A 57,671-nucleotide genomic window follows, 5' to 3' on the forward strand; every position below is an offset into this window, starting at 1 on the left:
AGCCACAGCCTATCAGTCTGTGCACGTCAACTATTGAAACCGCCGTGTACCGAACGGTACGCACGGTGGTGTGAGAGGACGGCGGTTAGTCACCGCCTCCTACTCGATTGCGTAATAAAAGGTACTACTTCGTAATCAGAAAAGAAGGTGTAATATGAGAGAACAATTGTTGCTGTTGATGATAAATTAAATTTACCAATAAGATTCTTGTTAGAAATAAAATATTACGAATGTGACTTTGATGATAAAGTAGCATATATCATTGGTTATGTTACATACAAATGAGGTTGCAGATATTAGTGAAAGAATGATTGAGTAGAAAAAATTATTAGTATTTTATTAGGAAGGTGGAATATATATGAAACAAGATACTTTAGAGGGCAAAGCAAAAACAAAAAATGGGGTAAAACGGCTGTGTTTTTCCATAATCTGCATTCTTCTGGAAGTGATTTTTATTATTACTATCGTAACACGCTTGAATGAATATGCAGAAATCATAAATTTATTTACAAGGATTTTGAGTGGGATCTTGGTTTTGGGATTGTACGCATCAAATAAGACATCCTCTATGAAAATGCCTTGGGTCATCTTAATTCTAATTTTCCCAATTATGGGTGTAGGCCTGTATTTGTTGATTGGTTTGAATGGTGGCACACATAAAATGCGTGAGCGATATGCAGAAATTGATAGCAAATTGTTACCAATGCTTCCGGACAGTCAGGAGTGTTTGAGCAGAATAAAAGAAACAATTCCGAAAGCAGGAAATATAGCAAGTTATATACAAAGAAATTCGCAGTATCCAATCTATCAGAATACGGATATTGTGTATTTTGATGAAGCAGTGAAAGGATTAGAGGCACAGCTTAAGGATTTGGAGAAAGCACAGAAGTTTATCTTTATGGAATATCATGCGATAGAAGACGCTGAAGCATGGCATAAGATTCAAGATGTTCTGGAAGAGCGAGTAAAAGCAGGTGTGGAAGTTAGAGTATTCTACGATGATATGGGTTCTATAGGCTTTATTAACACAGATTTTGTGAAAAAGATGGAGCAATAGGAATTCATTGCCGTGTATTCAATCCGTTTATGCCAGGTTTAAATCTGTTTTTGAACAATCGTGATCATAGAAAAATAACAGTTATTGATGGAAAAGTCGGATTTACAGGTGGATATAATCTAGCAAACGAATATTTTAATTACACACACCCGTATGGACAGTGGAAAGATACAGGTATTCGTTTAGAAGGAGATGCTGTTCAGTCGCTTACGGTGACATTTTTGGAAATGTGGAATGCAGTAAGTGATAAGGATGCTAATGATTCTGATTTTAGTAAATACCTTTTCCACTATGATTATGCGGCACAGCAAACTGGGTTTGTTCAACCTTATGCAGACAGCCCTATGGATAATGAGCAAGTAGGAGAAGAAGTTTATATCAGTATGATAAATAAAGCTGAAAAATATTGTTGGTTTATGACTCCATATCTAATCATAACAGATGAAATGACGCATGCGTTATGTCTGGCTGCTAAGCGAGGGGTAGACGTAAGAATTATCACACCTGGTATCCCTGATAAAAAATTCATTTATAATATAACTCGTTCTTTTTATCATGGATTAGTTAAACATGGTGTTCGTGTTTATGAGTGGACTCCTGGTTTCTGTCATGCAAAAATGAGTGTGGCAGATGACTGTATGGCAACTTGTGGAACAATTAATCTGGATTATCGAAGTTTATATCACCATTTTGAAACGGCTGTTTTATGGCAGATTGTCAGGCAGTTGTGGAAATAAAAAATGATCTGATAAGAACGATGGGAGAATGTTGTGATGTGACAGACCAATATCAAACCGGACGAAGTGCATATTTGCGACTGGGACAATTATTTATGAGATTATTTGCTGGATTGCTATAAGAATCTGATGAAACGACCTTTCAAAAAACAGTTGATTTAGAAGTTAACTGTTTTTGAAAGGCCGTTTTTGCTATATCTAACAGTTTGTTGTACAAAGAAGATTTTGCATGGATGAAAAAACAAACCTTGTTGAGGTTAAATTGAGTTTTCCATTGTATTGTATTGCTAATGAATAAGAATAAGAAAAAGAACAGACAATGCTGAATGCTCTGGAAACAAGAATATCTGAGTATAGTATGTAAGTTCGTAGTGATGGCGAGTTATCTTATCGTGGTTATAATATAAAAGATTTAGTAACAGGAAGTAAAGGAAAAGGTTTGTCTTTGAAGAAGGAGCATATCTTCTTTTATTCGGAGAATTGCCAACTGATACACAGTTAATGGAATTTCAGGGAAGACTATCTGATTGTATGGAACTACCGACTAACTTTACCAGAGATGTCATTATGAAAGCACCTACATCAGATATTATGGGTTCTATGACTCGAAGTATTCTTACATTGGGCTCTTACGATAAGGAGAAAGAAAGTCTTGAAATTCCGAATGTGCTAAGGCAGAGTATGCAGTTGATCGCAGCATTTCCTATGTTAGCAGTATATGCATACCATGCTTATTGTCATTATGAAAAAAACGAAAGTATGTATATTCATAGACCTGAAAAAGATTTATCTATTGCTGAAAATTTCCTGCGCTTATTAAGCCCAGATACAAAATTCACAGAACTGGAAGCAAGAGTACTGGATATAGCATTATTGTTACATATGGAACATGGTGGTGGTAACAATTCTACATTCACTACACGGGTAGTAACATCTTCAGGTTCAGATACTTATTCTGTTATTTCAGCAGCAATGTCATCCTTTCTTGAAAAAGAAGCCTGTCATATTTTTTTATGAAAAATAAATTTTGTTGAGGTTAAATTGAGATTGACTTTGTATTGTATAAGTATGAAATAAAAAGGAATCAGGTGATGTACAATGAAAAAGTATAAAATATGTAAAATCCTTCTTGTTATACTGGCAATTTTTTTATGTGTGGCTTTTTATGAATTGCTCGGAATCTGCGTTGCATATAAAAAGCAGCCGGAAGTGTCCAATACAACCAAAAAAGAAACAAAAAATGGGTCATGGAACGAATGCAGTGAAAATACAGAACGGGCAGTAATCATAGAAAAGAATCCAGAAGCGATTTTACAAAGAGTGCGTTTGATTAAGAATGCAAAAAAGGAAATTATTCTTTCTACTTTTGCATTTCAATCCGATGAAAGTGGAAAAATGATTTTAGGAGCACTGCATGATGCGGCAGACAGAGGTGTACATATTCGTCTGTTAGTAGATGGAATGGAGAGCTGGATTGATATGGAAGGAAATCCGTATTTCTATGGATTATCTTTCCATGAGAATGTTAAAATTAAACTATATAATAAGGTCAATCCGTTGAAACCATGGAAGATGATGGGTAGAATGCATGATAAATATTTGATTGCAGATGGAAAGAGATATATTCTTGGGGGAAGAAATACATACAATTATTTTCTGGGTGATTTTCCGGGACATAAGAACTATGACAGAGACGTGTTAGTGGTTTGCGATGAACCTGAGAAAGAAAATTCAGTTAACCAGTTGTTAGAGTATTTTGAAACGATATGGGAACAAGAAGACAGTGGTTATTTTCATGACAATAAAAAACTGGCAAATAGAAAATCTGTAAAGAACGCAGTTTTAGAGCTGCAGAACGGCTATCAGAAATATTTTGAAGAGAATAAGGAAAGAATCTGCGATACCGATTACACGGACGAAACTTTTGAGACAGAAAAGATTGCATTAGTGTCAAATCCTATTCACACAGGTTCCAAAGAACCAGTAGTGTGGTATCAGTTGGGAGAATTGATGAAAAATGCAAAGGAACGCGTAAAAATTCATACACCATATATTATTTGCAATGATATGATGTATAATACATGGGAGGAAATTGCACAGAAGGTTTCGGACTTTTCTATTATGACAAATTCTGTTGCAAATAACGGAAATCCATTTGGAGCTGCTGATTATGCCAAAAACAGAAACAGAATTTTAGAAACAGGAATTGATATCTGGGAATATGAAGGCGGTTATTCGTATCATGGAAAAAGTATTCTGATTGACGATGATCTGTCAGTAATAGGTTCATTCAATATGGACATGAGAAGTACTTATCTGGATACAGAGCTGATGCTTGTAATACGCAGTAAAGAGATTAATAAACAGCTGGAGGATGGCATGATGGAGTATGAGAGCGTGTCCAGACAGGTATTAGACGACGGAACATATTATGATCCGTATCATGTAAAGCCGATTGAATTAACAGAAAAACGTAAGAGAAAGGTGTTTCTGGTACAGCATCTGCTTGGATGGGCAAGGTATCTGTTTTAATAAGGAGGAAGGAAAACGTGTTTCAAATATTGATTGTAGAAGATGATAAAGAATTAAGCCAGCTATTCCAAAAAGTGCTTGAGAAGAATGGATATCAGGTCAAAAGTGCATCGGATGGAGCACAGGCATTAGAAGTATTGGATAAGGAATATATTGATCTGATCATTTCCGATATTATGATGCCGGTTATGGATGGCTATGAACTGGTGTCAGAACTTCGTTCAGCAGGATATCAGATACCAGTGCTTATGATCACTGCGAAAGGTTCCTTTGATGATATGCGCCAGGGATTTCTTTCGGGAAGTGACGATTATATGGTAAAACCGGTAAATGTGAATGAAATGGTTTTAAGAGTCGGAGCATTGCTTCGCCGTGCACAGATACTGAATGAACACAAAATTATGATCGGTTCAACAGAGTTTGATTATGATGCAATGACAGTTACAACTGATAAGGAAAGTCTTGTTTTGCCTAAAAAAGAATTCCTGCTTTTATATAAGCTTGCAGCTTCGCCAGGCAGAACATTTACAAAACAACAGTTGATGGATGAAGTATGGGGATACGAGACGGAGGCAGACCCACATACGATAGAGGTACATATAGGAAGAATCAGAGAGCGTTTTAAAGATAACCCTGATTTTGAAATCGTAACAATGCGTGGAATTGGATACAAGGTGGTGAAAAAATAATGGAACAAAAGAAAGAAAAAGGATTGCGGATCCGATCCTGTCTGACTGGTGCAATCTGGCTGGCACTTGTATTTTCAACAGTCATATCTGCTTTATTATTTGCTTTTTTGAATCATTTTTTTAATCTGCCGGGCAGCATACCTGTGCTTGGCTGGCTTTTGATTTTCAATACATTGATTGCAGGGCTGATCACTTCCTTTATTAATGCAAAGTTACTGGAACCAATTACCAGGCTTAGTAAAGCAATGAAGGAAGTTTCTCGGGGAGATTTTGAACAGCATTTGGAAACGAACAGCCGTATAGCAGAAGTTGGAGAATCTTATCAAAGTTTTAACGTTATGACAAAAGAACTTCGTGCAACAGAGGTGCTGCAGATGGATTTTGTATCTGATGTTTCTCATGAGTTTAAGACCCCGATTAATGCCATTGAAGGATATACAATGCTGCTTCAGGGAGAAGAACTGTCTCCGGATCAAGAGGAATATGTAGAAAAAATCTTATTTAACACCCAAAGACTTTCCGGATTGGTTGGTAATATTTTGCTGTTATCCAAGTTAGAGAATCAGAATATACCAATGAAAAAAACAGAATATCGTCTGGATGAACAGATCCGCCAGGCATTTCTTTCATTGGAAACAAAATGGACAGAAAAAGAAATTGGTTTTCAGGTAGAATTGGAGGAAGTTAAATATACTGGGAATGAAGGACTTTTTATGCATATCTGGATAAATCTTTTGGATAATGCGATTAAGTTCAGCCCTTCAAAGGGGACAATTACGATGTTTCTGAAACAAGAACAGGATTCTGTTAAGTTCATTCTGGAAGATGAAGGACCAGGAATAGAGGATGATGTAAAATCCAGAATATTTGACAAGTTCTATCAGGTAGATGGATCTCATAAAGCAGAAGGAAATGGCCTAGGTCTTGCACTTGTAAAACGGATTGTAGATAGTGCCGGAGGAACAATCAAAGCAGAAAACCGTGAATATGGTGGATGCAGATTTGTTGTAGAGCTTCCAATACAGAAAGATGAGGCCATATAAGTTTAAGAAAAACAGATAGAGGAGGAATTACATGACATTTTATCAGGAATTGCAGTTAAATCAGGCAGGTTCTAAAAATCTGTTGAAAAAGAGTGAAACAGTGAAAGAAAAATCATATCATATATTGGTATATTTGGTAAAGATAGCTGTTACAATGGCATTTTGTTTTTTATTTGTTACTATTTTCAGTATCTTATTTGGAAATGAGAATAGTATTGTGGGTGTAGTAGTTTTATTATGCCTTATGGTATTTCGGAATGCGGATCTGGGGATCCACACCGGACAATCTACGATGCTTTTGGCTTTGTTCTTTGTAATTATGACTGTATGTCCGCATTTAGCAAATCAGTTTTCACCGGTATTGGGAATGCTGTTAAATATTGCGGCACTGGCTGTGTTGATTCTGTTCGGATGCCATAATCCATTCATGTTTAATCAATCTACATTGGTTCTTGGGTATCTGCTGCTATATGGTTATGATGTTACGGGAAAAAGCTATCAGATGCGATTAGCCGGAATGGCTTTAGGTGCAGCACTTACCTGCTTCGTATTTTATCGAAATCATAAAAACAGAGCTTATAAAAGAAATCTGAAAGATCTGATACAAGAATTTGATATCACTTCTTCCAGAACAAAATGGCAGATATGTCAGATTTTATGCGTACCGATTGTCCTTTGCATTGCAGAACTTTGTAATATGCCACGCGCAATGTGGCTGGTATTGCGGCCATGTCCGCGATTTTGCCGTTTATGGAAGATATGCACTACAGAGTCCGTAAAAGGATTGTCGGAAATATTGCAGGTGTTATATGTTTTACAGTATTATATTTTCTGCTTCCTTCGTCAATCTATGCATATATAGGAATTCTTGGTGGAATCGGTGTAGGATTTTCAGCACAATATGGCTGGCAGGCAGTATTTAACACATTTGGTGCTTTAGCCATTGCTGCAGAGACTTATGGACTACAAGGAGCGGTTAGTCTTAGAGTGATTCAAAATGTTTTTGGTGTTGTGTTTGCTTTAGCATTTTGTGTTATATTTTATTGGTTTATGTCTAAAAAAAAGGAAAGTGATGTGACCGTACATGCAGAGTGAAGTGAATCAGGAAGAAAATTTGAATAGAATTATTACGGTTCCTAATCTTCTTTCTTTTTTTCGGCTTTGTCTGATTCCGGTAATTATATGGAGTTATTGTGTAAAGAAAAATCCTCTGTTAGCTGGTGAAATCTTATTACTGTCTGGTCTTACGGATCTTGCTGATGGATACATCGCAAGAAGATTCCATAGGATTAGTAATTTAGGAAAAATACTTGATCCGGTGGCTGATAAGCTGACACAGGCAGCGATGTTAATCTGTCTGTTTACTCGTTTTCCGCATATGCTTCTTTTAATCGTAATAATGGCAGGTAAGGAGCTGTATATGGTAGTCAGTGGATGTCTTGTGATACGAAAGACAGGAAAAGTACATGGTGCAGACTGGCATGGAAAGATAGTAACCTTTTTATTATATGGAACTGCAGCGGTGCATATTATATGGTTCCAAATTACATCGATGGTATCAGATCTGTTGATTGGTTTGTGCGCTATAATGATGGTCATATCGGTCGCTCTGTATATTATCCAGAATATCAGGACTCTTAAGGGAGAGACTGTATAAGCAATTTTATATTGCAATGACTAGAAAATATTTAGGAGAAGATAGATATAAACAGTAAGTCAAACACACAAACTATGGAGTCAGTGATGCAGAGCCGGGCGGACGCACAGGAAAGCGAAGTCCGCACCTTTATTAAGGAAATCCGGCGCTATGCTGCCATTGAGAAACTGGACGAGGCAGTATTGAACCGGCTGATCAGCAAGATCCTGATCGGCGAGGTCAAGAAAGTGGACGGTCAGAAGGTGCAGAAAGTCAGGATCGTTTATAACTTTGTCGGGGAAATCCCGGAGACTGCAGCGTAAAAAGTAACTCCCCATCTCTCAGATATTGTGAGGGATGGGGAGTTATTTTTTCAAATAGTGCGCCCGGCGGCGCACGTTTCTAACGGGTTAAAGTCCCGAATCCGCCCGGTAGCGGGAAGGATATAGCCGAAGGCAAGGGTGTCCACCGTGAGGTGGAATCTGAAGGAAGCCGGATGTGGGAACAGACTAACCACGGGCAAATCTCTGGTCTGACGAACAGAAATCTCATATAAGGTCATTCAATCGGATATGGAAAGAAAGAGACAGTGCACAGCCGAGACTTTTGGAAGCGATACTGTATAAAGACAACATTAACAGAGCGTATAAGAGAGTTAAGGCAAACAAGGGAGCGCCGGGAATTGATGGCATGACCATTAAGGAGGCTCTTCCATATCTAAAGGAATATCAACAAGAGATAACCGACCGCATTTATCGTGGAAAGTATACTCCGTCTCCAGTAAGATGGTACCTCAAAATTTAGTGAAATTTAAAAGGAAGGTCCATTTGCCGTAGCTAATGACACCTTCCTTTTACGACTGATTTTTCTGTTGTCCGTCAACTGATCGGCACCCGAAGTCCGATAAGAATAACTGGTTTTTCTGTTGCCAGCCAACTGCCCGGCACCCGAAGTCCGGGAAGAATTTCGGATTAATGTGTCAGTCCACATGATAAGCATATAGCTCATCTCTTATCTATAGTATACATAAGGTGGGTAAAATATTCAATAGTCTAATAATAGGAATAATTACTATTTTTCTTGACATCGACTGAAAAGTGATATATAATCCTTATTGAAAATGAAACCTAATAAGGAGGTCGGATAATTATTAGAAGAAATACCATTCAAAAAGATTTAGTAAGAAACGCTGTATATGAGATGAAAAGGCATGTTACAGCAAATGAAGTGTATGAATTTATAAAAGAAGCATATCCTACAATTGGAAAAGGGACTGTATATAGAAACCTTGATATATTGGTAGAAGAAGGTACTTTAAGAAAGGTTGAAGTTCCGGATGGACCGAACCGGTTCGATTTCACATTGAAAAATCATTACCATGTCAGGTGTGTAAAGTGTGGTGAGGTTTCAGATGTGGATATGGATGAAATGCCGAATTTACTGGAAAGAATTCATGACACACATGGAATCGAATATTTGGATTATGATATTTCATTTAAAGGCATTTGTCCCAAATGTAGGAAGGAGGGACTGCATGGATAGGAAAGCAATGTATGGGAATGCCGTAACTGTGGACATATTGTGGTAGAAACAAAAGCCCCTGAGGTATGTCCGGTATGTAATCATCCACAGAGCTATTTTGAAGTACATGAAGAGAATTACTAAGAGGAGGAGATTATTACGAAGGAGCAAATGATCAATTCGAAAAAAGCAGTCATGATAGGCTGTGGTTTTGTCGGTTCTGCATCTGTATTTGCTTTAATGCAAAGCGGATTATTTACAGAGATCGTCCTTATTGATGCAGATAAAAACAAGGCGGAGGGGGAAGCGATGGATATCAGTCACGGAATTCCATTCGCCAGTCCGATGAAAATATATGCGGGAGATTATGATGATGTGGCGGATGCCGCCATCGTTATCATATCCGCAGGAGCAGGGCAAAAGCCGGGAGAGACAAGACTTGATCTTGTCAACAAAAATGTAGCAATATTTAAGTCGATTATTCCTGAAATCGCCAAAAGAGATTTTGCAGGTATCATGCTGGTAGTTGCAAACCCGGTAGATATTCTGACACAGGTTGCTATAAAGTTATCCGGACTTCCTGAAAACAGGGTGATTGGTTCAGGAACTGTTTTAGATAGTGCCAGATTAAGGTACAAGCTGGGGGAACATTTATCTGTCGACAGCAGGAGTGTGCATGCTTTTATAATAGGAGAACACGGCGACAGTGAAGTGGTAGCATGGTCATCAGCGAATGTATCCGGTGTTCCGTTAAGTGAAATGTGTGAAATGCGCGGGCATTATAAGCACAAAGAAAACACAGAGGAAATAGCGGCGGCAGTTAAGAATAGTGCCTATGAAATTATAAACAAAAAGCACGCTACATATTATGGAATTGCAATGTCGGTAAAAAGAATCTGTGAAGTGATCATGAGAGATGAGAAATCAATACTTCCGGTATCACACATGATTCATGGTGTATATGAAATTGACGGGGTTTCCCTAAGTATGCCGGCTATTGTAGGTGCAGATGGTGTTGAGTCAGATATACCTATAAATTTAAATGGCGAGGAAGCATTAAAGCTTAAGGAATCGGCGGATTCATTGAAGAAAATTGTAGAAACAATTGAGTTGTAAATTTTTAACATGGAAGGAGATAAAAGCATGGAAGTAAAGTATTATGTATGTAAGCATTGTGGAAACATTATTGAAAAGGTAAAGGACAAGGGCGTACCTGTCATGTGCTGTGGAGAGGCTATGCAGGAGTTAAAAGCCGGAGTGACAGACGCTGCAGTTGAGAAGCATGTACCTGTGTATACGGTGGAAGGCAATCACGTTCATGTTGTTGTCGGGGAGACAAAACATCCAATGCTTGAAGAGCATTTCATTGAGTGGATCACATTAAATACCAATCAGGGAATTTACAGAAAGCAGTTAAATCCGGGACAGGATCCGGCAGCGGATTTTTGCCTTTGCGACGGCGAGCAGGTAGAAGAAGTATATGCATATTGTAATCTACATGGATTATGGAAATGCTAAAAGCATTTGTACATATTAAGATGTTGCAGAATTGTGGAAATTGCATTGTAATGGAGTAATCCATATTATTAACATATTTTACAGGAGGAAAAACAAATGAAATATATATGTGATGTTTGTGGTTGGGAGTATGATGAGGAGAAAGGTTATCCGGAAGGAGGTATTGCACCCGGTACTAAGTGGGAGGACCTTCCGGAGGATTTTACATGCCCGTTATGTTCAGTAGGTAAAGATCAGTTTTCAGAAGCTTAATTTTACGATAAAGGATTATATACATGAGAGTAGAACAGCTGAGCATAGACATTGTGGGACTGGCAGGAGCTTGTTCTTATGCCTTAGACTGCATTGAAGCAGAACTTGTAAATGTAAAAAACAAACATGGAAAGAGAGTGGCTTATATTAGTGTGTGTATGGCTAAATATTGTGCGATCCAAGGTGATGCGTTACAAGATTTAGCTATATGCGCTTTGCTACACGATAATGCGTTGACACAATATATTTCTGAAGAAGTACAGAAATACCCGGATACCGACATTAAAAATGACTTATCCGAAAACAAAACAAATATGCATTGCGTTTATGGTGAAAAAAATATTACTAAAATCCCTTTTAAAACAGATATTTCAAATGTGATTTTATATCATCATGAACATGCTGATGGAACCGGTCCCTTTCGAAAGAAGTGGCATGAAATTCCATTGTTCTCAAGGATTATTCATCTTGCAGATATTGTTGATATTATAGGAAATAGTATTGAATCTGATGATAGATGGAATTTTATATGTCAGTATCTTTCCAAAAATAAGGATAGACTATTTGATTCAGAATGTGTTAATGCCTTTCTGAAGGGATTCGCAAAAGAATCCTTTATGTGTTTAAGGGATGATTCTTTTGAATCAAAGCTATGGGAGATTATCCCAAGAGAAAAACAATTTTTTGATTGGGAAACATGTAAAAATGTTGCAGACTTCTTTGCAAAGATTGTAGATTATAAATCTCCTTTTACCAGCAGGCATTCTATAGGAGTAGCTGAAAAAGCCTCCCTGCTTGCCAAATATATGGGATATGATTCAATAACTGTACAGAAAATGTATTTGGCGGGTGCCCTGCATGATATAGGAAAAATGGCGGTAGGCAATGAGATTTTGGAAAAACCGGATAAACTTACGGATGATGAATTTTCTAAAATGAAAAATCATGCCGGCTATACATATCTTATATTATCAGAGGTTAATGATTTTGAAGATATACGAGATTGGGCGGCATTCCATCATGAAAAATTAAATGGAAAAGGGTATCCTTTTGGAAAAACTGCGGATGAATTAAATGAGCCGGAACGTATGATGGCATGTGTTGATATTTATCAGGCTCTTACGGAAGATAGACCTTATAAAAAGGGATTATCTCATGAAAAAACATGTGATATCCTTGATGACATGTCACAGAAAGGGTTTATTGATTCAGATATTTCAAAGACAATTAGAGAATGCTTTGGAAGAATCTGATGCCATATATGAAAATAGAGGATATTTCAGACAATAGTGTTTCCATTATGTCTAGTATGGTATGGGTTTCTAAAGCAGAATAAGAATGAAAGTAGGATTAAGTTATGTATGAAATGAAACCAGAATATTATATCGGAATAGATATGATTGACGAGGAACATAAGCAATTGTTTTTGTATGCAGATGAAGCATATGAACTACTCCATGACGAGTACACACCAGATAAATATGATAGAATTGACATAATATTAGAGAAACTTCGTGATTATACGGTAAAGCATTTTGCTGACGAAGAACAGTATATGGAATCTATCAACTATAAGAAATTATTTACACAAAAAATCCAGCATCAGGAATTTATACATAAGATTGATGAATTTATGGAACATCACAATGATGAGGTAGAAGATCAGGATGAACAGATTATGGGTATTTTAGCATATCTTACAGAGTGGTTAGTAAACCACATTCTGTATGTTGATGGTCAAATTCCCAAAGGCTGATATAGCAAGAAAAGATTGTCGGTTTATAAAAAAGCGGCAACTTTTTACTTTTCTTACAATGAAATAGAATTTATTATGAGAAGAGAAATATCTATTGGTGAGAGCAGTCTCTTTAAGACTTTTATAAAAATATTGATATTTATGCCATATTTTTGTGATAAATATGGTATAGATAATTTTAGATGAGCAGTCATGAAAAGGTTATTTAGATGGAGGTGCTTTGATATGGGCAGCAGATATATTGATAAGATCCGTAAGGTAATGGGACGATCACTGACATGTATGATCATTGCAGGCATGCTGACAGCTCCGGTGCCTCAAATGGTTCAGGCACAGGATAGTCATTGGATGAATGTGAAAGCAGTAGTAAACTCACCAACGATGCTTAGACTGTCCTGGAAATCCAAGAAAGTGGCCTATTATAAGCTATACCGCTGCCAAAAGAAAAAGGACAGCAATTATACAAAATATAAACTTATAGCACGATTGAATAAAAATGCTGTTTATTATACGGATAAAAAAGTAAAAAAAGATCAGGAATATGATTATAAGCTGGAAGGATACAAAAACGGGAAGAAGGTGTATCAGGGGTCGCGGCTGATATATACGGGACTTATGTGCTTTTTTGATGAATATCAGGTGCCTGATGCGTATCGGAGTACAGAGGCGGTTTGTCTGAATATCATTAGTTATGGAATGAAGCCGGATGGTTATGAGATATACCGCAGAAATGCCGGAAACAAGAAATTTACACTTCTTGCGGTAACAAAAAAGTCTGTTTCTTCTATGACATATACAGATAAGAAGGTTACTTGCGCAGAATCGTATGAATATAAAGTAAGGTCATATAAAACGATTGCCAAAAAGAGACAGACCAGCAAATACAGCAGTATTGTCAAGATGTCAGCTACAAATCAAACAGGAAAATATCGGGTACAGCTTGTGCCGGAACAGACAAATACAGAGAGTGAAGCAGTTTTTATGATCACAAGTGAAGCAGGAAATGGAGAGATGACATTAAATAATAATGGGTCTGTGCAATTAAAACAAAACTCGGAAAATGTGAATACAACAGATGAAACGGTTGTAAATGTCAATCTGACCGAATACAGCAAGGATGGCATAAACTGGACTGCAGTGGATAAGCAAAAGGAAAATTATCCGGTTATCAAGGAGAAAGAAACGCTCTGGATCAAGGTGAAATCTGACGGCAGGAAGATTAATTCGACAGATGGACAGGTACAGTATAAGTATTACGTAGATATGATCCGTTATAATGATCTGATCTGCAGCTTTGAGGCAGATCTTCTTCAAAAAACGGGAAAAGCGTTTGTATTTGAAGAAGCATATCATTGATAAGGCAGCCGGAGACGGCCGGAAAGGCGGGCATGCTTATTGGGCGGAGGCGTCAGCCCCGGATGAAATGCTCAGGGTCTTTTTATATTTCAGAACAGGATTGCCGCAGACATGCCTCGCTAAAGTCTATATTCATAAAATAGAGGCTGTCATATGATTTTTGATCATTCATAGATAACAACAAAGCCGGACTATTTTAACAAAAAATGTCAAAAATCGACGAAACTCCTCATTGCCATAACACCCCAAATACAGTAAAATAGATTGATTGTGAAGATAAAAAACATGATTTTAACAGCAGTATGTATTTGCTTCCTTTGCCTGTTTGGAAGTGTACAGGTGTATGCGGCAGAATATTATGGAGATTTTCAATACGAAGATAATGGAGAAAACGCATCAATTTATGCGTATAATGGAAGCGACAAAGAGGTTACCATTCCTGCCTATATTAACGACAAGGCGGTAACAGAAATCAATGATTATGCATTTTTATTATGCAATTCGGTAGAGAAGATCATCGTACCATCTACAGTTACGACGATTCATGCAAATGCGTTTTCCGGTGCCGGAAATCTCAAGAATGTGGTACTTGCATCCTCAGATACCAAAATTGAGGATTCCAATGAGAATACAGACAAGAAAGATACAGATGAAAACGGAAAGTCGAATCCGTCCGATGCCACAGACAATAAGAATGGCGATAATTCAGAAAATAAAGATGCCGGAAACGCTAATCAGTCTGGCACATCAGATAATCAGACTAAGGAACAGTCCATAGCCGACAATAATCAAAGCAACAACATAGGGGATTCGAACAGTTCAAAGGATAATAAGACCGATACAAAGAATACAGGAGGTAACAGTACCTTGACAGCTGATGTCACACCACAGTATAAAGTGACTGTAGATTCCTCTGTAGATACAGCCGCAGAGGAAAAGAAGCTTGCCAAGCAGTACAGGACAGAAAACAAGACAGATGCCGGCACTACGGTAAAAAATAGTGATACAGAAAAGCAGAGTAGTGGAACAGAAATTGCGGGAATTGATGAAGCTTAGATGCCGACGAAACTGCCATCAGCTCGAATGCAGATACAGACTCCGAAAAATCACAAAGTATGCCGGTATGGGGAATTATATTGCTAGTAGTTGTAGCTGCGATTGCAGTGGCGGGAACGGTTTTATTTATCAGGAAGAAAAAGAAACAGAAGTAGAATTATAATTTGAATGGAATCAGAGGTCGCATATGGAGAGCTTTACAATCCGTCTGGCAGGACAGTATTTCACGATCTGCCCTGTCTGTGATTATATCAGAGAATATTGCAAAGATTATATAGTGGCAGATGTTAAAAGGGGTACAGCTACAGAAGTTGGTGGAACTGCGGCAGAGAGTACGCCGGGAAATACCGTAGCTTGTGCGACTGAGTCACCGGTTTATTTCTCGATTGCCACAACCCAGTCGGATATCGACTTTGAGCGTGAAAAATCCGCCAGAGAAGATACAAAAGAGGGCATTCCCATCAGGCAGTTTTCTGATGCATACTTAGAGACACTCGCAGTCTATCGCAAGATTGCAGACCACCTCTTATCCTACGATACCCTGCTTTTTCATGGCTCGGTCATTGCGGTAGATGGCGAAGGCTATCTTTTTACAGCGAAAAGCGGTACCGGCAAATCTACCCATACACGACTGTGGAGAGAGTATTTCGGGGAGCGTGCCGTCATGGTAAACGATGACAAGCCACTTCTTCGTATCACAGACTCCGGAGTGACCGCTTATGGCACACCTTGGGATGGCAAGCACAGACTCAGCACGAATATCGCAGTACCGCTAAAGGGCATCTGCATACTGACAAGAGATACCACAAATCATATCGAACCGGCAGAGCCACATGCGGTATATCCGCTTATCGTCCAGCAGACGAACAGAAGCCTATCGGCAGATGGAATGAAGCAGACACTGTCCCTCATAGACCATATGCTTAATGTAATGCCGGTCTACCGGCTTGGCTGCAACATGAATATCGAGGCTGCAAGGGTGGCTTATGAAGGAATGAACAGACTTAAGAAACAGGAGGAATCATAGATGAGATTAAAAGATACATTTATCACACATGACAGCGATGGAGAGCAGGTTTTGATTGATGTAACAAGCTCATTTGCAGGGCTTGTCAGAAGCAACAGGACAGCTGCATTTATCGTGGAGTGCCTGAAAACAGATACTACCAAAGAGCAGATCGTTGAGGCTATGTATGAGAAATACGATGCACCGAAGGATGTGCTGCAAAAGGATGTGGATTCAATCGTGGAGAAGCTGCGTGGCATTGGAGCGATAGAGGAATGACCAGATTATCTTATGAGAAATATCTACGGAAATATCATACTCTCACATACAAAAATGTAGGAGTGAGTATGCTGCCGCTGTTAAAGCAGGGACGGGATTCTTTTACGGTGCGTGAGGTGAAGCAGGGCGAAAGCTGTAAGCTATGGGATGTCGTGTTGTATAAAAGAGGCACAGACCAGTATGTGCTTCACAGAATTATCAAGGTATATGAAGATTCCTATGATATCCTTGGCGATAACTGCATTGGGATAGAGCGTGGAATCCCAAAGACAGATGTTCTTGGTGTGATGACAGACTTTACCCACAAAGGGAAGCAGTATAAGACCGATGACATAGGATACCGATTGTATGTGTGGCTATGGTGCAGACCATATAAGCTGCGGATATTTTTAAAGAAGATCAGAATGAGATTACAATCTGTTTTGAGAAAACAGAGAGAAAAATGAATCGAAGTTGGTGTGATTATTTATGAAAAAGACGAATAAATCCGCCCTGCACTTTATCAACGAGGTCGCAGGCAAAAGCAGATTATATATCATATTCCTGCTGTTTTTGCAGATGGTACTTGGCATCAGCAGTGTTTTTTATGCTCTGCTCCTGCGTGGACTGATTGATGGTGCAGTGCACATGACAGCAAAAAAATGCTGACCTTCTGTGTCCTCTTTGCGGCACTTGTAGCAGGGCAGATTGCACTCCGGGCAGTTCTGCGGTTCTTAGAAGAATACGCTAAGGCAACCTATGAGAATGCATTCAAAAGCAGGCTGTTTGCAGGGCTTCTTACACACAATTACGGAGCTGTCACCGCAACCCATTCCGGTGAGTGGATGAACCGCCTGACATCAGATACTGTTGTCGTGTCAGAGGGACTTGCCACGATTGTGCCGGGCGTAGCCGGAATGATAACGAAGATGGCAGGAGCACTTGTGGTAATCCTTATTATGGAACCGAGGTTTGCCTATATCCTTGTGCCTGGTGGAATACTTCTGGTGCTGCTTACTTATATTTTCAGAAAGCAGCTAAGAAGCTGCACAAGCAGATGCAGGAAAAGGATGGATTTGTCCGTATCTTCTTGCAGGAGCATCTTGGCAGTCTGATGATCGTCAAAGCATTTGGCAAGGAAGCGGACAGTCTTACTGAGGCTGAAAGCCACATGAGTGAGCATAAGAAAGCCCGCATGCGTAAGAATCATTTCTCCAATGTCTGCAATATCGGATTTGGAGCTGTTATGAACGGAGCTTATGTGTTCGGAGCTGTCTATGGGGCATTCGGTATCTATAATGGCACTATGACCTACGGAACCTTTATGGCGATGCTTCAGCTTATCAGTCAGATACAGAATCCGTTTGCCAATATCACAGGCTATCTGCCGAAGTATTTCGCGATGCTTGCGAGTGCGGAGAGCTGATGGAGATTGAGGCGTATGAAAAGGATAAGGTGCGTGCCTGGGAAGAGGTATGTACCAAGGTCAGGATGAGTGACGAGCAATCAAGATATATTCAGGATAACAGCACTTTCGGCTTGTCGCATGTGGATTTTACATACCTTCCGCCGGTTATTACCGAAGGAGATACGATTATGCCAATCGTATTAAAGGATTACAGCCTTATGATACGAAAGGGCGAATTTGTGGCATTTACCGGTCCGAGTGGCTGTGGAAAGAGCACAGTGTTAAAGCTTCTGATGGGCTTGTATACAGTGGATGCCGGAGAAGTGTATGGCTGTGACCGTTTAATGTTTGCCTATGTTCCGCAGGGCAATCAGCTTATGAGCGGAAGTATCCGGGATATCATTACATTTTCAGATAAGAACAGGACAGGAGATGAAGCAGGCATTCACAGAGCTTTGCAGATTGCATGTGCGGATGGTTTTATCGCAGAGCTGGAACAGGGCATAGATACACTTCTTGGCGAGCGAGGCTTAGGACTTTCCGAGGGACAGATGCAGAGGCTTGCAATCGCAAGGGCAATTTATTCCGACCGACCGGTACTTCTTTTGGATGAAGCTACAAGTGCACTGGATGCCGGGACAGAAGAAGCAGTGCTTGAGAACCTTCGCAGCATGACAGATAAGACAGTGATCATTGTAACTCACCGTCCGGCTGCACTTAAGCTGTGTGACAGACAGATTGCATTTGGAGAAGAAAAGTAACAGTGAATCTGATGTGTCTTATCGAAGCTGGATTGTGAAAATTGTCCGGCAATAGCAAAGGCAGTGCCGGTTTTGGTGCTGTCTTTGTTCGTTAATGAGAATAGTTCCGTAGATGAAGGTTTGCCGGAGTTGCGAAATATGCATATCATTGGTATAATAAGCTATAAAATTCAGAAGGAGAGGTGGCATTATGAAAAAGATAAGCAATGCAGCCGGAAGATGGATCTGTGTGATACTTGTTCTTGTTATGACAGCCATCACATGTGTGGAGCCCGTAAAGGCGGTGACCGGATATAGCAGCACAGCATGGGTTGACAATCTGGACTTTGTAGATATCAGAGGTTCGGAAAAGCCGATTCAGTGCATTTACACCATGGAGAAGGATGGCTCCTTTCTTGCGAGCAGTTATGGCTTCCGCAATGAAGGTGTGAAGACGGGAGAGACCATTTATATTCGTGACTGGACCTATACCTGTAATGGATACACTTATTTCGCAGTCATTTATAAGGGAAGACTGATGTATCTGAATAAGAAGTATATCAATGTGAGTAATCTGGTGTCGGTCAATCAGCCGAAGTATCCGGGCAGAAAAAATAAGGTAAAGATGAAAGCTGTGGCAGGAAACATATCGGATCAGAATAACTGGTTTTATATTTATTCTCAGGCAGACGATTCCCAGCCGGTGAATTGCTATGGTATTGTTCCGGTGGGGGAGACATTGGAGATCACAAAGAAGGATTACAATTCCGAGTGGACGCAGATTAAGTGGAACGGTCGTATCTGCTATATCCGTAAGAGTAATATTTCCTTTGATGAGGCTTATCTGGCAGGAGCAAGAAGGGAGTGCCAGACGAACATTATGCTTGCCCAAAATGCAAATCTGACATACAAGGGCATTCTTAAAAATTACAATAAGAAACTGACCAGAAAGGAATTCTACAAGCTGGCGGCGAAATGGTGCAAGGCAGCCGGCAAGGTGCAGTTTAAGGCTGGCAAGAAAGTTAAAAATAAGGAATTGAGTGCAAGTCAATACAACACACTGTTGCAGAAAATGATTCGTAAAACACAGGCAGGAAATGTGGCATATAATGCAGCAAAGGTTGACGCTGACGGGGATGGGATTACGAGAGATGTGGCGATTTCACAGTTGTATCGGGCATATCAGGTGACACGGGATAAGGATTATCTGACCACAGGCTTGGAATTTTCAATCTGCACAGCGGATGATCAAAATCTCTGTCTGGATCTTTGGGATACACAGGGAGAATCCGTATTTTTGTCTGATCGTAGCGGCCAGACGGATCAGAGCTTTTATCTGAGCTGCAATAATGGTTTCTGGCGTTTACGGGGCTGCCGGAAAAACTATACGGTTTGTAGTTCAACGAAAGATGTATATCAGGATTTTGCCGGATATGACAGCCAAAAGCTGACCTTTGAATACAACGATGATGGAACAGTGTGCATTAAAAATATCGATGGATTATATCTTGATCTGATCGATGGTGCGGTAAAGAATTCCCATCTTAAATTTGCACCGAAATCCGACAGCAGCACACAGAAGTTTATCATTAAATATAATGAGTAACGAAAGCAAGTGATCAGATTTAAGCATAGCTGATAAAAAGAAAGACCTATTGTGGAGCCGTTATCCACGATAGGTCTTTCATATTTGAGCCATTAAAAATTACTTCCTATATTTTTTCAATACGAGAACAACCGCAGTGTTCTTTATTAAATATTTGAGAACACTTGGTTCTTCTGCAACAAATGATATTTTTGCAGAAAATGCGTGGTATTTGAGAAATGCAAGAACTGTTAATGACCGTGGAAGCTCGGTTCGTACCCCGCGAGAAATTGATTTAGCGGCTGAACAGAAAAGCCTTAATGGGCTGTAATTTTCAATGAAAACCGGATTGTACAATAATCGAAGGTCTAAATCTCCGCAAGTGCTTTTCTAAACGCAAATGCAAACAGAATTGATGTAAATAGCACAGCGATGATATCAGCGATCGGCTCAGCCATATATACACCGACGGTTGGATTTGACACAGCATGTGGGATAATATAGATGAGCGGGATCAGCAGTACGAATTTACGGACAACAGCAACTACGATGGAGTTGACTGCCCTGCCAAGGGAGGTAAAGGTCATCTGGCATGCAATCTGTATGCCGAACAGGAGCATACCGCCCATATAGATTCGTAACATCGGTGCAGCAAATGCAACAAGTGCTCCATCCGAAGTGAAAAGACTGACGAACACCTTTGGGATAAGCTGGACGATAATCCAGAAGATCACAGAGTATGTCAGGCATGTTATCACAAGCAGACGGAAGGTCTTTTTGACTCTGTCTGCATTTTTGGCACCGTAATTATAGCTGGAAATAGGCTGTGAACCCTGTGCAATTCCCTGAAGAGGTAGCATGGCAAACTGCATTACGCTGGTTAAGATCGTCATCGTTCCGACGGCAATATCTCCACCATAACGGAGCAGAGACGAATTGAAGCAGACGGCTACGATACTCTCACTTGCCTGCATAATGAAGGCAGCAAGTCCAAGTGCAACGCAGGGCAGAAAGACTTTTGGCTGCAGACGCATATATTTCCGGCGCAGATGAATCTGTGTTTTATTTCCACAGAGGAAGCGGACAACCCAGATCGTGGAAATGGCCTGTGAAAGGATCGTTGCCAGTGCGGCTCCCTTTACGCCCATATGAAATGCGAAAATAAAGATCGGATCTAAAATAATATTGCAGAGGGCTCCGATCACAACGGAAACCATGGAGATAGTTGTAAAGCCCTGTGCTGTAATAAATGAGTTCATACCGAGAGTCAACTGGACAAACAGCGTACCAAAAGCATAGATGTGCATATAATCCGTTGCATAGCGGATCGTATTTTCGCTGGCACCAAAAGCCAGCAACAGGTCTTTGCCCCAGATTTGTAAAATTGCAGTGAGAACAATGGAAACAATCATCTGAAGCGTAAAACAGTTACCTAAGATCTGTTCGGCGGCTTCGTCCTCCTGCTTTCCCATGCAGATTGATGCTCTAGGGGCACCGCCGGAGCTGACAAGTGCCGCAAAAGCGGAGACAATCATAATGATCGGCATACAGACACCTACTCCGGTAAGAGCTAGACTCCCTTCTCCGGGAATATGACCAATATAGATCCGGTCAACGATATTGTAGAGCATATTAATAAGCTGGGCGATCACGGTCGGGATTGACAGCTTGAGAAGAAGCTTTCCGATGGGTTCTTTCGCTAAAAAGTTTTTATTATCCTGCATGACTGATGGTCTCCTTTAGGTAACGTTTGAAATTGTAGTTTCTTTTTGAACTATATTACATGGTAAGTTTTTTTTCGGGGAAAGTCAAGATATCAGGTTTTTAAATGAAGTATGACATATTTCTTGACAAAATGGTTAGAAAAGACTAACATAACATTTCAAAGCAAACGTAACGAAAGAAAGGAAGATGTCATGAAAGAGAAAGTAAATGTGACAGGTGTGCCGGAGACAATGATCCAGACCTTATATGCGAGGGCAAAGGAATCGGAGAAGCGAAACTCCAAGATTCAGGATACGATGGCAGTAGAGATCGTGGCGAAACTGGACTATGATTTCTCCAATGCGGATAAGGATAAGGCAATGAGCTATGGCGTTGTTGCCAGAACGATTGTGTTGGATGAGCTGGTGGAAAAGTATTTGAGCAGTCATCCGGACACAGTGGTTATCAATATCGCCAGTGGTCTGGATACGAGATGTTATCGCATGAATGGGAAATATTTGCGGTGGTACAACATCGATCTGCCGGAAACGATGCAGATCCGAGAGAAGTTTCTGACCGAAAACGGACCGGTTTACCAGATTACTAAATCGGCAATGGATGCGTCCTATGTGGACGAGATTGAGTATGCCGGTGAGAATGTACTTGTGGTGATCGAGGGGCTTACGATGTATCTGAAGGAGGCAGATGTGCTTCAGATATTCTCGATCATTGAGAAGGCATTTCCGAAGGTAACGGTGATGGTCGAGACAATGTCCCCGTTTGTCGTAAAGCATGTGAAGGAGAAATCCATTGAGGGAAGCAATGCCAAATTTACATGGGGCATTAAGAACGGAAAGCTGCTGCAGCAGCTTGTGCCGGCATTTACTTACAAACAAGAGGTCAGCCTGATCGAGGGAATGAAAAAGCTTATGCCGATCTATCATGTGATCGGAGCGATTCCGGTGGCACAAAACTTCTCCAACAAAATTATCGTGTTAGAGAAGAAATAAAGTCCGACAGGCGAAAGAGGAGCAGTTGATCTGTGAAAACAGACCGCTGCTTTTTTTTTGTTTTCAGCGGAAGTGACGAGACATTTTGCCAAGATGCGAATGAAACAAATAAAACGTTCGCATGTGACAGGAGGAAGCAGAATGTATATTGAAGGAAAAAATCTGGCAAAAAAATATGGAAAGGGAGAGGCAACGGTCTATGCGCTGAATCATACGGATTTCGGCATGGAAAAGGGAGAGATCGTTGTGATCCTGGGACCAAGCGGAAGTGGCAAGAGTACTCTTTTAAATATTCTCGGTGGTCTTGATAAGGCGACGGAGGGAAATATGGTGGTAGACGGAACGGATCTGGAGAAGATGTCAGCTAAGGAGCTGGAGCTTTACCGGAGAGAAAAGCTGGGCTTTGTATTTCAGTCCTATAATCTGACTACAATATTGCAGATCTGAAGGAACATAAAGTAAAGATCAGCGGAGTTGTGTTTGGTATATTTGTGCTGTATCTGATCATCAATATGATCGTGTCAGAATCTGCAACAAACATATCCGTTATGAAGGTGCTTGGTTTTAGCCGTAAAGAGATTTCCAACAGGGTGATCAATGTCAATCATCTGCTGGTATGTATCGGATTTCTGATCGGAATCCCGATCGCCTATGGGTTTGTAAAGGTGGGATATTCCGATACCATTGAGAATTACGGAATGCTGCTCTCGCCGGTTCTTACCGCGAAAACGTTAGTGATTGGCTTTGTACTTACCTGGGTTACCTATGAGATCACACTTCTGATACAGAAGAGAAAAATATCAGGGATTGACATGGTGGAAGCTTTGAAGGAAAATAATAGAAATGAATAAGATTATTGCATGGAGCAATCCATGACATCACTTGGGGCAAATGCGTTTGCCCCTTGTTTCAATCGCTGTTTTAGGGAGGACACAGATGGCAAAACGGGTATTTACGGAGGCAGAGAGAGCAGAGTACAGAGAGAAGATGTTAGCGGCAGGCTTTGATCTGCTGAAGCAATATGGAATGACACATATGTCGGTTGCCAAAATTACAGAGGCAGCCGGCATTGGTGTGAGTACGTTTTACAACTTTTTCCCATCGAAGGAAGCATATGTGTATGATGTCATGGAATACCGGAAAAGGATGATTCCGGTATTTATCAAAAAGGCATTGAACGGGAAAGAAAAGGCGGGTCCTGCGGAGACGAGAAACTATCTGAAAATTATGATCGATGAAGATTACAGTATATTTCCGAGCCTTTCTCCGGAGGATGAAAAACGTCTTCTGGAAATGCTGCCGGAACAGGTGCGACCGGATCTGCAGAAGGAGACCCGGACAAGCATGATGTTTTTTCAGCAGATGGAGGGGATCCGGTCGGATGTAAACATTGCACTTGTGACGAACCTGATCAAGATCTATGTGCTTGGTGCAGAAGGCAGGGAATTGCTGCATGACGCAGCATATGAGGAGACTATGGAGCGTATGCGGGATGTCATCATATATGAGATTTTCGGGAGAACCGAATCGTAAATAATGATTAAAAATTTAAAAAGGTATTGAATCGGAAAGGTGATGGTGTTATAATCATCGCGGTAAAATAATGAGCCTTGAAAGGCACAGAGATAAAAAGGAGGCGAAGCATATGGACAGTTGTGATAGTCGAAGTCGAAGTACACATAATGATGGATACAGGCTTGGATTTTATTACAGGTGTCTGTAGGCGTGCCGTTTTTCATAAAAGATAAGCCGTTATCCATCGTTATGAATCAATTCACAACTTATAATTGTGCAGCATGACATTACGATGGATTTTTTATGCCCTTTTTCGGGTAAAGGGAGGCTTATGATGACAAGAGAAGTATTAAAGGAACCAATTTTTGCAAAGGAAATTGTTGAAATTACAAGATTTTCTCATTCGATTGATGAGATGAAGGAGAAGCTCAAGGATTACCATGAGAATGACATCGCACAGAGTCTGAAATATCTAAACAGAGCCGAAAGAAATCTTCTGTACAGTGCGATTGATGCAAAATGGATGGCGGAAATCATTTCTTATATTGACGATCCGGGACAATATGTTGAAGAGATCGGAATCGACAAGCTGGCAGAGATCATCAACGAGATGGACGCAGATGATGCGGTAGATCTGTGGGAAGATATTGACGAGAGCGTGAAGGTGAAGCTTCGTACGATGATCGACGATGAGATCCGGACAGATATCCAGCTGATCAATTCCTATGATGAGGATGAGATCGGAAGTTTGATCACCACCAATTATATTTGCATCAAACAGCACCTGACGATCCGTCAGGCAATGCATGAGCTGGTGCAGCAGGCGGGCGAAAATGATAATATTACAACAATTTATGTGGTGGATAATAGGAAACGTTTTTGCGGTGCGATCGATTTGAAGGATCTTATTGTTGCAAGAGAAAATGTGGAGTTAGATACACTGATCAGCTATGCCTATCCGTATTTGCTGGATCATGAGAAGATTTCGGACAGCATCGAAAAGATCAAGGATTACGCGGAAGATTCCCTGCCTGTTTTGAATAAGGACAAGAAAATTATCGGTATTATTACAGCACAGGATGTGGTTGAGGCTGTGGATGATGAGCTGGGAGAGGACTATGCAAAGCTCGCCGGTCTGTCTGCAGAAGAGGATCTGAATGAAACTACCGGAGAAAGCATGAAGAAGCGTCTTCCGTGGCTGATCATTCTGTTGTTCCTCGGAATGGGAGTATCCACTGTGGTCGGAGCATTCGAGGGCGTTGTAGCGGTACTGCCGGTCGTGATCTGTTTTCAGTCATTGATCCTTGACATGGCGGGAAATGTTGGTACACAGTCTCTTGCGGTAACGATCCGTGTGCTGATGGATGAGAATCTGAATGGTAAAGACAAGCTGAAGCTGTTGTTTAAGGAAATGAAGGTTGGATGCTGTAACGGTGCTTTGCTTGGAGTGATGGCACTGGTCTGCCTGGGTGTTTATATTGCACTCTTTAAAGGATATGCAATCGGAACTGCATTTTTGATCTCCGGCTGTGTCGGAATATCCCTTCTGGCCGCGATCATTATTTCCAGTCTGGTCGGAACCTTAGTGCCGATCATTTTCCACAAAATAAACGTGGATCCGGCGGTCGCTTCCGGTCCGCTTATTACAACCGTCAATGATCTGGTGGCTGTTGTGACATATTATGGTCTTGCGTGGATCCTGCTGATCCGGATGATGAAGATAGTGTGATGCAATGAGAAAGGATATTGACAAACGACTTACCGTCGGCGTTATTATTTGCATTTCCTGATAGTTTAATTACATCATTTGTGATTCAATTTATTCATTTTTAGGAAAATGAATAAATTGAATTGACTATGATAAAATTAGAAGATATAATAAAAATGGATTATATGTGACTATAGTATGAAAATATGGAGATTAAATATGCGACAATTCGACTATCGTAAAAAATGGGAAAAACTATTGACGCCGAAGACGGTATCTTATTTAGCTCAAATACACGAATTTAAAGGTGAGCAGACGTTGTTTATTGAAGCTCAAAAAGACACTTTGACACAATTAGTAAAAATTGCCAGAATCCAAAGTACAGAAGCATCTAATAAAATTGAGGGAATTTATACATCGGATGAACGGTTAAAAGCACTGGTACAGGATTCAACTCGACCAAGAACGCGGAATGAACGTGAAATTGCCGGATATAGGGATGTATTAAACACAATTCATGAGAGCTATGATTATATTCCACTCAAACCGTCTATGATCTTGCAATTGCATAGAGATCTTTTTAAATTTGAAGGATATGATATAGGGGGCAAGTACAAAGCCGCCGATAACATTATTGAGGAAGAAGATGACAAAGGAAATAAGTTTGTCCGTTTTCAACCTATGCCTGCGTGGGAAACTCCGGAGGCGATGGACATATTGTGTGATGCGTTCGATACAGCATTAGCTACAGAGCAGATTGATCCGCTTCTGTTGATCCCAATGTTTGTTCTGGATTTTCTGTGTGTTCATCCGTTTAATGACGGAAATGGACGAATGAGTCGATTGCTTACATTGTTACTTATGCATCGATCCGGTTATATAGTGGGAAAATATATCAGTATAGAAAAGTTAATAGAAAAAACAAAGGAAGAATATTACGAATCACTGCAACAGAGTTCTTTCGGATGGTATGAGGAACAAAACGATTATGAACCGTTTGTACATTATATGCTAGGAATTATTGTGGCGGCGTACAGGGAGTTTTCATCCAGAGTTAGACTTTTAACCACGGAGAAGATGTCGAAGTCGGAACGTGTAAGGGAGATTATCAGAGGCACTGTGGGCACAATAACAAAATCAGAAATTTTGGAGAGATGTCCCGATATTAGCCAGATGACGGTTCAGAGGGCACTGGCAGAATTGCTGGAGACAGAACAAATAGTTAAAATTGGTGGAGGAAGATATACAAAATATACATGGAACAATGACAAAGAAGGAGATTAGAAAGCATGATTACGGGAGAACTGAAAAATAAGATTGATGGTTTATGGGATGTGTTTGCTGCGGGAGGACTAGTCAATCCATTGGAAGTAATTGAGCAGATTACATATCTGATGTTTATACATGATTTGGATGATTCTGATAATATGAGAGCGAAGGAAAGCGCTATGCTGGGGCTTCCTTATAAAAGCATTTTTGCTGAAGAGGTGAAGATTGGGGAGAGAACCATAGAGGGGAATCAATTAAAATGGTCTGTATTCCATGACTATTCCGCTGACAAAATGTATTCTGTAATGCAGGAATGGGTGTTCCCGTTTATTAAGACGCTGCACAGTGACAGAAACAGTGCCTATTCGAAATACATGGATGATGCGATTTTTAAGTTGCCAACGCCATTGGTCTTGTCTAAGGTGGTAGATTCATTGGATGAGATTTATAAGATTATGAATGAAATGCAGTCAACAGATGTAAGGGGAGATGTTTATGAATATCTTTTATCAAAGATTGCTCAGTCGGGACGAAATGGACAATTTCGTACGCCAAGACATATTATTCGCATGATGGTAGACCTAATGGAGCCATCCAGTGACGAAGTGATTTGTGATCCGGCGTGTGGAACCTCTGGTTTTTTAGTCGCTGCCGGTGAATATTTTAAGGAGAACAAAAAAGAAGAAATTTTCTTTGATAAACAGAAAAAAGATCATTATATGAATCATATGTTTCATGGATTTGATATGGATAGAACCATGCTTCGTATTGGTGCAATGAATATGATGACACATGGTATAGATAATCCTTTTATTGAGTATAGGGACAGTTTATCTGATCAAAATCCTGACAGAGAAAAATATTCCTTAGTGTTAGCCAATCCTCCTTTTAAGGGAAGCCTTGACGCGGAGGCTGTTTCCGGAGATTTACTGAAGGTTTGCAAAACCAAAAAAACTGAGCTTTTGTTTCTTGCACTGTTTTTGCGTATATTAAAAATCGGGGGACGGTGTGCCTGCATTGTACCAGATGGTGTATTGTTTGGTTCATCAACAGCGCATAAAGCTATTCGGAAAGAAATTGTTGAAAATCAACGACTGCAGGCTGTTATTTCAATGCCTTCCGGTGTATTTAAACCTTATGCAGGTGTATCCACGGCGATTTTGATTTTTACCAAAACTGAGCACGGTGGAACAGATAATGTATGGTTTTATGACATGCATGCGGATGGTTATAGCTTGGATGATAAAAGGTCTCCTGTTGAAGAAAACGATATTCCGGATATCATCGAGCGATTCAAACATTTAGACAAGGAAATGGAACGGAAACGTACAGAACAGTCATTTATGGTGCCTAAACAGGAAATTGTAGACAATGCATATGATCTTAGTATAAATAAGTATAAAGAAATAGAGTATATTCCGGTAGAATATCCACCAACATCGGAGATTATGGCTGATATCCGTAAGATTGAGGCGGAGATTAGCGTTGAGATGGATGAATTGGAAAAGCTACTTGGCTTATAAGAAACGTCGATTTGCAGATGACAGAAAAATTCGGATTTGTAGGGCTACGAGCAAAGTGTGTACCAGCAAAGTTCGTATTGATGTGAAAAAATTGTATAAAGTTTTAATTGCATTGAGTAAATATAGGTTGAATAAGGTGGATAGAATGGTTAAAAACATGATTAAACTTGGAGATGTAGCAACATATATCAATGGATATGCATTTAAGCCAAAAGATAGAAGTAAAAGAGGATTGCCGATAATTCGTATTCAAGATCTTACTGGAAATTCATATGATTTGGGGTTCTATGATGGGACATATCCCCAAAAGATAGAAATAAATGATGGTGATGTATTAATATCATGGTCTGCCAGTTTGGGTGTGTATATATGGAATAGAGGGAAGGCGTTATTAAATCAGCATATTTTCAAAGTTGAATTTGATAAAGCTGATATAGATAAGAATTATTTTGTATTTGCCGTTCGTCATAAACTTAAAGAAATGGGACGGAAAACACATGGCGCGACTATGAAGCATATTGTTAAAAAGGACTTTGAGTCTACAGAGATTCCTTATCCGTCGTATGAGAAACAAGTGGAGATTGCCACTAATTTAAATAAAATATTTAGAATTATTGAATCACGCAATAAAGAATTACAGTTGTTAGATGAACTTATTAAAGCCCGATTTGTCAAGATGTTTGGTAGTATTCATGAAAGTACAAAATATCCATATATTGCGGTAAAAGATTTAACGAATGTCATAAGTGGAGGTACACCAAGTCGAGATAGAACAGAGTATTGGAATAATGGTACAATCCCTTGGGTAAAGACTACTGAGTTGCAAAACAATGTAATAAAGAATGTGGATGAGCATATTACAGAGTCAGGACTAGCAGGTTCATCTGCAAAACTGGTACCTATTGGAACTGTTTTAGTTGCTATGTATGGTCAGGGGAAGACAAGAGGGATGACTGCTTATCTGGGGATTGAGGCTTCTACAAATCAGGCATGCGCTTGTATTTTACCATCTGAAAAGATAGATTCTATGTTTATGTGGAAGTATTTTGAATTATCATATGATAAATTACGTAGTTTAGCTCAAGGCGCAGGACAGCCAAATTTGAATGGAAATATGATTAAAAATTTTAAGGTGTTAGTTCCGCCGATAGAGTTACAAAATGAATATGTTGCTTTTGTAGAACAAGTCGACAAATCAAAATCTGCTATTGAGAAAGAATTGAAAAAAACACAGATATTATTTGATTCGTTGATGCAAAAATATTTTGGATAATCAGATAAGTTAATATGAATAGATAATAGAATGGGAGACAATATCGATAATGGATTAAAATGGTTGCAGGATGTTGGTATATTAGGAGGATATACTAACATGAATGAAAAAATTGCCACCGTTTTAAATGAAATGTCTGCATATTTATCTATTGCGCAGATGAAAAAATTACAAGAAGTTATTGTGAAAACTTTTTCAGAAAATGAATTATGTCATCAAAATATTTCGAATGAAGAATTTATGGAAATGTTTTTGACGGCAAAAAAGATTGAAGGATGTTCGGAGAGGACAATTAAGTATTATCGTGTGACTACGATTCATCTTTTGAATTATTTGAAGGAACCGATTCGAAAGGTGACAACGGAAACAATGCGTCAATATCTTGTAGATTACCAAAAAATTAATAATTGTGGAAAGACTACGATAGACAATATTCGCCGAAATATTTCCAGTTTTTTTTCATGGCTGGAGGAAGAAGATTATATTTTGAAAAGTCCAATGAGGCGGATTCATAAGATCAAAACGAAAAAGAAGGTCAAAAATATTATATCCGATGAGGAAATTGAGAAGTTAAGAGATTCTTGTGACAACATTCGTGATACAGCGATGGTGGATCTGTTATATTCTACCGGCATTAGGGTAGGAGAGTTGGTTCGACTAAATAGGGAGGATATCAATTTTTCAGAAAGGGAATGTGTGGTTTTTGGAAAAGGGGATAAAGAGCGTAAAGTCTATTTTGATGCAAAAGCAAAAATTCATTTGGAAAAGTATTTACAAAGCAGAACGGATACAAATCCGGCATTGTTTGTTACATTGGACAAGCCGCATGATCGATTGAAAATAAGTGGTGTAGAAATCCGGCTTCGACAACTTGGGAGAAAATTAAAAATTGAAAAGGTACATCCGCATAAATTCCGTAGGACTATGGCGACAAGAGCTATTGACAAAGGAATGCCGATTGAACAGGTGCAAAAAATATTGGGACATTCACAAATAGATACAACGATGCAGTATGCTATTGTAAACCAAAATAATGTAAAAGCATCACATAGAAGGTATATTGCATAAGGAGTAAGATATTTAAAGTATTTTGTATGCAGGAGAAATGGGGAGAGTGTTAAGAAATCTGAATAGGAATTTCTGCAACTTCGGATTTGTGAGGGATGATGAAGATGGAAATGGTGTATGTAGAAGATTGTTGTGAAATACTCGATTCTATGCGAGTGCCTATTACTGCATCTGATAGAATAGCAGGAGAATATCCTTATTATGGGGCAAATGGTATTCAAGACCATGTTTCTGATTATATTTTTGATGATGAACTGGTTTTACTGGCCGAGGATGGTGGAAATTTTGGTTCAAAGGAAAGACCTATTGCTTATAGAGTTTCTGGTAAGTGTTGGGTTAATAATCATGCTCATGTCTTAAAACCAAAGGCAGGATTAGATGTAGATTATTTGTGCTATTCGCTTATGTTCTATGATGTTGATGGAATGGTTAATGGAGCTACGAGACAGAAGTTAACTCAAGCGGCTATGCGGAAGATGAAGATTCCACTAAGATCTATTGAAGAACAAGTGCATGTAGTTGATGAGTTGAATCGAGTAATAAAGATAAAAGAACAAAGACAGCAGGAATTAGCGTTATTAGATGAGATTATCAAAGCCCGATTTGTCGAACTCTTTGGAGATCCTGCTAATAATGAAAAAGGGTTCATAAAAGCTCCTATGGGAGACTACATGACATTGTTAACAGACTTTAGTTCTAATGGTAGCTATAAAACTCTGGATAGCCGAGTGACCATGTATGATGAGCCTAAATATGCTTGGATGGTTAGAACAACTGATTTAGAGTCTGGAGATATGACATCAGTTAAATATATTGATGAGAGTGCTTATGAGTTGTTATCTAGGTCAAAAATATATGGTGGCGAGATAATTATGAATAAGATTGGTAGTGCCGGAAAGATTTATTTGATGCCACAGATAAATATGCCAGCATCACTAGGTCGGAACGCATTTATGTTTAGATATGATGAGCATATTAATGTTAAGTTTCTTTATCATTTGCTTACATCGGAGTATGGGCAGCGAGAAATACAACAATATGTAAGAGGTGCGGTAACTAAGACTATTACTAAAAATGATGCTAGATCTGTGCTAATCATTGTGCCACCAATCGAACTACAGAATGAGTTTGAAGTATTTGTTGCACAGGTCGACAAATCAAAAGTTATAGCGTACACTATATACATGAACTATAGTAATAGGAGGAGTTGCCATGGAAACAAATTTTGATTATTTGAAAAAGGAGAAAAAATTTTCATCCTTTGCAAATGTTGCGATATCTGCAGAGCGGATTATAATAATGGATCCTGAAGCGAGCATAATAAACAGTCGTCGTGCGATGGAGTTTGCCATTAAATGGATGTATTCTGTAGATTCAGAATTAGAAATGCCTTATCGCGATAATTTGCATAGTTTGATGAATGCCGAAGACTATAGACAAATTATTGGAGTTGATCTCTGGAAGAGAATGGATTATATCCGTAGATGTGGCAATAATGTAGCGCATAGCAGTAAGAAAATGGGACGGGATGAAGCTATGCTCTGCTTGGAGAATCTTTTTATTTATTTAGACTATATTGCTTATTGCTATTCGGATGTGTATGAGGAACATCAATTTGACCCCTCTATTATTTATGAGCGAATTCAAAAGGAGAAAAAATCAAAGGAAGATTCACAGGCTATCAAGGAACTGTTGGTGAAAGAGCAGGAAAAGTATGCAAAGCAGGAAGTTGATTTGCAGAAATTAATGGAAGAGAATGCTTCCCTGAAACAAGAATTATCCTTGAGAAGAAAGGAACAACAGCCATCATATGTTCCGAAACCGTTAGATTTGTCTGAATATAAAACCAGAAAACTTTATATTGATTCCATGCTGACAGAAGCAGGCTGGATAGAGGGCAAAGATTGGATGAATGAGGTTGAATTATCAGGCATGCCAAATAAATCCGAAGTTGGAATTGCAGATTATGTTCTTTATGATGACATGCATAGACCATTGGCTGTCATAGAGGCGAAACGGACATGCGTGGATGTTTCTAAGGGACGTCAGCAGGCAAAATTGTATGCGGATATTTTAGAGCAGCAATATCAGAGAAGACCGGTGATCTTTCTAACCAATGGATTTGAAACGCATATTATTGATGGTCAGTATCCGGAGCGGAAATGTGCAACCATTTATTCCAAGAGAGATCTTGAAAAATGGTTTAATTTACTAAGCATGAAGACAAGCCTAAAGCACATTACGGTGGACAAGAAAATAGCTGGGCGTTACTATCAGGAAGCAGCGGTTAAGAGTGTATGTCAGAGCTTTGGCGAGAAGAATCGAAGGAAAGCTTTGCTTGTTATGGCAACAGGATCAGGTAAAACCAGAACGGTTATTGCACTTTGTGATGTGCTTTTGAAAGCCGGCTGGGTGAAAAATATTCTTTTCCTGGCTGATCGCAATTCATTGGTTACTCAGGCGAAAAGAAGTTTTGTGAATTTATTGCCGAGTTTATCATGTACAAACCTTGTAGAAGATAAAGGAAACTATACGGCTCATTGTGTGTTTTCTACATATCAGACTATGATGAATTGTATTGACACCATCAGCGATGAGCAAGGAAAACTATTTACGAGTGGACATTTTGATCTGGTGATTTGTGATGAGGCACACAGATCCATTTACAATAAATACAAAGACATTTTTAATTATTTTGATGCACCATTAGTAGGTCTTACAGCGACTCCAAAAGATGAGATTGATAAAAATACATATGAAGTATTTGAACTGGAAAATGGTGTGCCGACGTACGGCTACGATCTGGCACAGGCAGTGAAGGATGGTTATCTTGTTGACTATGTTTCTGTGGAATCGAAATTGAAATTTATTGAACAGGGAATTATGTATGATGATTTATCAGAGGAAGATAAGGAAGCGTATGAAAACACCTTTGAAAATGAAAATGGAGATATACCAAAACACATAGAATCTTCGGCGTTAAATACATGGATTTTTAATGAAGATACGATCCGGCGAGTGTTGAATATTTTGATGAATAATGGACTTAAGATTGATTATGGACAAAAAATTGGTAAGACAATTATTTTTGCGAAAAACCATGCTCATGCAGAAAAGATTCTGGAGATTTTTCATAAAGAATATCCACATCTTCCGGATTATGCAAAAGTTATTGATAATTACATGACTTATGCACAAAGTGCTATTGACGAATTTTCTGATCCGAAAAAAATGCCACAGATAGCCATTTCGGTAGATATGTTAGACACAGGTATTGACGTGCCGGAGACACTCAATTTGGTGTTTTTTAAGAAGGTTATGAGCAAGGCAAAATTCTGGCAAATGATTGGAAGAGGAACGAGGCTTTGTCCCGGACTTCTGGATGGAGAAGATAAGCAGAAATTTTATATTTTTGATTTTTGTGGTAATTTTGAGTTTTTCCGAATGAATAAAGGGAAGGCAACGGCTAATATGATAGCCCTGCAAGGTGCGATTTTTAACCTTAAATTTGAAATTTCCTATAAACTCCAGAAAATGGAGTATCAAGTGGAGCGTTTAATTAATTATAGAAACGCCCTGATACAGCAAATGAGTGACAAGGTGAAGGAATTGCCAAGGGACAATTTTGCAGTAAGACAACATTTAAGGTATGTTGAGTTATATTCGACAGAAGCAAATTATCAGGAGCTTACTTATGAGGATACATTAATCGTTCGGGAGGAAGTGGCACCATTGATTCTTCCGGATAAAGACGAGGTCAGCGCAGTGCGGTTTGATGCATTAATGTATGGCATAGAATTAGCGTATTTGCTTGGCAAGAAATATAAAAAAGCAAGAACGGATCTTTACAAAAAGGTTTCCGGGATTGCCGGAGTTGCAAATATTTTGGAGATACAGGCACAGTCTGATCTTATTGACAAAATTCTAAATACGGATTATATGGAGACAGCGGGATTAATGAATTTGAGGAAGTTCGTGAAAATCTCAGAGATTTGATGAAGTATATTCCGAAGGTGAGCGTACGTTATGATACCAATTTTGAAGATGACCTTTTGTCTATGGAATGGAAGGATGCCGAACTTGAGAATGATGATTTAAAAAATTATAAGGCAAAAGCAGAACACTATATTCGTCAGCATCAGGATAATGCTGTGATTACAAAATTAAAAACAAATAAACCATTGAATATGGAAGATATTAAGAAGCTGGAAGAAATTTTATGGAAGGAAGTTGGAACAAAGCAGGATTATGAGAATGAGTGTGGAACAAAACCTTTGGGAGAGTTTGTGAGAGAAATTGTGGGGTTAGATATGAATGCTGCCAAGGAGGCTTTTTCAGAATATCTAACAAATACAAATATGGATAGCAGGCAAATATACTTTGTTAATCAGATTATAGAATATATTGTTCATAATGGGATGATGAAAGATTTGTCGGTGCTTCAGGAATCTCCATTTACTGATCGTGGAAGTGTTGTAGATGTATTTACAGATTTAACAGTTTGGGCGGGGATTCGTAACATTATTGAGGCGATCAACGCTAACGCAATTGCTGCGTAAGGGAGTCGTATATGTTTGTAACGGCGTATCCGTACTACAGTTGTGCATTCCCCAAAATTGGGAGCTACGGTGCAAGCAGTGGATTCCCGGTATATGGCAGCAAGCTGTAATCTCTGCCGTGTGATCAATACTTGCAATAAGACAAATAGTAAATAACATCGAAACCGTTAAAGGATGCATGTGTCTAAGACAACAACCGGCATCCGTCAGGAGTGAAACGGTTCCGGTGTTATTTTTTTGTCTAAATGGAGCAGAAATGTCTTTTTTGGTATGGATGTCGCCGTAAATTCATGATACGATAATACACGGTTAGGATAAACTAACGAGACGTAAACTTCGTACAACAAGTATTGACTGCGCCCATAATATTTCTTATGTCCTGAAGGGCAGATAGCCATTTTGCCTCGGAAAGCAAATTAATCCATGAGCTGTGACTAAAAAATTGTCTTGTCACTAACGGATTTCGAAAAGACTAATTGCTTTGCTGCTTTGATGTTTGATGAACACATCCTCCCGGATTCGCCCCGAGGTGGGAATCGGATGTTTCGAGAGGCACTTGCACCCGCCGGTACTTACGCCCCAAGTTTCAAAATTCCCCTCTTAATCTACTTGGCACTGGCGTTATGTACCGCTGCGTGGTGCAGTGGTAGCGGGAGCGTGCCGTCCGAAACAGCTGAGCCCATCTACGGGGCTCAATCGTCCGGATGTGTATTCATCAAAGCATTGCAAAGCAAAGTCTTTTCAGAAATCCTACTGATCTGCGTCAATTTTTTAGTCACAGCTCATGGATTTACAAATGCCCGGGCAGGCAAAATGTTATTGCGTGTAATCGGACATAAGAAATATTATGGGCGCAGAGATAGATTATGTGAGCGAAGTTTGAGCGACAAAGTGATTGAGATCAGAAAGGCATGAGAATGGATGTGAATAAACAGGCGATTGCCAATCTTGGCAACAATGTCAAAACAATTGTGAAAAACGAGAATTGCTCGGTGCTGATGCTAAATGATACCACGGGTGAGGGTGTGATGACTGTATATCAGGTGATGCCCGGTGTGATGATCTGCTTCTCGGATATCCATATGGAGAAATGTGATTCTGAATTTGAACTGCAGAAGGATCGGCGGGTGTTCTGTTTGGATCACTGCCGTGAGGGCAGGATCGAGATGGAGGTACAGCCGGGGGTGTTCAGTATTATGCAGGAGAACGAGCTGCGGTTGGATAATAGGGAGAATCATAAGGGAATGACATGCTATCCGCTCCGCCACTATCACGGAGTCAGCGTATTTATGGATGTGGATGAGGCACAGCAGGCACTTGACGAGATGTTTCACGGCTTCAGCGTTGATATTTCCAGACTGCGAGAGCGCTACTGTAACCGGGAAAAGCCGTGTATCCTTCATAAGGACGAGGAACTTGCGCGTATTATTTCCGGACTTTATCAGAAGAATCTCGAGCGGCCGGAGATGGCAGCGTCAAAGGAATATTACCAGATCAAGGTCGTAGAGCTTTTGCTGTATCTTGAGACGATGACACCGGAGGACTGCAGTGAGACCAGACCGTACTATTACAGAACGCAGATGGAGAAGATCAGGGCGGTGCATGAGAAGATTACCGGTGATCTGAGCAAGCGTTTTACGATTGAGGAGCTGTCTTTAATGTATGAGATACCGGCGACAACGATGAAGAAGTGTTTTAAGGATGTATATGGAGATTCCATATACTCCTATCAGAAAAGATACAGGATCAATGTCGCGGCAAGCATGCTGGTCCGGGATGAAAACAGAGAAATCAGGGAGATCGCCTCCTGTGTGGGTTATGAAAATCCGAAATTTCGTGGCATTTCGCAGTGTGATGGGTGTTTCTCCGGCAGAATACAGAATCAGGAAAGAAGGAAGGTTGGATTAATATGTCAGAAAACAAACAGGAAAAGAAGGATAGCTGGCTTAAGGTGCTGTTTCGCTATACCGATGGCAGTGAACGCAGGATGGGGTTGTCCGTGATCCTTTCCATTATCAGTGTGATCGGTGGACTTGTCCCGTATTATTGCATTTATCGGGGAGCAGACCTGTATATCCGTAATATAGGACAGGTTCCGATGCCTGAGATTATCCGGTGGTGTATCCTTGCACTGGTCTTTTATGTTGTAAAGATCGTGTGTTTTTCGGCGTCCACATGGATATCGCACATTGCAGCATACCATATTCTGGAGGGGCTGCGTCTCCGGCTGACGGATCGTTTTTTAAAGGCACCTCTGGGAGATGTCGAGGGACACAGCATCGGCGAGATTAAAAGCATTATGGTGGAAAAGATTGAGAATATGGAGCCACCTCTGGCACATATGATCCCGGAGGGCAGCGGTCATATTCTTCTGCCGGTTGTCAGTCTGGCTGCGCTTTGCTTTGTGGATGTTCGAATTGCACTGGCGGCGTTGGTGACGTTGCCGTTTTCGATGGTGCTGATGAGCCTGACGATGGTGATCAGTGGCAAGAGCTTTACGAAGTACGATGAGTCCAATGCGCATATGAACAGCACGATCGTGGAATACATAGAAGGTATTGAGGTAATCAAGGCGTTTGGCAGGGCAGGAACCTCCTATGAGAAATATTCCGGGGCAATCCTTGATTACAAAAAGTTCGTAATAAAGTGGTTATCCTCGACCTGGATTACAATGAAGCTGACTTTTGCATTGTTTCCGTCTACGATCCTTGGAACGCTGCCGGTTGGTCTGTATCTGACGATCCGTGGAAGGATCACGATATCCGAGCTGCTTCTTGCAGTGATGTTATCCATGTCAATGGTCACTTCCTTTGCCAAGATCGAAGTCTTCATGGAAAATATCCGTGAAATGAAATTTAACATCGAAAGCATTGAAGGACTGTTAAATATGAGAACACTGCCGCAGCCGGAGAAGCGCGTGGATTTAAAGAGTCATGATATTGTAATGTCGGAGGTACATTTCTCTTATACGGGCGATCAGAAGGATGAGGTGCTTCACGGAATTGATCTGGCGATGCCGGAGGGCGGCTACACGGCACTGGTCGGACCAAGTGGCGGCGGCAAGTCAACGGTTGCCAAGCTGATCTCCCGTTTCTGGGATGTGACAGAGGGTAGTATCACGATCGGCGGTGTTAATGTGAAGGATATGCCGCTTCAGCAGCTCTCGGAAATGGTAGCTTTGTTACGCAGGATAACTTCTTATTCCGGTGCTCTATTCTGGAAAATATCCGCCTGGGCGATCCGAATGCGACGGATGAGCAGGTGAAGGAGGCGGCAAGAAAGGCGTGCTGTGAGGAGTTTATCAAGAAGCTTCCGATGGGCTATGATACACCGGCAGGAGAGGCAGGAAAACGTCTGTCCGGCGGCGAGAAGCAGCGTATTGCGATCGCACGTATCATGCTGAAAAATGCGCCGATCGTTATTCTGGATGAGGCAACGGCATTTACCGATCCGGAAAATGAGGATAAGCTGCAGAAGAGCATTGAAGCCCTGACAAAGGGACAGACGCTTCTTGTGATCGCGCACCGTCTGTCCACGATTGCCGATGCGGATCAGATCGTTGTTCTGAAAAACGGCTGTGTGGAGGCAAAGGGAACGCAGGAAGAACTGCTTGACAATTGTGCACTTTATCAGAGAATGTGGCAGGCACATGTGGGTGCGAGACACTGGGCTGTCGGAGAAAAGAAAGGAGGCGGAGAAGTATGTTTGGAACAGTAAAAAGAATTATTGCATGGTGTGGAGACTTTCGCAAGAATCTTTATATCGGCTTTGTATTCTCCTTCTTCTCCGGATGGTTTGCTGCCATGCCGGTGATCTGGGCGGCGTACGTGATCGGAAAGCTGGTGGAATACACCGGGAAAGGAAAGATGCTCACCACGGCGTGGGTCAGTAGAAGCATCGGTATACTGTTACTCTTTGTATTCTTAAGATTTCTGTTTGATTATCTGCGGGCAAGATTTCAGGAGGCGATCAGCTATGAACTGATCGCGAGAGACCGTCTGGCAGTAGGTGACGCGTTAAAGAGAGTATCCCTTGGATATTTTCAGAATATGAATACAAGCACGATCCTGAATTCGATCACAACCGGACTTCATACGCTGGAGGGCATGGGAATCCGTATGATCGACAATTTTGTCGGAGGATATCTTAATTTCATATGTATTCTTCTGTGGTTGTTTTATATTAAATGGCAGATAGGTCTGATCGCCATCACAGGAGCAGCGGTTTCTTTTGTATTTCTGCTGGTGATCTCCCGGTACAGCACACGGAATGCACCGGTGCTTGCGCAGGCAAACAGGGATCTGACCGGAGCGACTCTGGAGTATGCCAGAGGTCTTGCGGTCGTGAAATCCTTTGGCAGGGCAGGAGCATCCATGGGTGCCATGACGAAGGCATGCCGCGGCAGCAGAGACATCAATCTGAAAATAGAGTGGGGTTATATTCCATATAATGCATTTCATCTGCTGGCACTGAAAACGGCAAGTGTATTTATTGTGATCACAGCATTTTCCTTTGGGGTGATGGGACAGCTTGATTTTACGTCCGTGATCCTTGTCGTGCTGTTGTCCTTCCATATTTTTGGTTCGCTGGAGCCGATTTCCGACTGTGCGCATGTGCTGGCGGTGATCGATGACGCACTGGATCATTTGGACGCCCTGACCGGCGAATCCTTTATTGATGCGGACGGAAAAGACATTCCTCTTTCCAGGTATGATATCGAGTTAGAGCATGTTGATTTCTCCTATGGAGAGGGAGAGGAACGCAGACAGGTATTAAAGGATGTTACGGTGACGATTCCGGAGAATACGGTTACGGCAGTGGTTGGTCCGTCCGGAAGCGGTAAATCTACGATCTGTAATCTGATCGCCAGATTTTACGATGTGGACAATGGCAGTGTCCGTGTGGGAGGACATGACGTGCGGGAATTTACCTGTGACAGTCTGTTGTCCAATATATCGATGGTATTTCAGAATGTATATCTGTTCCATGATACGGTAAGGAACAATATTTGCTTTGGTAAGCCGGATGCAACAGAGGAGGAAATGATCGACGCAGCAAAGAAAGCATGCTGCCACGATTTTATCATGGCACTGCCGGAAGGCTACGATACCTTGATCGGCGAGGGCGGCGGCAGTCTGTCCGGTGGCGAGAAGCAGCGTATTTCCATTGCAAGAGCGATCCTTAAAGACGCCCGATCATCATACTGGATGAGGCAACGGCGAGTGTGGATCCGGAGAATGAGCATCTGATTCAGGCAGCAATCTCAGAGCTGACAAAAGGCAAGACGATCGTGACGATCGCACATCGTCTGGCAACGATCGAGCAGGCGGACCAGATCCTTGTTGTGGACGACGGTCGGGTGGTTCAGTGCGGAACGCATCAGGAGCTTGTCAAGGTACCGGGCAAATACAGAGACTTTGTGGATATCCGGAAAAGATCGGAGGGCTGGCAGCTTACCGGTTGAGGCTTTGTGGATCTTTTGTGTTTTCGTGGCTGGCGTTTGTTTCGCCACTGCTCCAAGTTCATCAAACGATAAAGGCTCGCTGTATAAATATCTCTGGAAAGAGTAAGAGCGAAACATCCGGTAAAATGTTTCGCTCTTGTGTGCTTTCTTATGGAATATTATGACGTTGTATACATGAGAAATGTCTACTTGCCAAGAACTTCTTTTATACTGTTTAATACTACATCCTTTTCGAATGGTTTTGTGATAAACTGTTTTGCACCGTATTTTAAGGCTTCTAAAACCTTGGACTGCTGACCGGCGGCGGTGATCATGATGACCTTTGCATCCGCATTGATCGCAAGGATCTTCTGCAGTGCCTCAATACCGTCCATCTTCGGCATTGTGATATCGAGAGTGACAAGATCGACCGGATGCTGTTCAAACATCTCTACGGCTTCCTCGCCGTTGGTAGCCTCTGCGACTACGGAATAGCCCTCTTCCTCAAGAAGGTTTTTGAGGATCACACGGGACATTCTGGAATCGTCAACCACAAGGATGGATCCCTTTGCATCGGCACTGACTTCATAAACCTTCTTCTCGTTGGAAGAGGAGTGGTATGGGGTAGTGCCCGGTTTCACTGCATCATTGTCTGCGATCACAAGAGTTACTTTATGATCCTCAATGAAGATCGGCAGGATATGGAAATCACCCTCCACGGACTGATCCTTATAAGCAAATACCGGTTCCAGTTCAAATTCCTTATCGTGTTCACTCTGATCAGATGCGAACAATCCGTTATTGACGTTGATAAACTCACACACAGCATCCAGTGTATCGGCTGCATCATTCTGAGCAACACCGGAGAAATTATCGGCGATCAGAGAAAATGCCTGATCGGAAGACTCCTCTGCGAGTGCGAGACAGAGATTTGTACTGCCTGTCAGCTTCTGACCGGCAAGTGCACTGTATGGCAGAGACTTTACATGCCGGATCCGGCCGATATAGAAATCTCTGGATACGAAACGGTTGATATTGCGGACAACGAGACCGGCAAGCTCTGTGATCAGAGGATTGGCGGCACATGCAAAAACAGGGATCAGTGCATCAAGATCATCTGCTTTTAATGCGGTCATATCAGCATCGGAGAAACCGTGCTCCTTCTGAAATGCAGCCAGTGTCTTGTCGATAACGGTAGCGGTCAGCTCCGTACATTCTGTCAGAGACTGTGTAAACTGCATGTAAGGATTTCCCTGCTTTGCCAGTAAGGCATCGATCTGCTCAGCGGTCAGAAGTCCTTTCTCCTGAGCAATATCTCCGAAACGCTTATCGAACTGCATCTGCAGCTGATTGATCATTTCTACGTCTTCCTCAGAAAGTAATCCATCTGCGATGGCAATGGTACCAAGCTTTACACGTACAGAAAGCTGCTTCTCAATGGCTGCACGGTACTCATCCTTTGTAATGATTTGTTTTTCTACAAGGTATGTTCCAAATAATTGACTAAACATAGAATTCACCTCTCCTGTTTATTTTCTGCTTCATATTATACAATAAATTCGTGAAAAATGGAAGAAAAACTGTGATTTTGCTTAATATTATCGCTTTTTGACTGTGCATTTTCGTCATAATATGGTAAAATGAACTATCATAGTTTGAAACTATGAACAAACGCATGAAATATGTATTATTCTTTTTGGAAAGAGAGTGTTAGACTGTCCTTATTACAAAGATGGAGGACGAGAAAATGAGTAATGTAACAACACCATGCAGATATGATTTTGTAGGAAGCTTTTTGAGACCGGCACGTTTAAAGAAGGCGAGAAGAAGCTTTGATGAAGGAAAGGTCTCTTATGAAGAGTTGAAAAAGGTAGAAGATGATGCGATCACAGAGCTGATCGAAAAGACAAAGGAGCTCGGCTATCATGTGATCACGGATGGAGAGTTCCGTCGTGCAACATGGCATCTTGATTTTATGTGGGCATTTGATGGAATCGGCCATACACCAACGACAACCGGACTTCCGTTTCATGGAGAGGCTGCTATGGTAGACGATACATTTATCAATGGAAAGGTTGCTATTTCCGGAGAGCATCCGTTTGTAGAGCATTTTCGTTTTGTGAAGACATTTGAGGATGAGAATACCGTGGCAAAGCAGACAATGCCATCACCGGCACAGTTTTATGCACAGTTTACAATGCCGTTTAACCATGAACAGACAGAGAAGTTCTATGCGACAGACGAGGAGTTGGCAGCCGATATCGTTAAGGCTTATGGAAAGGTGATCGATGATCTCTATGCAGCCGGCTGCCGTAACATTCAGCTTGACGACTGTACCTGGGGCATGCTTGCCGACAAGACAGGACCAATGCTTTACGGTACAACTCCGGAGGGCGCTGTGGATGTCCAGAAGCGTCATAAGGATATCAACAATCAGGTCATTGCAAATGCACCGGAGGATATGATCATCAATACACATGTGTGCCGTGGTAATTTCCACTCTACCTATGCAAACAGCGGTGCCTATGATCCGGTGGCAGAGGTGTTATTCGGAGAGGAAAATGTCAACGCGTATTTCCTGGAGTTTGACGATGAAAGATCCGGCGGATTTGAGCCGCTTTCCAAGGTGTCCGGAGACAAGAAGGTTGTTCTTGGACTGATCACGACAAAGTCACCGGAGCTTGAGGATAAGGCTGAGGTGATCAAGCGTATTCATGAGGCAGAGAAGTATATTCCGCTAGACAGACTTTATCTGAGTCCACAGTGTGGATTTGCTTCCTGTGAGATCGGAAACAAGCTGACCGAAGAACAGCAGTGGGCAAAACTCGCTCTTGTGAAGGAAGTTGCGGAAGAAGTATGGGGCTGTTAATGAATTTGCGACTTATTTTCTGATTGATTCAAGTCAGATCACTAACAAGAAAATAATATATGTTATCAGCAGGAAAACATTTGTCTGTGTTTTCCTGCTGATATTTATTTGTGAAAAGTTTTTCAAAGGAAATGTAATCATAAGAAAAAAAGGAACTAAGGATATATATTTCCTAAGAGATATGTTATAATTATGATAGATTAAAAGGTAAGGAGGTATAGTTATGAGTAAAAGAAACCGATGGAAACAAAGATGCAGCGTGTTTATGGCTGTGATGATGATCTTTACCTCCCTATATTGGGGGGAGATGAGGGTTTCAGCTGCGACACCGCCTGTAAAGATCAAGGTGACATATGGACAGACAGAAGCACGGACGATGCTTGCCGATATCAATGAATTCCGAACGTCGGATACGGAGGCGTGGTGCTGGGATAAAACCGATAGTATAAAGGAGTCGTGGCGGACCACGGAGTTACAGTATGATTATGAGTTAGAGCGTGTTGCAATGAAAAGGGCAGCAGAGATTGCGCTTTCCTACGATCATACCAGATCAAACGGCACGAGTTATTTGACTGCATATCCGTCCGGATATAAGATGGTGGGAGAAAATATTGCTGCCGGTTATAAGAGTGCAGCAGAGGTGTTTGACGGATGGAAGGAAGAGAATGAACCTTATGGCGGACAGGGACACAGAAGAAATATGCTCAGTTCTAATTTTAAGGCTATTGGAATCGGGCATGTCGTATATCAGGGATGCCATTACTGGGTGCAGGAGTTTGGTGATAAGGTCATGGATGGGACGGCTTCAGCAGCGAATGACAGTACGCAGATTGAGGATGTAGATGTTTCACCGTCTTATATCACAGCAGTAAAAACAAATCTGGATGATGTCAGTCTGACAGTCGGAGAGAAAGCAACGACAGCAGATTTTTCACTTGCAATAAATGTGCGGGATCAATGGGGGTATCAGAAGGATTGTGTGATAGAGAATATCTGTACTGCAAAAATTGAAGATGAAACCATTGCAAGCCTGTCGGATGACGGTTTGATTATCGGATTAAAGAGTGGTACGACTAAAATCTGGATATCCAACCCATTCGGAGATGATTTTTGCCGTACGATCACAGTCAGCGAGGAAACAGGACCAAAAGATGATCATACAGCGAGTCCGGATGTGGGCAAAACAGATATTTCTGTGGAGCCGATCGAGGATCAGATATATACCGGTTATGCTTTGATGCCGGATGTGGTCGTAAAAGACGGTTCAAAGGTACTCGTAAAAGATATAGATTATACTGTTTCATACAGTAATAATACAAATGTTGGAACTGCTTCTGTAAAAATTATGGGAAATGGAACATATGAAGGTTCTTATACGACGAACTTTAAAATCGTTTCGTGTGCGATAGGACAGGCGACCTGCAGCAGAATTGCAGACCAGACTTATACCGGGGATGCAATTCGGCCATCATTTACCGTTACTTATAATAATAAGACATTGGTAAAAGGAACAGATTACACAATATCTTTTAAGAATAATGTCAATGTCGGAACGGCAACCATTATCATTACCGGAAAAGGAAACTTTGAGGGAAACAAAGAGATAACATTTAAGATTACAAAGCCATCAGATATTTCGGTAGATGCAATTGCAGACCAGACGTACACCGGTTCTGCATTGAAGCCGGAGGTTGTTGTAAAAGAAGGCACAAAGGTACTTAGAAAAAGTGTGGATTATTATGTTTCTTACAGCGATAATACAAATGTAGGAACTGCCACTGTAAAAATCACAGGAAGAGGAGATTATGGCGGTTCCTGTACAACAACTTTTAAGATCCTTCCATGTGCGATCAGTCAGGTTACTATAGGAAAAATTGCAGATAAGACATACAGCGGAAAGGAAATTGAACCATCTGTTAAACTTACCTATGCGAATGAGAGTTTGAAAAAAGGAACGGATTATACTGTTTCCTATGATAACAATATTAATGTAGGAATTGCGACAGCAACTATTACAGGAATCGGTAATTTTACGGGAACAACCACAGTAAGCTTTAACATTGTAGAAAGTACTGCTAAGATTACGGTTGGTATGATTTCTGATCAGACATTTACAGGAGTGGAGATTACACCGGCAGTTTCTGTGCGGAAGGGAACGAAAAAGTTAACAAAGGATGTGGACTACAAGGTTTCTTATGCCGACAATATCAATGTAGGAATTGCAACGGTTACTGTTACCGGAATTGGCTCTTATGAGGGAACTGCCAGTAAGACATTTCGGATCGTATCCCGTCCGATCAAAGAGGTCAGTGTTGAAACAATTGATACTCAGGAATATACAGGGAAGAAGCTTACACCGAAGCTGAAACTGACTTATAATGGAAAAACATTAACAGAGAAAGTTGATTATGTAGCTGTATACAGCAGTAACATAGGACCTGGAAATGGCGTGGTTAAGATTCAGGGAAAAGGCAATTTTAGCGGACAAAGAACAGAAGTTTTCAAAATTATAGAAAATAAGCAGTCTGCTAACAGAGGTGACAATCAAAACGATAAAAAAGGCGATAATCAAAACGATAATAAAGATGATAAAAAAGACGATAATAAAGACGAAACCGTTCACACCACAAAAATGACGCTGAGCAAGATAAGAGTGACGTTAAAGAAAGGCAAAACTTACCGCTTAAAAGTAACGGTAAATGCCGGAAGCGTAGACAAGATCACGTTTACGTCATCCAATAAAAAGGTCGCAAAGGTGTCTAAAAACGGTGTTATTAAAGCGAAGAAAGCAGGAAAAGCACGTATAACTGTAAAGAGTGGAAAAAGAACAAAATGTTGCAGGGTAATTGTAAAAAATAAGAAATAAAAGGGAGCAAATAATCATGAAGAAATCAAAAGCAGTCATTGGTGTTTTATGTGGTATTCTGGCAGTTGCCCTTGTGGTGGCATCTGTTATGGTGCAGATTTACGGGGGACGCCGGCAGGAGGCAAAGGCAAATAAGAAAACAACAACTCTGGTTGTCTATTTTTCGGCAACAGGTACAACAAAGAAAGCTGCCAGAAAGGTGAAGAAGGCGACGAAAGGAAAGCTGTATCGTATCAAAGCGGCACAGCCATATACGCGGGAGGATCTGGACTATTACACCAAGGATAACTGCAGGGCACAAAAAGAGCAGAACGATGACAATGCAAGACCGGAGATCGCGGGAAGCATCAAGAATATGAGTGAGTACGAAACGATCTATATAGGATATCCGATCTGGTGGGGCAAGGAGCCTAAGATCATCCGCACATTTTTGGAGTCCTATGATCTGAAGGGCAAAAAGATTATTCCGTTCTGCACAAGCGGTGGAAGCGGAATCTCCGGAAGTATGTCTGAGATCAGAGAATCTGCCAAGGGAGCAAATGTGATCGAGGGAAAGGATCTGACAGAAGTTTCTCTTAAGTCTGTTAAGAAGTGGACAAAATCCATAGGAAAATAATCGGAAATGATTGTAATCAAAAAGGAGCCATATCAATGATTGATATGCTCCTTTACCGTATTTAATTAAACTCGCCGTTTTTATGTCTCTGGAAGAAGTCCTTTGCCTCCTTGACAATGACACCGTTTAAGGCGAAGATGGCGATCATATTTGGAATAGCCATCAGTCCGTTAAAGATATCAGCAATCGTCCATACAGCACTTACTGTCATGTACGGTCCGATAAATACGGCAAAGATATATAACCAGCGGTAGATCGTGACGTGCTTCATGTTACCGCCGCTTAAGTATTCCAGACAACGCTCGCTGTAGTAGTCCCAGCCGAGGATCGTTGTGAATGCGAAGAATACAAGACAGAGCATCAGGATGAAGGCGGATACTTCAGCAGGGAACGGAAGTCCCTTCTGGAATGCATATGTAGTTACGGCAACACCTTCGAGTCCCTCTACCTTCCATGCACCGGTCAGTATAATGGAAAGTCCGGTCAGTGTACAGATCACAATGGTATCGATAAAGGTACCGGTCATGCTGACAAGACCCTGGCGGACAGGCTCCTTTGTCTGTGCGGCAGCTGCTGCGATCGGAGCACTACCAAGACCTGCCTCGTTGGAGAAGATACCACGGGCAACACCCTTCTGCATTGCAACAAACATACTTCCGACAGCACCACCGGTCACCGCCTTTGGAGTGAAAGCTGCTTTGACGATGATCTTGATTGCAGCAGGCACCTGTGTAATATTGGTGATGATCAAAATAGCGGCAAACAGGAAATATATGATTGCCATAAATGGCACGATAACCTGGCTGACACTGGCGATTCGTTTGATACCACCGATCAGTACCGCTGCCACGCAGAACGCGAGGATCAGAGAAGCGATCACAACCGACCAGGAGTATTTTCCTAAAAACATGATGTTGACACAGTGTTTGTTGTTTGGATCAAAGAAGCCATGAACGGCACTGGAGATACCGTTTACCTGACTGAAGGTACCGATACCGAAAAGACCAACACAGACACCAAAGAATGCGAACAGCTTTGCAAGCCATTTCCATTTCTTTCCCATTCCCTGCTCAATGTAGTAGAATGGTCCGCCGAGACTGTGTCCGTCCTCGCCTACTATACGGTATTTGACAGCGAGCAGTCCCTCTGAAAACTTCGTTGCCATACCGAAAAAGGCGGCAACGATCATCCAGAACAGTGCTCCGGGACCACCGGTGCCAACAGCAGTTGCAACGCCGACGATATTACCTGTTCCGATCGTTGCACTCAGAGCGGTACAAAGAGCGGAGAAGCTGGAGATTTCACCCTCACCGCCCTCCTCGTTTTTGATCATCCATTTTAAGGCAAGAGGAAGCTTACGGATCTGGAGAAGTCCCAGACGTAAAGTAAGCAGGATACCACCGGATAAGATCAGTACCATAAGTGGGACACCCCATACAAGGTTGTCAATATTTGCGAGTACATCATTGATTGTTTTCCACATTTTTTTTTCCTTCCTGTGAGTGATTTAGGGCATAAAAATAAAACCCTAATATACTATATCGTTTTTTTGTTTTTTTTTCAACAAAAACTATGTGAACGCGCCCGCGAGAGAATTTGTGATATAATGAGTCCCAAAGGACTCATATTAGGAGTTTCTTCGAAACTCCGTCATGCGCAGAAAGCGTGCGCAGATATATGATATAATAACTCCAATCAAAGGAGGATTTTTCCATGAAAGAAAGCTATCGTTTTTATCAGAATAAAGCGTGTGAATATTTTCCCTGTCATCCGGTGGACGATCCGGATTCGTTTAACTGTCTGTTCTGCTATTGTCCGTTATATCTGCAGGAAAAATGCCTTGGCAGTCCGGAATGGATATTAAGCGGAAAAGGACAGAAGATCAAGGATTGCAGCAACTGCATGGTAGTTCACAGACCGGAAATGTATGATAAGGTACTCGCGCAGCTTTGCAGGCAGGACTTTACGGTTTCGGTCAACGTCTGGAATTTCAGAAATGAGATCTGGCGGAGAATGGCACAGATCGCCTCCTGGGATCAGATGGAGGCGGAGCTGTTCTGGCAGCACCGGGGAGCCGCGATCAGCAGTGTCACCAATATGATGGAAAAGCACAAATATCTTTACCGTGTGACGATCAAGCTGCAGCCGTTTGATGCAGCTTGTGTACAGAATGACCGTTTTTCCTTTGGAAAGCAGGAGATTTTCTGTACGGTGCTGGAACGGATCGACCGCAGTAAGATCACGGAAGGATACCTTTATGCCTTTCATGCACCGGATTTTCCGGTGGAGGAGGCTTCCTCACTATTGTCACAGTATTATCTGGAAACCTTTCAGATCGCATGTATGGATGTGGTGAGAGAGTGGGTGCGGGACTATCTGGCACGAAAGCACAGTGTTACGTCACCGCATTACTGTTCGGATTCCTTTGGACCGGGCTATTATGGCATGGAGCTTTCGGCGGTGGAGAAGCTGACGGATGTTATGGATCCGGCAGATGCCGGTATTAGTTGTGAGGATGGCATGCTGCAGCCAATGATGAGTCTGGTCGGACTTTATCTGATCAGTACAGAGGATATATTGTCGGACTGTGGTGACTGTGCAGGCTGTATCGGTCAGAAGGAGGGCTGCCGTTTTTGTGCTAATTATGTGAAGCGGTCATAGCGGCAGACAGGGGACTGTCTTATTAAGATTAGATATTGCAATATAAGTCGGATTCGTGTTAAAATTAATATTTAGCCGCAAATAAGGATGATTGATGGAGGAAATATTTATGAGTGAAAATCAGACTTCGTCCCCAATCGCAGAAAATAAAATGGGGACAATGCCAATTGGAAAATTAGTATTTAATATGTCTTTGCCGATGATGATATCTATGTTGGTACAGGCACTGTACAATATTGTGGACAGTATCTTTGTGGCAAAGCTGTCAGAAAATGCGTTGACAGCCGTATCTTTAGCATTTCCGCTTCAGACACTTCTGATCGCTGTCGGAGCCGGTACCGGTGTCGGTATGAACGCGTTGGTGTCGAGGGCACTTGGAGAGAAGGAATATGAGAAGGCGGATAAGATCGCTGTAAACGGCGCATTTATTTATGCCATGAGTTATATTTTATTTCTGATCCTTGGTTTTACCGTGGTCAGACCGTTTTATGCGAGTCAGGCAGGAAAGGCGGATGCAGAGATCATGACTATGGGGATTGAGTATCTGAGTACCGTTATGATTTTCTCCTTTGGATTGCTTTCCCAGTTCTTTTTTGAACGTCTTTTGACCTCTACCGGTAAGACCATATTCAGTATGATCTCGCAGATGAGTGGAGCGGTTACCAATATTGTTCTTGATCCGATTCTGATCTTTGGTCTGTGTGGTGCACCGAAGATGGGGGTTGCCGGAGCAGCAGTTGCAACAGTGATCGGTCAGTGTGTTGCCGGAATTGTCGCCGGAACCTGTCATCATAAGTTTAACCATGAGGTGAATGTACATCTGAAGGGCTTTCGTCCGAATGGAAGGATCATCGGCACAATCTATGCGGTTGGTATTCCTTCTATTATTATGCAGTCGATCGGTTCTGTGATGACCTATTGCATGAACCGTATCCTGATCGATTTTTCATCGACGGCAACAGCAGTATTCGGCGTATATTTCAAGCTGCAGAGCTTTTTCTTTATGCCGGTGTTTGGTCTGAACAACGGAATTACTCCGATCATTGCATATAATTACGGTGCTCGCAAGAGAAAGAGAATGGTTCACACGATAAGACTAAGTATGACAGTGGCGTTCTGCCTGACCTGCATCGGTTTTATTTTGTTTGAGACAATTCCACAGGTGCTTCTTGGAATGTTCAATGCTTCTGCGGATATGCTGACGATCGGTGTGACGGCACTTCGGATTATTGGTATCCATTACCTGATCGCATGGTTCTGTATTATTGCGGGTACTGTGTTCCAGGCACTTGGAAAGGCAGTATTCAGTATGATCGTATCGATCATGCGCCAGCTTGTGGTACTGATCCCGGTAGCCTATGTTCTTGCCAGAGTCGGAGGACTTCATATGGTATGGTGGTCCTTCCCGATTGCAGAGGTGATCTCATTTATCGTTTCCACGATATTCCTGATCCGGATCTACCGGACGATCATACAGAAGATCCCGGCATAGTATGGATCACGACAATGCTTACAGATAAAGTAGAGACAATGAAAGTTCGATTATACTTGAAAGAAAAGAAAGTTGCGGAGGCAGTATGAAACATCGAATATCAGCGGTTATTGCGTGCATATTGGCGGGAGTGCTCCTGACAGCATGCAGTCTGGAAAGTGCGAAGACGGAAGAGAAGACACTGCCAAAGATTACGATTGGCGGGGCCATCTATAAACCGTACTTTTATAAGGACGTCGAAGAAAATTATACAGGCATAGATGTGGAGCTGGCAAAGGAAGCCTGTGCACGTTTAGGCTATCGTCCGGTTTTTAAAGAGATCGATCTGGGACAGCGAAAGGAGTTGTTGCAGAGTGGGAAGATCGATTGTATGTGGAGCTGTTTTAGCATTGATGACAATAATGATGATTATCTGTGGGCAGGACCGTATCTTTACAGCCGCCGTGTTGTTGTGGTACGGGGAGACAGTGATGTGACGAGACTTGCCGATCTGAAGGGCAGATCGATTGCGGTTCAGTCCAATTCTACTTCAGAGAAGATATTTATGAAGAGGGTCAATCATCAGATACCGGAGGTATCAAGAATTGCATCCTACCGAACCTTTGGAGAGGTATTTACGGCACTGCGTAAGGGGTACGTGGATGCGATTGCAGGACATGAGGGCGCACTTCTTGTTTATACACAGGATTATCCGGGACAGTACCGTTATCTGGATATGACGCTGCATCAGGCAAAACTTGGCGTTGCCTTTGCCAAAAACGGCGATGAAAAGCTTGCCGGACGGCTGACGACAGTATTAAATGAGATGTCAGAGGATGGGACAACGGGAAATATTATTGAAAAGTACGGATTAGATGTGGACAGAAATGTATATGGAGGGGCTGACTGATGGGGAAGACTGATGAGAAGATACAGGAATACAGCCCGTTCAAAATAGGGGGAATATTTAGTGTTATTGGAATCCTGTTTCTTGTAATTGTGTATGGGGCGGTGACAAATGCTGAGTGCAGTCAGGTAAAGAAAAATGCGGAGACAACACTGCAGTTTGTGCGTTCACTGTGCCGCAAATACGATGATTATCGGCTTGGAAATCTGACAAGAGACCTTCAGACAGTGATCAATAAATCAAGGACCTTAAGTTCATATGTGAAGGAGACTCAGGCATCGTTAGAAGAATATACGGATATGCAGGATCTAACGGGAATCTGTATTCTGGATGCGGATGCGAAGGTGGTACTCCGGTCGGGACAGCGTCCGCTGGAGGAGAAAGCACTTCTTAAGGCGATCCGTAAGGAGAGTAATCTGAAAAGCATTATTCAGGATTCCAGGAAAACCTATGCGGATCAGATCGAGCTGGAGGGACGTTATTATAATTATGCGCTGGTGGCAAGAACGAAAAAGCCCGGTGTGATCCTGTGTTACGATGATATTACGAGGACGATTGCAGATAAGAATGAACTTTCGCTTGGCTCACTTCTGGCGGGGGATACCTTTGAGGGTGATGCACAGATCATAGTAACAGATGGAAAAACGGTTGTCGGAACCAATGTATCCGATCTGCAGGGACTTGCGGTGGATCAATGTCCGGTCATCAGTGCTTACGGACAGGACAAGGTGCAGAACGACGGGAAATTGTTTGAACTGCGTGACAGCGGGAAAAGCTGGTACGGAAAGCAAGAGTTTTATCGCAGCTATTATTTATATGTTTTTTACAGTGACAAGAATGTTTTTGCCAATCGTATCTATTATATGCTGATCGCATGTGCGGGATACATGGTGGTATGTGTGCTGCTTGCCAATTTGCTGGAGCATACCAGAAAGCTGCGTCTTAAACATATGGAGAAGGAGTATCATCTGGTCAGCACGATCGCCAGTATCTATGAGGCCAATCTGCTGATACACCTGAAGGAGGATAGCTGGGAGGCGGTTGTAAAGTCTGAGCGTTTCAGTGAGGTGATTGATGGAACGCCATCGGCAAGAGAGATGTTAAAGGTATTTACGGACAGACTGGTACAGGATACATATCAGGAGGGCTTTACGAGCTTTGCAGAGCTTGATACGCTGGATGAACGCCTCGTGGGAAGACATTTATCGGATATTCATATGAGAGCAAGCAGGGGCACTGGTATCTGTCGCTGTTCATTCCGCAGAGAGATGCCGGGGGAAGCCTGCAGTCTGTGATGTTGGTATTTCGCAATGTAACGGATCAGAAGAGAAAGGAAATGGAGTATCAGAAGCAGCTTCGTGTGACAGCGGAGGAAGCGAAACGTGCCGATGATGCCAAGACAGATTTCCTGCGCCGGATGAGTCACGATATCCGCACGCCGATCAACGGCATCCGTGGTATGGTAGAGATCGGAAAGTCCTGTGAGAAGGATGTGCAGAAAACGGATGAGTGCTATGATAAGATCCTTGGGGCGTCTGATTTCCTGCTGGATCTGGTCAATAACGTGCTGGATATGAGTAAGCTGGAGGCGGGAGAGATCGCAATGGAGCATAAGCCGTTTGATCTTAAGGAGCTTATGAAGGATTCGCTTCTGGTGGTGGAAAGTCAGGCGGCACAGCACGGAATCACGATCCACAGGGATGCAGCAGAGGGCGATTACTGGCATTTTGTGGGAAGCCCGCTTCACCTGAAGCAGATTTTCCAGAATATTGTTTCTAATGCGATCAAATACAATAAAGAAAATGGTTCCGTCCGTGTATGGTGCCGCCAGTTGTCCGTGGATGCCGGATATGCGACCTTTGAATTTGGCTGTGAGGATACAGGAATCGGTATGAGTCAGGAGTTTCAGAAGCATGCCTTTGATACCTTTGCACAGGAGTCGGATGCTGTCAGGACAACCTATTCCGGATCGGGACTTGGACTTCCGATCGCCAAAAAGCTGGTAGAACATATGGGAGGTACCATTTCCTTTGTCAGTGAGCAGGGGAAGGGAACAACCTTTACGGTTCATCTGCCGCTGCAGATTGACCGGAAATATTGTAGCGGGGAAGGTGAATCAAAGACCGGCGATGTATCCATTCAGGATCTCCGCGTGCTTTTAGTGGAGGATAACGAACTGAATATGGAGATTGCAGAATATATGCTGACCGACAAGGGTGCTGTTGTGACGAAGGCATATAATGGCAGGGAAGCACTGGAGAAGTTTGAAGCGTCAGACCCCGGCAGCTTTGATGTGATCCTGATGGATATTATGATGCCGGAGATGGACGGCCTGGAGACAACAAAAGCGATCCGCGGTCTGTCAAGAGAGGATGCCGGAAGTGTTCCGATCATCGCCATGTCCGCCAATGCCTTTGCAGATGATATTACAAGGAGCAAGGCGGCAGGTATGAATGCCCATCTTTCAAAGCCGCTTGATTTCGAGGAGTTATTCCGGACGATTAAACGGTATGGCGGTGCCGGGGCATCGTAAGGAATATTAATAACGAAAAGCATATCAGAAATAAAATACAGGCAGAATGGTAAAGCTTACCGTTCTGCCTGTATTGATCTAAGTCCTTCTGAACCCTAAGGTCTGGATCTGCCCCAGTAGCCTTCGATCGCTTCCCGGTTCAGGTTTTCACCGATGACGATCAGGATCGCCTGGCCGACAGCAATCGGATGGATCTGCGTCTGTTTTAGCGTTGCATTGACAGCAATCCAGCTTTCATCCGGAAGTTTCTGGAAGCCCTTGATCCGGAAGACTTTGCCGCAGGCGGGGTCATTTAATATTTCGCGGCAGGACTTTTGAAGAAAATCTTCGGTAAATTCCATATTCATAAAATAAAGGCTGTCATAGGTCTTCTGACTGTCCATCCAGAGCTTGGCGTAATCGGCACCGTGATATCCACTGCTCATGATCTGACGGAAATCCTGTGTGGTCAGATCGGTCCAGTCCTTTTGGAAAACAGTCTGTCCGGCGGGAAGCGTCATATGAAGCTCATTCATAACACCGGTTACGAACCGTCTGGTCTCTTCAAGCTGCACCGGTGAAACCTCCTGCACATGACTGTAGAGGACGGTACCGGCTTGTGCCGTCTGTGATGCCAGAATATAGCGGGAGTCTTTAGAGAGCTCCTGATCCGGAGCTGCATCGATGATCGTGATCACATTGCCGATTGCATACCAGCGGTCTAAAGGCTCCTCATGGAGGGCATCAAAGAATTCGTCCATATCAAAGATGCCTGAGGGCTCCACCAGTACACGGTCGTAGCCGCACATTCCCATCGCAATCAGCTTTGTTTTAAAACGTCTGCGGTGGCAGTCGGCATCACAGCCGCCGGCGACCATCTCCAGAGTACAGTTGTCACCGAGGATATCCTGCAGCAGCAGGGCATCGACATTGACTGCACCAAAATCATTTTCCAGTATTCCGATGTTCAGCCCCTGATCGATCAGATATTTCGCATATCTGCGGATAAACGTTGTCTTGCCGGAGCCGAGAAATCCCGTGATCAAATCAATCTGAATCATAGTTGCAACCTCTTTTCTGTCTGTTTGTGGACAGTTTATCACAGATGTCCTTAAAAAGCATCTTTTATTCTGTGTATCATGATAGATATTATCGGCATATTCTTTTCTAATATGAGACTTTTTCATGATTATATAAAAAAATTCACAAAACGACTTGTCTCGATAAAATAATACCATTATAATTATCGTAATTAAGAGAAGAATGAACAAATAGAAAGAGGTATGAAAATGCAGCATAAAAAGAACTACGAAATAAGTCTATTCGTAATCGGATGCATTCTGATCAACTGTATCGGCAAGTATGCGGCAGCAAAGATGCAGCTTCCGCTCTGGCTGGATTCCTTTGGCACAGTCTGCAGTGCGTATGCACTGGGACCGGTGTGCGGTGGAATCGTCGGTGCAGCGACGAATGTGATCTACGGTTTTTCCCATCCGGTTTCCTGTATCTATGCCATCACCAATGTGGCACTTGGGATTCTGGTAGGACACTGCGCGGCAAGGGGATATCTGCAGAATCTGTTCCGGACGATGACACTCAGCTTTCTGGTTACCGTGGTGTCGGTGGCAGTATCGGTTCCGTTAAATATCCTTTTCTCCGATGGCAGAACCGGGAATATCTGGGGAGACGGTGTGATCGATCTGCTTGGACAGATGGGACTGATCCATTGGCTCTGTTATGTGATTGGAGAGTTTTACGTGGACTTTTTGGATAAGGTTGTGACGCTGGTGGCGTTTTTTGCCGTGCTGAAGCTGTTTCATGACCGGAGACAGAGAAAGCAGGAGACAAAGAATCCGAAGATACGTCCGAATCATGTGAAGACGGGAATCTTTGCAGGAATCCTTGTTCTGCTTGCCGCATGGCAGCCGGGCTGTGACATGAAGGCGGCAGCAGAAGAGCGTTATAACACATATGTCCAGACGATATATAACGATGGAAACGGGCTGCCGGGTGGCAAGGCGAATGATATTGCCCAGACAAAGGACGGTATCCTGTGGATCGGAACTTATGGCGGACTGTACCGCTACAATGGAAGCAGCTTTCGATGGATGAATGAATACGAGTCGGTCAAAAATGTCAACTGCCTTTATACGGATGAGGCAGGAAGACTCTGGATCGGAACAAATGACAGTGGTGTTTCGATCAGCATTAATGAAGAAATTTCCAATGTTATAGATTCCATGCACGGACTTCCCTCTGATTCGGTGCGATGCATTACAGAAAATTCCGATGGAACTTTTTACATCGGTACAACGGATGCGCTTGCCGTTGTATCCTTATCCGGTGGTCTGGCAGTTACGGATATGATCCCGGAGATCACCTATGCCAGAAGTCTTTCGGCGGATCAGGCAGGTCATGTGGCTGCAGTTACGGATGAGGGAGGTCTGTACCTTCTCCGTAACGGAGAGATCATCGCACAGTGGGAGAAAAGACCGATGCAGGCAGCATATTCCTGTTGTATGTTTGACCAGTCCGGCAAGCTGTATG

Annotated in this window: 45 protein-coding genes and 10 pseudogenes (1 of these 55 running past the window's edge); 51 read left to right on the forward strand and 4 right to left on the reverse strand. The window is 41.8% G+C overall.

Features of this window, described 5'->3' with window-relative positions; genetic code table 11:
* Positions 1-358: 358 nt before the first annotated feature.
* The 26 genes and pseudogenes from cls to DXA20_RS18265 all read left to right on the forward strand — a co-directional run.
* Positions 359-1,916, forward strand: a pseudogene (cls, locus tag DXA20_RS02365) (cardiolipin synthase).
* 251 nt (positions 1,917-2,167) lie between these two features.
* Positions 2,168-2,790, forward strand: a pseudogene (locus tag DXA20_RS02370) (citrate/2-methylcitrate synthase); the annotation flags it as partial.
* Between the two features lie 102 nt (positions 2,791-2,892).
* Entirely contained in the window at positions 2,893-4,326 is a 1,434-nt protein-coding gene (locus tag DXA20_RS02375) for a phospholipase D family protein (protein ID WP_118559152.1), read from the forward strand.
* On the forward strand, positions 4,305-5,015 hold the full coding sequence (locus DXA20_RS02380) for a response regulator transcription factor (RefSeq protein ID WP_118559153.1): 711 nt from the start codon (positions 4,305-4,307) through the stop codon (positions 5,013-5,015). The genes DXA20_RS02375 and DXA20_RS02380 overlap by 22 nt, the downstream gene beginning before the upstream one ends.
* On the forward strand, positions 5,015-6,058 hold the full coding sequence (locus DXA20_RS02385) for a HAMP domain-containing sensor histidine kinase (protein ID WP_118559154.1): 1,044 nt from the start codon (positions 5,015-5,017) through the stop codon (positions 6,056-6,058). Before DXA20_RS02380 ends, DXA20_RS02385 begins: the two co-directional genes overlap by 1 nt.
* Before the next feature lie 31 nt (positions 6,059-6,089).
* A pseudogene (locus DXA20_RS02390) lies at positions 6,090-7,153 on the forward strand (FUSC family protein).
* The gene (locus DXA20_RS02395) at positions 7,143-7,715 is read left to right on the forward strand and encodes a CDP-alcohol phosphatidyltransferase family protein (protein WP_118559155.1); all 573 of its coding nucleotides are present in this window, start codon (positions 7,143-7,145) and stop codon (positions 7,713-7,715) included. The pseudogene DXA20_RS02390 and the gene DXA20_RS02395 overlap by 11 nt, the downstream one beginning before the upstream one ends.
* An 80-nt stretch (positions 7,716-7,795) precedes the next feature.
* Positions 7,796-8,017: pseudogene (locus DXA20_RS02400) on the forward strand (DUF4368 domain-containing protein); the annotation flags it as partial.
* Positions 8,018-8,246: 229 nt separating this feature from the next.
* A pseudogene (locus DXA20_RS18260) lies at positions 8,247-8,480 on the forward strand (group II intron reverse transcriptase/maturase); the annotation flags it as partial.
* A 357-nt stretch (positions 8,481-8,837) separates the two neighbouring features.
* The gene (locus tag DXA20_RS02420; protein ID WP_118559159.1) at positions 8,838-9,236 is read left to right on the forward strand and encodes a Fur family transcriptional regulator; all 399 of its coding nucleotides are present in this window, start codon (positions 8,838-8,840) and stop codon (positions 9,234-9,236) included.
* Positions 9,237-9,359 (forward strand): annotated as a pseudogene (locus DXA20_RS17395) (rubredoxin-like domain-containing protein); the annotation flags it as partial.
* Between the two features lie 27 nt (positions 9,360-9,386).
* On the forward strand, positions 9,387-10,331 hold the full coding sequence (locus DXA20_RS02425; protein ID WP_118559160.1) for an L-lactate dehydrogenase: 945 nt from the start codon (positions 9,387-9,389) through the stop codon (positions 10,329-10,331).
* Between the two features lie 27 nt (positions 10,332-10,358).
* On the forward strand, positions 10,359-10,733 hold the full coding sequence (locus DXA20_RS02430) for a desulfoferrodoxin family protein (protein ID WP_118559161.1): 375 nt from the start codon (positions 10,359-10,361) through the stop codon (positions 10,731-10,733).
* Between the two features lie 96 nt (positions 10,734-10,829).
* Entirely contained in the window at positions 10,830-10,985 is a 156-nt protein-coding gene (locus DXA20_RS02435; protein WP_117480073.1) for a rubredoxin, read from the forward strand.
* 23 nt (positions 10,986-11,008) lie between these two features.
* Positions 11,009-12,238, forward strand: a complete 1,230-nt coding sequence (locus tag DXA20_RS02440; RefSeq protein WP_118559162.1) for an HD-GYP domain-containing protein — start codon at positions 11,009-11,011, stop codon at positions 12,236-12,238.
* Positions 12,239-12,342: 104 nt separating this feature from the next.
* Entirely contained in the window at positions 12,343-12,741 is a 399-nt protein-coding gene (locus tag DXA20_RS02445; protein WP_118559163.1) for a bacteriohemerythrin, read from the forward strand.
* Between the two features lie 225 nt (positions 12,742-12,966).
* A complete protein-coding gene (locus tag DXA20_RS02450) occupies positions 12,967-14,097 on the forward strand; it encodes a hypothetical protein (protein ID WP_118559164.1) in 1,131 nt (376 codons plus the stop codon).
* Positions 14,098-14,382: 285 nt separating this feature from the next.
* Complete coding sequence (locus DXA20_RS02460) at positions 14,383-15,153, forward strand: leucine-rich repeat protein (RefSeq protein WP_118559166.1); 771 nt, start codon at positions 14,383-14,385, stop codon at positions 15,151-15,153.
* 187 nt (positions 15,154-15,340) lie between these two features.
* Positions 15,341-16,180, forward strand: coding sequence for a hypothetical protein (locus DXA20_RS02465; protein ID WP_118559167.1), 840 nt, complete (start codon positions 15,341-15,343; stop codon positions 16,178-16,180).
* Complete coding sequence (locus DXA20_RS02470) at positions 16,181-16,438, forward strand: PqqD family protein (RefSeq protein WP_118559168.1); 258 nt, start codon at positions 16,181-16,183, stop codon at positions 16,436-16,438. It abuts the gene before it with no gap.
* Positions 16,435-16,884 (forward strand): S24/S26 family peptidase, encoded by a 450-nt coding sequence (locus DXA20_RS02475; RefSeq protein WP_118559169.1) that lies wholly within the window; start codon positions 16,435-16,437, stop codon positions 16,882-16,884. Before DXA20_RS02470 ends, DXA20_RS02475 begins: the two co-directional genes overlap by 4 nt.
* A 22-nt stretch (positions 16,885-16,906) precedes the next feature.
* Positions 16,907-17,086 carry a hypothetical protein gene (locus DXA20_RS16580; protein ID WP_243100501.1) on the forward strand — a complete coding sequence of 60 codons (180 nt, stop codon included), beginning with the start codon at positions 16,907-16,909 and terminating at the stop codon, positions 17,084-17,086.
* Positions 17,080-17,843, forward strand: a pseudogene (locus DXA20_RS16585) (ABC transporter transmembrane domain-containing protein). The gene DXA20_RS16580 and the pseudogene DXA20_RS16585 overlap by 7 nt, the downstream one beginning before the upstream one ends.
* The gene (locus DXA20_RS16590; RefSeq protein WP_243100502.1) at positions 17,843-18,586 is read left to right on the forward strand and encodes an ATP-binding cassette domain-containing protein; all 744 of its coding nucleotides are present in this window, start codon (positions 17,843-17,845) and stop codon (positions 18,584-18,586) included. Before DXA20_RS16585 ends, DXA20_RS16590 begins: the two are co-directional and overlap by 1 nt.
* Before the next feature lie 190 nt (positions 18,587-18,776).
* Positions 18,777-20,171: an RICIN domain-containing protein gene (locus DXA20_RS02485; RefSeq protein ID WP_118559170.1), complete on the forward strand. Its 1,395-nt coding sequence runs from the start codon at positions 18,777-18,779 to the stop codon at positions 20,169-20,171.
* A 118-nt stretch (positions 20,172-20,289) separates the two neighbouring features.
* A pseudogene (locus DXA20_RS18265) lies at positions 20,290-20,394 on the forward strand (Fic family protein); the annotation flags it as partial.
* Between the two features lie 124 nt (positions 20,395-20,518).
* Here the strand turns inward: DXA20_RS18265 and DXA20_RS02495 are convergent.
* Positions 20,519-21,874, reverse strand: a complete 1,356-nt coding sequence (locus DXA20_RS02495) for an MATE family efflux transporter (protein WP_118559171.1) — start codon at positions 21,872-21,874, stop codon at positions 20,519-20,521.
* Between the two features lie 192 nt (positions 21,875-22,066).
* Between DXA20_RS02495 and DXA20_RS02500 the strand changes: the two genes are divergently transcribed.
* The 16 genes and pseudogenes from DXA20_RS02500 to DXA20_RS17405 all read left to right on the forward strand — a co-directional run bounded on the left by DXA20_RS02500 (position 22,067) and on the right by DXA20_RS17405 (position 41,243).
* Positions 22,067-22,864, forward strand: coding sequence for a class I SAM-dependent methyltransferase (locus DXA20_RS02500; protein WP_118559172.1), 798 nt, complete (start codon positions 22,067-22,069; stop codon positions 22,862-22,864).
* A 141-nt stretch (positions 22,865-23,005) separates the two neighbouring features.
* Positions 23,006-23,311, forward strand: a complete 306-nt coding sequence (locus tag DXA20_RS02505; RefSeq protein WP_118559173.1) for an ATP-binding cassette domain-containing protein — start codon at positions 23,006-23,008, stop codon at positions 23,309-23,311.
* A 29-nt stretch (positions 23,312-23,340) separates the two neighbouring features.
* Entirely contained in the window at positions 23,341-23,715 is a 375-nt protein-coding gene (locus tag DXA20_RS02510; protein ID WP_118559174.1) for an FtsX-like permease family protein, read from the forward strand.
* 85 nt (positions 23,716-23,800) lie between these two features.
* A complete protein-coding gene (locus DXA20_RS02515; protein ID WP_158577101.1) occupies positions 23,801-24,397 on the forward strand; it encodes a TetR/AcrR family transcriptional regulator in 597 nt (198 codons plus the stop codon).
* Between the two features lie 316 nt (positions 24,398-24,713).
* A complete protein-coding gene (gene mgtE / locus DXA20_RS02520; protein ID WP_118559176.1) occupies positions 24,714-26,108 on the forward strand; it encodes a magnesium transporter in 1,395 nt (464 codons plus the stop codon).
* Between the two features lie 198 nt (positions 26,109-26,306).
* A complete protein-coding gene (locus tag DXA20_RS02525) occupies positions 26,307-27,371 on the forward strand; it encodes a Fic family protein (protein WP_118559177.1) in 1,065 nt (354 codons plus the stop codon).
* A 5-nt stretch (positions 27,372-27,376) separates the two neighbouring features.
* Positions 27,377-28,879 (forward strand): class I SAM-dependent DNA methyltransferase, encoded by a 1,503-nt coding sequence (locus tag DXA20_RS02530; RefSeq protein ID WP_118559178.1) that lies wholly within the window; start codon positions 27,377-27,379, stop codon positions 28,877-28,879.
* A complete protein-coding gene (locus DXA20_RS02535) occupies positions 28,851-30,152 on the forward strand; it encodes a restriction endonuclease subunit S (protein ID WP_243100514.1) in 1,302 nt (433 codons plus the stop codon). The genes DXA20_RS02530 and DXA20_RS02535 overlap by 29 nt, the downstream gene beginning before the upstream one ends.
* A 99-nt stretch (positions 30,153-30,251) precedes the next feature.
* Positions 30,252-31,220 (forward strand): site-specific tyrosine recombinase/integron integrase, encoded by a 969-nt coding sequence (xerA, locus tag DXA20_RS02540; RefSeq protein ID WP_118559179.1) that lies wholly within the window; start codon positions 30,252-30,254, stop codon positions 31,218-31,220.
* Positions 31,221-31,324: 104 nt separating this feature from the next.
* Positions 31,325-32,449: a restriction endonuclease subunit S gene (locus tag DXA20_RS02545; RefSeq protein WP_158577102.1), complete on the forward strand. Its 1,125-nt coding sequence runs from the start codon at positions 31,325-31,327 to the stop codon at positions 32,447-32,449.
* Positions 32,433-35,779: pseudogene (locus DXA20_RS02550) on the forward strand (DEAD/DEAH box helicase family protein). Before DXA20_RS02545 ends, DXA20_RS02550 begins: the two are co-directional and overlap by 17 nt.
* A 540-nt stretch (positions 35,780-36,319) precedes the next feature.
* Positions 36,320-36,694: a hypothetical protein gene (locus DXA20_RS02555; RefSeq protein ID WP_147403673.1), complete on the forward strand. Its 375-nt coding sequence runs from the start codon at positions 36,320-36,322 to the stop codon at positions 36,692-36,694.
* Between the two features lie 2 nt (positions 36,695-36,696).
* The gene (locus DXA20_RS02560) at positions 36,697-37,782 is read left to right on the forward strand and encodes a helix-turn-helix domain-containing protein (RefSeq protein ID WP_118559182.1); all 1,086 of its coding nucleotides are present in this window, start codon (positions 36,697-36,699) and stop codon (positions 37,780-37,782) included.
* A pseudogene (locus DXA20_RS02565) lies at positions 37,767-39,496 on the forward strand (ABC transporter ATP-binding protein). Before DXA20_RS02560 ends, DXA20_RS02565 begins: the two are co-directional and overlap by 16 nt.
* Entirely contained in the window at positions 39,481-41,028 is a 1,548-nt protein-coding gene (locus tag DXA20_RS02570) for an ABC transporter ATP-binding protein (RefSeq protein WP_330420583.1), read from the forward strand. Before DXA20_RS02565 ends, DXA20_RS02570 begins: the two are co-directional and overlap by 16 nt.
* Positions 41,004-41,243, forward strand: coding sequence for a hypothetical protein (locus DXA20_RS17405; RefSeq protein WP_330420584.1), 240 nt, complete (start codon positions 41,004-41,006; stop codon positions 41,241-41,243). Before DXA20_RS02570 ends, DXA20_RS17405 begins: the two co-directional genes overlap by 25 nt.
* Positions 41,244-41,428: 185 nt before the next feature.
* Here the strand turns inward: DXA20_RS17405 and DXA20_RS17410 are convergent, their stop codons facing one another.
* Positions 41,429-42,733 (reverse strand): response regulator, encoded by a 1,305-nt coding sequence (locus DXA20_RS17410; protein WP_330420585.1) that lies wholly within the window; start codon positions 42,731-42,733, stop codon positions 41,429-41,431.
* Between the two features lie 236 nt (positions 42,734-42,969).
* Here DXA20_RS17410 and DXA20_RS02580 point away from each other — a divergent pair, with 236 nt between their 5' ends.
* The 3 genes from DXA20_RS02580 to DXA20_RS02590 all read left to right on the forward strand — a co-directional run bounded on the left by DXA20_RS02580 (position 42,970) and on the right by DXA20_RS02590 (position 47,573).
* Complete coding sequence (locus tag DXA20_RS02580) at positions 42,970-44,091, forward strand: 5-methyltetrahydropteroyltriglutamate--homocysteine S-methyltransferase (RefSeq protein WP_118559183.1); 1,122 nt, start codon at positions 42,970-42,972, stop codon at positions 44,089-44,091.
* Positions 44,092-44,314: 223 nt separating this feature from the next.
* A complete protein-coding gene (locus tag DXA20_RS02585; protein ID WP_118559184.1) occupies positions 44,315-46,957 on the forward strand; it encodes a CAP domain-containing protein in 2,643 nt (880 codons plus the stop codon).
* Positions 46,958-46,973: 16 nt separating this feature from the next.
* Entirely contained in the window at positions 46,974-47,573 is a 600-nt protein-coding gene (locus DXA20_RS02590; protein ID WP_118559185.1) for a flavodoxin, read from the forward strand.
* Positions 47,574-47,634: 61 nt separating this feature from the next.
* Here the strand turns inward: DXA20_RS02590 and DXA20_RS02595 are convergent, their stop codons facing one another.
* Positions 47,635-49,056 carry an alanine/glycine:cation symporter family protein gene (locus tag DXA20_RS02595; protein WP_118559186.1) on the reverse strand — a complete coding sequence of 474 codons (1,422 nt, stop codon included), beginning with the start codon at positions 49,054-49,056 and terminating at the stop codon, positions 47,635-47,637.
* Positions 49,057-49,286: 230 nt separating this feature from the next.
* Between DXA20_RS02595 and DXA20_RS17415 the strand changes: the two genes are divergently transcribed.
* The 5 genes from DXA20_RS17415 (at position 49,287) to DXA20_RS02620 (ending at position 55,145) form a co-directional block, all read left to right on the forward strand.
* Positions 49,287-50,234 (forward strand): cysteine-rich small domain-containing protein, encoded by a 948-nt coding sequence (locus DXA20_RS17415; protein ID WP_022305374.1) that lies wholly within the window; start codon positions 49,287-49,289, stop codon positions 50,232-50,234.
* A gap of 109 nt (positions 50,235-50,343) precedes the next feature.
* Positions 50,344-51,726, forward strand: a complete 1,383-nt coding sequence (locus tag DXA20_RS02605) for an MATE family efflux transporter (protein WP_118559187.1) — start codon at positions 50,344-50,346, stop codon at positions 51,724-51,726.
* Positions 51,727-51,811: 85 nt separating this feature from the next.
* The gene (locus DXA20_RS02610) at positions 51,812-52,615 is read left to right on the forward strand and encodes a substrate-binding periplasmic protein (protein ID WP_118559188.1); all 804 of its coding nucleotides are present in this window, start codon (positions 51,812-51,814) and stop codon (positions 52,613-52,615) included.
* Positions 52,615-53,907, forward strand: coding sequence for a hypothetical protein (locus tag DXA20_RS02615; RefSeq protein WP_118559189.1), 1,293 nt, complete (start codon positions 52,615-52,617; stop codon positions 53,905-53,907). Before DXA20_RS02610 ends, DXA20_RS02615 begins: the two co-directional genes overlap by 1 nt.
* Entirely contained in the window at positions 53,907-55,145 is a 1,239-nt protein-coding gene (locus DXA20_RS02620) for an ATP-binding protein (RefSeq protein ID WP_118559190.1), read from the forward strand. Before DXA20_RS02615 ends, DXA20_RS02620 begins: the two co-directional genes overlap by 1 nt.
* 95 nt (positions 55,146-55,240) lie before the next feature.
* Here DXA20_RS02620 and DXA20_RS02625 read toward each other — a convergent pair whose 3' ends face one another.
* Positions 55,241-56,185 carry a GTP-binding protein gene (locus tag DXA20_RS02625; protein WP_118559191.1) on the reverse strand — a complete coding sequence of 315 codons (945 nt, stop codon included), beginning with the start codon at positions 56,183-56,185 and terminating at the stop codon, positions 55,241-55,243.
* A 228-nt stretch (positions 56,186-56,413) separates the two neighbouring features.
* Between DXA20_RS02625 and DXA20_RS02630 the strand changes: the two genes are divergently transcribed.
* A protein-coding gene (locus tag DXA20_RS02630; RefSeq protein WP_118559192.1) for an HD domain-containing phosphohydrolase crosses the window boundary here: on the forward strand, positions 56,414-57,671 show its 5' end (the start). Its footprint extends 2,297 nt past the window's final position; 1,258 of the gene's 3,555 nt are visible here — the first part of the coding sequence; the start codon lies at positions 56,414-56,416; its stop codon lies beyond the right edge, outside the window.

This window comes from Roseburia sp. AM59-24XD (assembly GCF_003478445.1).
Taxonomy (GTDB): Bacteria; Bacillota; Clostridia; order Lachnospirales; family Lachnospiraceae; genus Jutongia.

Coding starts and splice junctions, on each gene's coding strand:
- DXA20_RS02465 (WP_118559167.1), top strand. CDS start 15,341: ATGGAGAGCTTTACAATCCGTCTGGCAGGACAGTATTTCACGATCTGC.
- DXA20_RS02495 (WP_118559171.1), bottom strand. CDS start 21,874: ATGCAGGATAATAAAAACTTTTTAGCGAAAGAACCCATCGGAAAGCTT.
- DXA20_RS02560 (WP_118559182.1), top strand. CDS start 36,697: ATGGATGTGAATAAACAGGCGATTGCCAATCTTGGCAACAATGTCAAA.
- DXA20_RS02375 (WP_118559152.1), top strand. CDS start 2,893: ATGAAAAAGTATAAAATATGTAAAATCCTTCTTGTTATACTGGCAATT.
- DXA20_RS02505 (WP_118559173.1), top strand. CDS start 23,006: ATGTATATTGAAGGAAAAAATCTGGCAAAAAAATATGGAAAGGGAGAG.
- DXA20_RS02460 (WP_118559166.1), top strand. CDS start 14,383: ATGATTTTAACAGCAGTATGTATTTGCTTCCTTTGCCTGTTTGGAAGT.
- DXA20_RS02380 (WP_118559153.1), top strand. CDS start 4,305: ATGGGCAAGGTATCTGTTTTAATAAGGAGGAAGGAAAACGTGTTTCAA.
- DXA20_RS02395 (WP_118559155.1), top strand. CDS start 7,143: ATGCAGAGTGAAGTGAATCAGGAAGAAAATTTGAATAGAATTATTACG.
- DXA20_RS16590 (WP_243100502.1), top strand. CDS start 17,843: ATGGAGATTGAGGCGTATGAAAAGGATAAGGTGCGTGCCTGGGAAGAG.
- DXA20_RS17410 (WP_330420585.1), bottom strand. CDS start 42,733: ATGTTTAGTCAATTATTTGGAACATACCTTGTAGAAAAACAAATCATT.
- DXA20_RS02620 (WP_118559190.1), top strand. CDS start 53,907: ATGTTGGTATTTCGCAATGTAACGGATCAGAAGAGAAAGGAAATGGAG.
- DXA20_RS02430 (WP_118559161.1), top strand. CDS start 10,359: ATGGAAGTAAAGTATTATGTATGTAAGCATTGTGGAAACATTATTGAA.
- DXA20_RS02605 (WP_118559187.1), top strand. CDS start 50,344: ATGAGTGAAAATCAGACTTCGTCCCCAATCGCAGAAAATAAAATGGGG.
- DXA20_RS02470 (WP_118559168.1), top strand. CDS start 16,181: ATGAGATTAAAAGATACATTTATCACACATGACAGCGATGGAGAGCAG.
- DXA20_RS02545 (WP_158577102.1), top strand. CDS start 31,325: ATGGAAATGGTGTATGTAGAAGATTGTTGTGAAATACTCGATTCTATG.
- DXA20_RS02485 (WP_118559170.1), top strand. CDS start 18,777: ATGAAAAAGATAAGCAATGCAGCCGGAAGATGGATCTGTGTGATACTT.
- DXA20_RS02585 (WP_118559184.1), top strand. CDS start 44,315: ATGAGTAAAAGAAACCGATGGAAACAAAGATGCAGCGTGTTTATGGCT.
- DXA20_RS02475 (WP_118559169.1), top strand. CDS start 16,435: ATGACCAGATTATCTTATGAGAAATATCTACGGAAATATCATACTCTC.
- DXA20_RS02580 (WP_118559183.1), top strand. CDS start 42,970: ATGAGTAATGTAACAACACCATGCAGATATGATTTTGTAGGAAGCTTT.
- DXA20_RS02450 (WP_118559164.1), top strand. CDS start 12,967: ATGGGCAGCAGATATATTGATAAGATCCGTAAGGTAATGGGACGATCA.
- DXA20_RS02615 (WP_118559189.1), top strand. CDS start 52,615: ATGGGGAAGACTGATGAGAAGATACAGGAATACAGCCCGTTCAAAATA.
- DXA20_RS02595 (WP_118559186.1), bottom strand. CDS start 49,056: ATGTGGAAAACAATCAATGATGTACTCGCAAATATTGACAACCTTGTA.
- DXA20_RS02535 (WP_243100514.1), top strand. CDS start 28,851: ATGAATTGGAAAAGCTACTTGGCTTATAAGAAACGTCGATTTGCAGAT.
- DXA20_RS02500 (WP_118559172.1), top strand. CDS start 22,067: ATGAAAGAGAAAGTAAATGTGACAGGTGTGCCGGAGACAATGATCCAG.
- DXA20_RS02570 (WP_330420583.1), top strand. CDS start 39,481: ATGTTTGGAACAGTAAAAAGAATTATTGCATGGTGTGGAGACTTTCGC.
- mgtE (WP_118559176.1), top strand. CDS start 24,714: ATGACAAGAGAAGTATTAAAGGAACCAATTTTTGCAAAGGAAATTGTT.
- DXA20_RS17415 (WP_022305374.1), top strand. CDS start 49,287: ATGAAAGAAAGCTATCGTTTTTATCAGAATAAAGCGTGTGAATATTTT.
- DXA20_RS02530 (WP_118559178.1), top strand. CDS start 27,377: ATGATTACGGGAGAACTGAAAAATAAGATTGATGGTTTATGGGATGTG.
- DXA20_RS02625 (WP_118559191.1), bottom strand. CDS start 56,185: ATGATTCAGATTGATTTGATCACGGGATTTCTCGGCTCCGGCAAGACA.
- DXA20_RS02610 (WP_118559188.1), top strand. CDS start 51,812: ATGAAACATCGAATATCAGCGGTTATTGCGTGCATATTGGCGGGAGTG.
- DXA20_RS02385 (WP_118559154.1), top strand. CDS start 5,015: ATGGAACAAAAGAAAGAAAAAGGATTGCGGATCCGATCCTGTCTGACT.
- DXA20_RS02445 (WP_118559163.1), top strand. CDS start 12,343: ATGTATGAAATGAAACCAGAATATTATATCGGAATAGATATGATTGAC.
- DXA20_RS02515 (WP_158577101.1), top strand. CDS start 23,801: ATGGCAAAACGGGTATTTACGGAGGCAGAGAGAGCAGAGTACAGAGAG.
- DXA20_RS02440 (WP_118559162.1), top strand. CDS start 11,009: ATGAGAGTAGAACAGCTGAGCATAGACATTGTGGGACTGGCAGGAGCT.
- DXA20_RS16580 (WP_243100501.1), top strand. CDS start 16,907: ATGAAAAAGACGAATAAATCCGCCCTGCACTTTATCAACGAGGTCGCA.
- DXA20_RS02555 (WP_147403673.1), top strand. CDS start 36,320: ATGTTTCGAGAGGCACTTGCACCCGCCGGTACTTACGCCCCAAGTTTC.
- DXA20_RS02425 (WP_118559160.1), top strand. CDS start 9,387: ATGATCAATTCGAAAAAAGCAGTCATGATAGGCTGTGGTTTTGTCGGT.
- DXA20_RS02435 (WP_117480073.1), top strand. CDS start 10,830: ATGAAATATATATGTGATGTTTGTGGTTGGGAGTATGATGAGGAGAAA.
- DXA20_RS02590 (WP_118559185.1), top strand. CDS start 46,974: ATGAAGAAATCAAAAGCAGTCATTGGTGTTTTATGTGGTATTCTGGCA.
- DXA20_RS02525 (WP_118559177.1), top strand. CDS start 26,307: ATGCGACAATTCGACTATCGTAAAAAATGGGAAAAACTATTGACGCCG.
- xerA (WP_118559179.1), top strand. CDS start 30,252: ATGAATGAAAAAATTGCCACCGTTTTAAATGAAATGTCTGCATATTTA.